Here is a 57,671-nt window from a genome sequence, read left to right on the forward strand (position 1 = left end):
GGAGCTGCTCCACCTCTTTGGACGTTGGTGTAGGTTTGTGACGAAGTGCTTTGCGAGAAGAATCCACGGCCTGAACGAGAGCCTCCAGCTGGAAGTACCCGGCTACTCCATGAATTTGATGCAGCAGGTTTCGAATATCCGCGGGGGCCTCCCTCATCAATGCCGAACTGAGGGCGTCACCCAGATCCCGTAGCTCGTTTTCCAGCTTGGGCCGAAGTCGTTCCGGGATTGCCGCGGTCGATATAGCGCCCTGTTCGTTTACAACGACGGGTTCCGCCATACCCAGCATGTTGGCAATGGTGTTTGCCAGCAACTCGGAATTGATGGGTTTGTGCACAAGCTGAACCCCCGGCCCCGATTCCCTCAAACAGTCCTGGGCACCGAAAACATCTGCGGTGACGATAACCACCGGGACTGAACTCAGGCCGGCATCGTCCAGATTCCGAAGTTGCTTCAAAGCTGACAAGCCGTCGAGGTTTGGCATGTGCAAATCGAGCAGAACCAAATCGACTTTGTGCTCAACCGCACGCGCAACGGCCTCGTGACCATCCCTGGCCAGTACGACATTTGCCCCCCAATCAAGCAACCAGGACTCGATCAGCCGGCGATTGAACTCGTTATCCTCTGCCACAAGCACAGTCCGGGATTGGAGAAATGCCTGGGAAGAGTCACTTGGCGACGAAGATGCAGCCGGACTTGCCGACGTATCCGACAATTCTGCAAGTCGTGTCATAACACTTTCCGTTCGCGCGGGCTTCACCAAAACCTTAACCCTGCCATCAATGTTGATTAACAGATCGGATTCTGAGTGTCGGCTTGTAGCCATCAGAAGAACCGGCCCCGAGAAGCAACGTCGCACTTCCTGGATATTTTCCAGATTGACGCTATCCATATCGCTACGGGGCGATAAGCCAACAATAACGACATCAATGCGTCTGGTGCCGGGCAAGTCATTTGAAAGAACCTGACAGGCATTCTTGGCGCTCTGGGCGGTATACACCGTGATACCCTGCATGACGAGCATGTTCCGCAGACTGTGACGAGCCATAGGGTGCGGCTCGAAAATCAGAACATTCAGTTTCAGTAACGGCTCATCGACGGGTCGTTCGGCCTTAAGCTGGGTATTGATCGGTAGCCTGAACGAAAACTCCGAGCCCTTTCCCGGCTCACTTTCTACCTCTACCGATCCTCCCATCAACCCGGTGATATGCTGGCAAATGGATAACCCGAGCCCCACTCCGCCGAAATTTCGAGTATAGGTAGAGTCATTCTGCTCAAAGGCTTTAAACAGGTTGTCTATCTCATCAGACGGTATCCCGATCCCCGTATCGGACACACTGATTTTGAGCGAGTTATCGGAACGATCCACAGAGGCACGCAAGAGCACATGGCCCTCATGTGTGAACTTGATGGCATTCGCCAAGAGATTGGCAAGCACCTGTTCTATTCGCAGTTCATCCCCCCGAATAAACTCCGGCACATCACTATCAATCAAAGCGACCAGTTCGAGCCCCTTCTCCTGAGCCTCCGTACTGAAAATCGTCGCGATGTTTTCAAGACAGAGACGAATATCGAAGATCGACTCGTTCAGCCTTATTGCGCCCGATTCAGCCTTGGAAAAGCCGAGAATACCGTCGATCAGATGTATCAGGAGCTTGGCAGCCCGGGACATCATTTCAACATATTCTTTCGTCTCAGATGCTGACCCCGGTCTGAGAATACGCTGACTGAATCCATAGATTGCGTTAACCGGCGTTCTTATTTCATGGCTCATGTTGGCCAGAAAATCAGCTTTGACTTTTTCTGCTTCACTGGCCTTGGTACGAGCGGCATCCAGCTCTTTATTTCTCTGCTCCAGCTCACTCACCTTTTTCTGCAGCGACGAGGTTGCATGTGCAATTCGCTCGTGAAGCTGCTGATGGGACAACTCTATGGTCTCAGCCATGATGTTCACGTTGGAGGCCAGGCGAACGATTTCCCCCTTGCCGGTGGGGCGCACCCGTGCAGACATATCGCCATGAGCCAAACGATCAATGGTCTCGGTTACTGCATTAATCGGTCTTGAAAACCGATTTGACAGGTAAAGGGACACCAAAAGACTGAAAACCACCCCGAGAAGCATGACCCACATACTCCGGGTGACCACTTGCCCGGTCGCCAAATCCAGCTCTTTGGTGTCTATGAGCAAGACGACCCATCCCAAGGCTTCAGACGCAGGCAGATTACCCTGCCCGTACAAATCGCCCGAGATATCGAACTCTTTACCGCCAATTGAGCGCACCAGAAATTTCACGTTCCCCTCGAACCGGAAGCTTTCAGATTTCAGCAATTGACTATCTAAAACGTACGCAACACTTCCGGCTTTTTCCCAAGCATCTATAAAGCCCAACACAGCCTTCTGGGGTACCTGTTTTCCTTTGTGGGAGAGCACTCGTCGTTCCGCATCTACAACCGCCACGGAGTCCACCCATCGAGACTCCACGGCCGAATCAAGCAATTTGGCCAGCACCTCCTGATCACCGGAAAAAAGGTAGTATTCGGTCATCTGAGACAGATTTTCTACGATGAGACGAGTCTGACTATGAATGGACTCTTCTTTGTCCTGAATGCCAAAACCACCCACCACAACGCCCAAAATGGACGCGACCAGAATCAAGGGCAGCAGGCCACCCAAAATGATCTGCGCCCGAATACTGGACATGACTGGAAGAGAAATCTTCATTGGTCTTCCGCGTCGGAAGGACGGTTTGGCGGGATATGATCAATTCTGATCCCGAGTGAGTTGGCAACTGAGGGGTTTACCGCATACCGATAATAATCGGGATAAAAGATCTTCGGCGGCTGTCGGTTTGATGCCGCAACCGTAAACGGGGGATGCTCGGGGTTCTCTGTTAGGTGCTCCCCCAGCTGGCAGCCAAGCCCCTCCGAGGTAGAGTAGACCGCAGCCAAGGCGCCTGCTTTTACATAGCCATCTGAATAGCCGAATACCGGTACCTGTTTCTGGTAAGCGGAGTAGAGCAGAAACCTGATCACAGTTGGAGACGTCAAAATTGGATCATAGACAAGAAACAGGCCGTCGCTGGTGTCGAACAGCCCCGCGGAAAGCTTTGGAAGCTCTTCGCCAGATTTCACAACAAACGATTCCACCGTAAAACCGAGACGGCTTGCCTCCTGCGTAATGGCTTCCTTTAAGTGAGCACTTTCCTTTCCGAGAACAGCACTCAGTTTCTCAGCCGCTGGTAACAGAGTTCTGATTAAAGATAGTCGTCTGTTTAGAGGTTGATCAAGGAAAAAGAGAGACGCGACACCTGACCCCTTTTCCCCGCTTTCAAGCAACTGGCGAGCGAAGCTTTCAGGAACCAGCGCGCTTACAAATGGAAGGCCATTCCCATAAAAATGCATGAATTCGGAAGATTTCGTTCCAACCGCCACAACCCTGTGCCCTTCCAATAACTCTGGTCTCGTCTGGACCTGCTTTATTGTCTTTATCCTATAGAACGAAACGGGCGACTCTTTGGTTCCGAAACACGCGGAAAAGCCATCGGCGAAATCTGAATAAACCGCTCCACTCTCCGGAACCAGAAGCAAAACGGGGAATGGCTCGACGCCGGCTTCGGGTTCGGCTTCGGCTTCGGCGATAACGATTCCAGGGACTAGTGCGAGGAGAGCGAACGCGATGCACCGGAACATTGCCAGGCCTGGGCAAGCTTCTAGCTGACTGCCATGTAGGCTTTTCGAGGATCGAGCAGTCATCTCAAGCGCATCCAGGCGTCCCAGATTATTATCCGACAGCTCAACCCATACAGTATCGAAGCTGCGTTTTCTCGATTGTTACTGGCGAGGGCCCACGGGTACAACCACCCAAACGGACCATAGAGAACAAACGGCTGCCATCACGTCTATTGAACAAATGAAATACAACCACGGGAGAGCCTGAGCTTCCCCTGACGTTCGAGCTCTTTGAGCAGTCTGCTGACGACTTCCCTGGCAGTACCGAGTTCTACAGCCAGCTCCTGATGCGTGATTCGTATACTGCCCTCGACAGCCCTCGTTTCCAACCAATGGGCAAGACGCTCATCCATGCGTCTGAACGCAACTTCTTCCACCAGTAACATCAAATCATTCAATCGGCGCCCGTACGATTCCATGACACCAAGCCTGAAATCGGCAGACTGGTCCATCAGCCGGTCAAACAGCCCCCTGGGCACCATAAACACTTCGGCATCTTCTTCAACCACGGCTTCTGCCCGAAAGCCATCGCCTGTCATCAGACAGCCGATAGACAGTGTGCAAATATCATCAGCCCCCATCCGATAAAGCACGATGCTGTGACCTGACAGGCCGGTCATCTGGACTTTTACGGTTCCATTCAGTACCAGAGGAAGTCCCTGACAGGGATCCCCAGCCCGGAACAGAATCTTTCCATGCTCAAAGTGAAGAGACTGCAGGCTGCTGAGGACTTCTTTGCGAAGAGGCCCAGACAATGTTTCAAGAATGCTGTGTTGCACCATCGACTTTTCCATAGATCATCAGATTAGCTCAGCCCGGCGCCCGGCCTTGTGTGACTTTATCACTGAACCGCCAGCGAGCAGGCGCTAAAGTCCGTTCTGTCATCGCATATCAAGCAAGGAGAAAGGATCATGAGCATCAATATGGGATCTGCGGACCGTATCATTCGCGCCATCGTCGGCATTGTACTGCTGGCTCTCGTATTTGTGGGCCCGCAAACACCCTGGGGCTGGATTGGCATTGTGCCCCTGGCAACCGCTTTAGTGGGCAACTGCCCTGCCTATTCGTTGCTGGGCATCAAAACCTGCAGGAAGCAGTAACCATGCGGGCATAAAAAAACCGGGGCAGCCATGCTGTCCCGGTTTTTCTTCTGAGTCTGGCGAACTCTATTTGACGGGCGCGTTCAGCACCTCGAGTACTTCCTCCAACTCGGTAATCATTTGCCGGATCAGTTGCTTGTACTGGGACGTGTCGTCCTTTACCTCGTGGCTACTGAGTTTCTGCTTGGCGCCACCGATGGTGTAGCCCTGGTCGTAGAGCAGGCTCCGAATCTGGCGAATGGTAATAACATCCGCCCGCTGATAATACCGGCGGTTGCCCCGGCGCTTTACCGGCGACAGCTGGGGAAACTCCTGTTCCCAATAGCGAAGTACGTGCGCTTTTACCGCGCACAACTCCGCCACCTCACCGATGGTGAAATAGCGCTTCCCCGGAATCGTGGGAAGTTCGTTGTTATGACTGGGTTCCAGCATACGCTTCTACTTTTTGCTTTAGTTTTTGTCCCGGGCGAAACGTAACGACACGCCGTGCACTGATGGGAATCTCTTCACCGGTTTTCGGGTTCCGTCCCGGCCGCTGCTTCTTGTCCCGAAGGTCGAAGTTACCGAAACCCGACAGCTTCACCTGTTCGTTATGGCTGAGAGCGCCTCTGATCTCATCGAAAAAAGCTTCTACCATTTCCTTGGCTTCGCGCTTGTTCAGGCCCAATTCCTCGTACAACCGCTCTGCCATTTCCGCTTTCGTCAAAGCCGCCATTTCTCAACTCCTCAGTGTTGCCCCCAGCTCTTCTTTCAATGCGTCGATCACACCGTTGAAGAGCGAATGCACTTCATCCTCGTTCAATGTACGTTCGGGATGCTGCCAGAACAGGCTCAGGGCCAGGCTCCGGTTACCTTCACCCAGACTCTCGCCCTCATAGACATCAAACGCACGCAACGCTGTCAGCTGCTCACCGGCATGCTTTCTGGCCACACGCTCTACATCGGCGAACGCTACCTCACTCCCGATAATAATAGCCAAATCCCGACGAACTTCCGGGAATTTTGAAATTTCTTTGAAATTAGGCACATATCCGGTAACGATTGAATTCAAGAATAGCTCAAACATCAGGATCGTGCCATTAAGTTCAAGATTTTTCTGAACTTGTGGATGCAGAGTCCCCAGCCAGCCCACGTGCTCGCCGTCGCGCATGAGTTCTGCAGTCTGTCCCGGGTGCAGCGCAGGATGCTGGCTGCCAACAAAATGGATCTCAATGCCCAGCAGACTGAACAGACTCTCCAAATCCCCTTTTACATCAAAGAAATCCGCGGTTCTGCGACCGTTTGCCCAGTTTTCAGGATACTGGCTGCCAACCACCACACCGGCCAACATCGGTTGTTGATCAATCCGCTCGCCCTCCTGGAGGAAGCGCAGACCGGTTTCGAACAGACGTATGCGCGGCTGCTGGCGATTCTGGTTATGGGCCACGGTTTTCAACAAGCCACTCCAGAGGCTGGTACGCATCACCGACAGATCCGAAGAAATCGGATTGGCCAGCGCGATGCCCTGACGATCGGGGTCCACCAGTTGCTGAACCTTAGGATCGACAAAGCTGTAGGTCACCGCCTCCTGGTACCCATGATCCACAAAGAAGTTGCGGATGGCCGATACCGGGCGAACAGCTTCCTGCTCCGGGCGCAGACCGAGTGAGCCCGTAGGCTCGGTTACAGGCAGATTGTTGTAGCCATAAATTCGACCGACTTCCTCGATCAGGTCTTCTTCAATAGAGATGTCCGGGCGGAAGCTGGGCACACTGACACGCCAGCCGTCTTTCAGGAGCTTTTCCACCCGCAGGCCGAGCCTGGTCAGGATCTCCTCGACGGTGGTGCGATCAATTTCCATACCCAGAACATCGTTAAGCCGGCGGGATCGCAGGTCGACAACCCGATCCTCGGGAATATCCTCATCGCTGGCAACTTCGACGATTTCGCCAGGCTCACCACCAACGATGTCCATCAGCAACCGGGTGGCCCGCTCCATCGCATCCCGCGCCAACTTGTAGTCAACACCTCGCTCGAACCGGTGCGATGCGTCAGTGTGCAAACCATAGTGACGAGCCTTGCCCGCCAGCGTAATCGGATCGAAGTAAGCGGATTCCAGCACCAGGTCCCGCGTTTTCGGACTGACTCCGGAATGCTCACCGCCCATGACACCGGCAATGGCAATCGGCTTCTCATGATCCGCGATCACCAGCGTTCCCTGGGTGAGCTCGACCTCCTGACCATCCAGCAGAACGAGCTTTTCACCAATTCGCGCCATGCGGACAACGATCCCGCCCTGGATTTCGTCACGATCGAAGGCGTGCATGGGCTGGCCTAGTTCCAGCATGACGTAGTTGGTGACATCCACGGCGGCATCAATGGAGCGAATACCTGAACGGCGAAGCTTTTCCTGCATCCACAGGGGCGATTCCGCCTGCAGGTTCACATTGCGCAGAATACGGCCAAGGTACCGCGGGCAGCCTGCCGGCGCCTCCACCCGGATATCAGGCACTTCAGAGTGCACCGATTCCACGGGCTCGATTGCCGGGCTGTTGACCAGCATGCTGTTCAGAACACCCACTTCACGGGCGATACCCTTGATAGACAGGCAATCGGCGCGATTCGGAGTCAGATCCACATCAATGGTGACATCGTTCAGCTTCAGGTAATCGGCCACGTCCTGCCCCACCGGTGCGTCCGCCGGGAGCTCCATCAGGCCATCGTGATTATCGGAGAGCCCAAGCTCTGACTCGGAACAAAGCATGCCCTCAGAAGGCTGACCGCGAAGCTTGGCCTTCTTGATTTTGAAATCACCGGGCAGAACCGCCCCCACCACGGCAAAAGGAACCTTCATACCTTCACGGACATTGGGAGCGCCACAGACCACCTGAACCTCGGAGGCACCATCACTGACCTGGCAAACCCGCAGCTTGTCTGCATCAGGATGTGGCCCTACTGACTGAACTTCTCCAACGACCACGCCGCTGAATTGACCGGCCACCGGCTCGAAACCGTCCACTTCCAGACCTGCCATGGTGATCTGGTCCATTAATTCCTGGGTATCGATTTGCGGGTTAACCCACTCGCGCAGCCACTGTTCACTGAATTTCATGGTTATTGCCTTGTCCTGATGCGGTTATGCCTGTTTGATTGGATGCCGTGATCTTGCCGGTTAACGGAACTGGCGCAGGAAGCGCAGATCATTTTCGAAAAACATACGCAGATCGTTCACGCCGTAGCGAAGCATGGCCAGGCGCTCTACCCCCAGACCGAATGCGAAGCCACGGTATTCCTCGGCATCGATTCCGCAATATTCAAACACCTTGGGATGCACCATTCCGCAACCCATGACTTCAAGCCACTTGATGCTGCCATCGGCTTCCCGACCCCATTCAATGTCCACTTCTGCGGAGGGCTCCGTAAACGGGAAATAGGAGGGCCGAAAGCGGACCTGAAGGTCCCGCTCAAAGAACACTCGCAGGAATTCTTCAACAGTACTTTTGAGATCCGCGAAGCTGACATTTTTCTCGACCAGCAACCCCTCCACCTGGTGGAACATGGGGGTGTGCGTCATATCCGAATCACAGCGGTAAACCCGGCCCGGGCAGATCATCCGGAATGGTGGCTTGCCCGCTTCCATGGTTCGAATCTGTACCGGCGAAGTGTGAGTTCGCAGCAGGGTGCCCGGGTTAAAATAGAACGTATCGTGCATCGCGCGAGCAGGGTGATGGCCAGGGATGTTGAGGGCCTCGAAGTTGTGGTAATCGTCTTCGATCTCGGGCCCCTGCTCGACGGTATAGCCGGCCCGGGCGAAGAAATGCTCGATCCGCTGGAGGGTGCGGGTAACCGGGTGCAATCCACCCAGGTCCTGACCACGGCCAGGCAGAGTCACATCAATGGATTCACTGGCAAGTTTCTGCTCGATGGCGGCACGTTCAAGATCGCTTCGCCGGGCATTGATGGCTTCTTCGACCTGCCCCTTGGCTTCATTGATTTTCTGGCCGGCGGCAGGGCGCTCCTCAGCAGAAAGCTTGCCCAGAGTTTTCGCCTGCTGGGTAATCACACCCTTCTTGCCAAGATACTCAACACGAATTTGATCAAGTGCCTGCAGGCTGTCGGCGCTATCAACTGCTGCCAGCCCGTCCTGAACCAGTTGCTCCAGGTTTTCCATTGACCCTGCTCCAAACCAGAAATGGAAGTGCTTAAAAACGTAACTTCAAAAACAAAAATAGGGGAAGAGCGTGCCCTTCCCCTATCAGGAGGCGCCGTCATGAAATCATGAGACGCCCATATCGATCAGCAATCGATGAAAGAGCTAAGCGATCACAGGGACGCTTTGGCCTTCTCAACAACAGCGGCAAACGCCTGCTGCTCGTTCATGGCCAGATCGGCCAGAACCTTACGATCGATTTCAACGTTAGCCTTTTTCAGACCAGCGATCAGACGGCTGTAAGACAGACCGTTAGCGCGGGCACCAGCATTGATACGGGCAATCCACAGAGCGCGGAAAGCACGCTTGCGGTTACGACGGTCACGGTAGGCGTACTGACCGGCCTTGATAACCGCTTGCTTGGCTACACGGAATACCCGGCTACGAGCGCCGTAGTAACCTTTGGCCTGATTGAGAATCTTTTTGTGACGACGGCGTGCGACCACACCACGTTTTACACGAGCCATACTTTAATCCTTCTACCTGTACTTTCTAAGGAATGATACTCGCGGCTGGATCAGCACGCGGTCATACGCTTGATAGATGCAACATCCGACTTGGCGATGAGCTTGGTGCCGCGCAGCTGACGCTTACGCTTCGGGCTCTTCTTGGTCAGGATGTGACTGGTGAAGGACTGCTTGTGCTTGAAGCCGGTGGCGGTTTTCTTGAACCGCTTGGTGGCTCCGCTTTTGGTTTTCATCTTAGGCATTTTTTAAAACTCCGCATTCTATTTTTAAATAAACAATAATGTGCCCCTGAACGACAAATCCCCCGCATGCGCGGGGGACAAGCACCCGATCAGGTTCACTTCTTCTTGCGGGGCGCCACAACCATGGTCATCTGCCGGCCTTCCATTTTCGGCCGCATCTCTACCTGGGCAAGCTCTTCAATATCTGCTTCTATGCGCTGCATGAGCTGCATACCAATTTCCTGGTGTGCCATCTCACGGCCACGGAAGCGGATAGTGATTTTGCCGCGGTCCCCGTTTTCAAGGAAACGTACCAGGTTGCGTAGTTTGACCTGATAATCCCCTTCTTCAGTTCCTGGACGGAACTTAAGCTCTTTGACCTGCGTCTGCTTCTGCTTTTTCTTGGCAGCCGCCTTGGCCTTCTTCTCGTCGAAGATTTTCTTGCCGTAGTCCATTATCTTACAGACGATCGGATCGGAATCCGTAACCTGGACCAGGTCAAGAGATGCCTCTTCTGCTTGCTTGAGAGCATCCTCTATTGGTACTACACCGACCTGATTGCCTTCTGCGTCAATCAGTCGGACTTCGGTTGCGTCAATATTCTCATTGATAGGCGCCTTTGGTGTGCGCCCACCCCGATTCGCTCGCTGTTTAATAATCAGATCTCCGTCTTTGTTTTGCCCTTGCGTTCAACATCTTCACTTAAGAATTGCTCAAACGCTTCAAGCGATAAAGTTCCCAAATCTTCGCCCTTGCGGGTTCTCACCGCAACGGCGTTGTTGTCGACTTCTTTGTCACCGACAACGACAAGGTAGGGAACCTTGTTAAGAGTATGCTCGCGGATTTTAAAGCCGATCTTCTCGTTTCTCAAGTCAGCATTAACCCTATAGCCCAAAGAATCCCACTTTTTCGCCAGATTCTGACAATAATCACGCTGATTATCGGTAATATTGAGAATCGCAACTTGAGTCGGCGCGAGCCAGGTCGGGAAAGCGCCTTCATATTCCTCGATCAGGATACCAATGAAACGCTCGAAGGAACCCAATACAGCCCGGTGAAGCATAACCGGGGTCTTCCGCTCTGAGTTGTCGGCAACATACTGCGCCCCCAGGCGACCTGGCATCGAAAAGTCCACCTGAATAGTGCCACACTGCCACACCCGTCCGATACAGTCTTTCAAAGAGAACTCGATTTTCGGGCCATAGAAGGCGCCTTCACCCGGAAGCAATTCCCAATCTACCCCTTCACGGTTGAGTGCTTCTTCCAAAGCAGCCTCTGCCTTGTCCCAGACCTCATCGGAGCCAACCCGTTTTTCCGGACGGGTTGAGAGCTTGTACAGGATTTCGGTAAACCCGAAGTCTGTGTAGATCTCGTGCAGCATTTCAATAAATGCCGAGACTTCCTGCTGAATAGAATCTTCTTCGCAGAAAATGTGGGCATCGTCCTGGGTAAAGCCCCGAACACGCATCAGTCCATGCAGCGCCCCGGAGGCCTCGTTCCGGTGGCAGGAGCCGAATTCCGCCAGTCTCAGGGGCAGATCCTTGTAGCTTTTCAGACCCTGGTTGAAGACCTGCACGTGGCAGGGACAGTTCATGGGCTTGATGGCGTAGTCGTGCTTCTCCGACTCGGTGGTGAACATGTCGTCCTTGAACTTGTCCCAGTGCCCTGACTTCTCCCACAGGGTCCGTGACACCACCTGTGGTGTCTTGATCTCCTTGTAGCCATGCTCCTGCTGCTTGCGGCGCATGTATTGCTCAACTTCCTGATACAGCGACCAGCCATCCGGGTGCCAGAAAACCATGCCCGGTGCTTCTTCCTGCATATGGAACAAGCCAAGCTTCTTGCCGACCTTCCGGTGATCCCGCTTCTCGGCCTCTTCCAGACGGTGCAAATAGGCTTTGAGATCTTTCTTGTTACCCCAGGCGGTTCCGTACACGCGCTGAAGCTGCTCATTGCTGGTGTCGCCACGCCAATACGCGCCGGCCACCTTGGTCAGTTTGAAGGCCTTCAGCTTGCCGGTGCTGGGAACGTGGGGACCGCGGCACAGGTCGATAAAATCGCCCTGGCTGTAAAATGAAAGGTCCTCATCGCCGGGAATGTCCTGAATGATACGGACCTTGTATTCTTCGCCCATATCCTCAAAGAGCTTGATCGCCTCATCGCGGGACATGATGGAGCGAGAAACCGGCAAGTCCTGTTTGGAGAGCTCTTCCATCCGCTTCTCGATCCGCGCCAGATCCTCATTGGTGAACGGGCGGTCGTACTTGAAGTCGTAGTAGAAGCCATTGTCGATAACCGGGCCAATGGTGACCTGGGCTCCTGGAAACAGTTCCTGGACAGCCATGGCCATCAAGTGCGCCGTAGAATGGCGAATGATATCAACGCCGTCTTCATCACGCTCGGTGACGATTGCCAGCTCGGCATCGTTTTCGATGCGATAACTGGTGTCCACGAGCTGGCCATCCACCTTTCCGGCAAGGGCGGCTTTGGCAAGGCCAGCGCCGATATCGGCGGCGACATCATGAACGGTTACGGGTTCGGCAAAACTGCGATGGCTACCATCGGGCAGGGTTACGACGGGCATGAAAGGCTCCTGTTGGTTACTCAGCGGTGATCTATACCAGAGACCACATGGTGACGGCACGGCGCGATACAAACCGCGGGCCGCTTCGAGGCGAAGTCTAACAGAAAAAAACCCGGCAGGTTAATGCCGGGTTTGCACGGACAGGTGTGGCGTCAGGCTGGCTGGCCGGCGGCTTCCTCCCTGGCCCGCCGACGCAACTGACCAAACGCCAGAAGGCCGAGTAACACCAGAGCAGGAATGAACATCAGCTCTTTTGGCGGCCGTTCCAGGTCAACCTGCACGGCATCGATGGTCCAGCCAAACTGGATGCCAGCATCCTCCGCCGGGCTACCGAAACCAACGAAGTCTACCGCCATCTTTTCGCCATCCGGGCTGAGTTCAAGGCCGGCGTCCATCAGACGTTGCTCGGGCGTGTCGCCAGCGGGAATCTCAAGCCGCACATAGGTGGTCACCTCGTCGCCGTCAATCGTCATCCCGGAAGCCTTCAGGACAATCGGTTTGTCTGCTGGCACATCCTCAACATACTCCATGATCTCGGCGCCGGGCCGATCTGCCGTGGGCGGGTAAACCATATCCCACCAGAAGCCGGGCCGGAACATGGTGAACGTAATCAGCAGCAATAACAGCGATTCCCACTTATAGCTCTTGGTAAACCAGAACCCCTGCGTGGCCGCGGAAAAGACCAGCATCGCAGTGACTGCACTGAAGATCGTAACCAGCAGGTCAAACCATCCGGTCAACCCAATGAGCAACAACTGGGTATTGAAAATAAACATGAACGGGAGGATCGCCGTACGGATGTCGTAGGTGAAGCCCTGGATACCCGTTCGTATGGGATCGGCGCCGGATATGGCAGCGGCGGCATAAGCCGCCAACCCCACGGGCGGCGTATCGTCCGCCAGAATGCCAAAGTAGAACACAAACAGATGCACCGCAATCAGCGGCACGATCAGCCCATTCTGGGCGCCCAGAGTGACGATTACCGGCGCCATCAGCGTGGACACAACGATGTAGTTGGCAGTGGTCGGCAAACCCATGCCGAGGATCAGGCTGATAATGGCCGTGAAGATCAGCATCAGCAGCAGGTTGCCGCCAGACAGGAACTCGACAAATTCGGTCATCACCAGGCCAATACCGGTCAGGGTAACCGTACCCACCACGATACCGGCGGTGGCAGTTGCCACGCCAATACCCACCATGTTTCGGGCACCGGTGGCGAGCGAATGCGCAAGATCAAACACGCCATCCTTGAACGCAGTGAGGAAGTTGCCGTGCTTGTAGAAAAAGGCCTTCAACGGTCGCTGTGTAACAACAATGAAAATCATGAACAGCGTGGCCCAGAACGCCGACAGCTGTGGCGAGAAACGCTCAACAGTAAGGCACCAGACCAGCACTACAACGGGCAGAAGAAAGTACAGCCCGGTCTTTACAGTTGGGCCAACCGGCGGCAATTCGCCCATGTCCTTATCCGGATCGTCTTCCTCGAGTTCCGGAAATCGGGTGGCATAGCCAACCAGGCCGATATAGATCAGCACCAGCAAAGGTGCCAACACCCACATCGCCGCTTCACCGAAAAGCGTTTTCGTCCAGCCGATCCCGTAATACACCACCAGGGTCAGCACACTCAGGCCGATGAGGATAACGACCCAATTCAGCATCCGCTGGGCAAGAGTCGGCTTGTTGAGACGCTCAATGCCCTGCATGTTCAGCTTGCAGGCCTCAAGGTGCACGATATAAATCAGTGCCACATAGGAAATCATCGCAGGGAGGATGGCGTGCTTGATGACCTCCAGGTAGGAGATACCCACATATTCGACCATCAGGAAAGCGGCCGCGCCCATGATGGGAGGTGTCAGCTGGCCGTTGGTTGATGCGGCCACTTCCACTGCGCCGGCCTTGGTAGCCGGAAAACCAACCCGCTTCATCAGCGGAATGGTGAACGTGCCGGTAGTGACGACGTTGGCAATAGACGAACCGGAAATAACGCCGCTTAAACCACTGGAAACCACCGCAGCTTTGGCGGGACCACCACGCATATGCCCCAACATGGCATAGGCGACTTTAATAAAGTAATTACCGGCGCCTGCTCTCTCAAGCAGCGCGCCAAACAACACGAACAGAAAGACGAAGCTCGTGGAAACCCCAAGTGCAACGCCAAACACGCCCTCAGTGCCCAACCACTGGTGCGACGCCAGCTTACTGAGGCTCACGCCTTTATGGGCAATCACATCCGGCATATAGGGGCCGGCAATCGAGTATGTGATGAAGACCGCAGCAACGATAGTCAGCGGGAGCCCGAGCGACCTACGCGTGGCTTCCAGCAAAAGCACGAGACCGATAAGCGCAACCCACAGATCCTGGGTGATCGGCGCGCCGGGCCGCGTTGAAAGCTCTTCGTAAAAAACGTAGAGGTATGAGGCGCAGAAAGCGGCAACAAGCGCCAGAATCCAGTCATAGATGGGGACGATATTTACATGCCGCCCCTTGATCATCGGGAAGGCAGAAAACGCCAGGAAAACGGCAAACGCAAGATGGATCGAGCGCGCTTCCGTGGAATTAAAGATTGCGAAATTGAAGATATAGGGCAGCGGTGACGCAATCCAGAGCTGAAACAACGACCACACCAGGGGAACGATAAAAAGAATAACCGCAGCATATCCGCTGGTCGCCCTGCCCCCGGTTTCAGTCTGCAGGATCTGGTCTACATTACTGCTACCACCAGCACCAGCTCCGTTAGCCGGATCGCTCGTCGCCATAAATTAGTCCCGTACGTAAAAATCAATCTCTGAAAGGGCGTCACAGCGGGCTTGAGCCCGCTGTGACGGAGTGCAGGCAGATCAGTCGATCAGACCAGCTTCTTTGTAGTACTTGGCAGCACCCGGGTGCAGAGGCGCACTCAGGGCATCAGAGACCATTTCTTCCTTGTTCAGGTTGGCAAATGCAGGATGCAGGCGCTTGAAGCTGTCGAAGTTCTCGAAAACAGCCTTCACAACCGCGTAAACAACGTCATCGGGCACATCAGTGGATGACACAAAGGTTGCCGCAACGCCGAAGGTGGTAACGTCATCGTCACTGCCACGATACATACCACCAGGGATGACTGCCTTACGATAGTACGGGTTTTCGTCGATCAGCTTCTGTGTGGCAGCGTTATCAACGTTAACCAGTACACTGTCACAGGAGGTGGTCGCTTCCTTGATTGCACCAGAGGGGTGGCCAACCGTGTAGAAGAAGGCATCAATGTTACCGTCACACAGGGCCTGGGACTGCTCCGCGGCCTTGATTTCGGCAGCCAGTGAGAACTTGTCCAGCGTCCAGCCCATCTCATCCATCAGGACTTCAGCAGTGGCGCGCTGCCCTGAACCGGGGTTGCCGACAGATACCCGCTTGCCTTCCAGGTCTTCAAAGGTTTTGATGCCTGAGCCCTTGCTGGCAACAACAGTGAACGGTTCCGGATGCAGAGAAAAGACCGCGCGGAGATCTTTGTTAGCACCATCATCCTTGAACTGGCTGGTGCCATTGTAGGCATGGTACTGCCAGTCGGACTGGGCAACTGCCAGATCGAGCTCGCCCTGGCGGATGGCATTCAGGTTGTAGACGGAACCACCGGTACTCTCCACAGAGCAGCGAATACCGTGCTCTTTACGGTCCATGTTCACCAGACGACAGATAGCACCGCCAGCCGGGTAATAAACGCCGGTTACACCGCCGGTGCCGATGGTCACGAAGCGCTGCTCCTGGGCGGAAACGGAGGTTGAAGCAGCGCCCAGGCTGACTGCGGCAGCGACAGCGAATGCGGAGGCTTTAAGTTTCAGTGTCATGTGAGTTCTTCCTTTTTTCTGTTCATTGTAATTCGGCGCCCGCTTCGGGAGCGGGCAAGACGTACGATCACCATAAAACATAGACCACTTCACACCATAAATAAAGTATGGATTAGCTCGCTAACCGGTTGACCAGACAACAAAAAAGCCCGCAAAGCGGGCTTTTTTGCAGGTCGGTGCGAATGTTATTTCGCAGCTCGAGCCTTGGCAAGCATCTGATCCGGCCGCAGCAGGAACCGGGCCAGGGCCGGCAACAGCCAGATGGCTCCAACCATGTTCCAGAGGAACATGAAGAACAGCAGGAAGCCCATGTCGGCCTGGAACTTGATTGGCGAGAATATCCAGGTGACAACACCCAGACCCAGAGTCACACCGGTAAACATAACCGCCTTACCAGTGGAGCGCAGGGTCTCGTAGTAAGCCTCCTGAAGCGTTTTGCCTTCAAGCAGGTATTTCTCCAGCTTGCTGTAGATATAAATGCCGTAGTCGACACCTATACCGACACCCAGGGCAATAACCGGCAGGGTCGCCACTTTGATACCAATGCCGGATACCGCCATGATTGCCTCACAGAGGATCGAAGTCAGTCCCAGAGGTATCACGATACACAGCACCGCACGGATCGAACGGAAGGTCGCGAAGCACAGCAAACTCACCACACTGTAAACGAGGATCAGCATCTTATCCTTGGCGCCGGAGATAACCTCGTTAGTAGCGGCCTCGACACCGGCGTTACCCGCCGCTAGCAGGAACCTGTGCTCATCAGTGCTGTTGTTCCCGGCAAACTGTTCGACGCGCTCAACGACGGTTTCCAGAGTTTCTGCCTTGTGGTCCTCAAGGAAGACCAGTACTGGCGTCAGGCTGCAATCAGTGTTGATCAACCCGGCAGGCGCCTCACGAATGGACGCATTGATAATGGTCTGGTTGCGGGAGATCTCATACCACTTCCAGTTGCCCTCGTTCAGAGCCTTGGTCACCATCTTGGAAACATCTGCAAGTGATACCGAAGACTGAACGCCCGGCGTGTTCTGAAGCTCCCACTGCAGAGTATCCATGGCCCGCAGCACATTATACTGCGTGCACTGCTCTTCCGGTGTTTTGACCATCACCACCAATACATCCGCACTGGTCGAGTAATTATTGATGATGTAGGCATTGTCCTTGTTGTAGCGGGAGTCCGCACGAAGCTCAGGCGCACCCTGATCCAGGTCGCCAATCTTCAGGTCCTGCTTGTAATAAAGACCAAGACCGAGACCAATTACAGCAATCAACAACGAAATTGGCGCAACGCCCGGATGGGAGAAGTAGGACAAAACACGCCATTTCCGATCCTGTTTTTCGCCGTGATTCTGCACGTGACGAATACCCCCTTTGGAGATACCGACATAGGACATAATCAATACATGCAAAACCAGGTTGGTGAAGATCACGAACGCCACACCAATACCTGCGGCAACAGCCAGGTCCCGGATAACGTCGATCTCGATAAAGAACAGGGTCAGGAAACCAAAGGCATCCGAAATCAGAGCCAGCATGCCCGGAATGTAAAGAGCACGGAAAGCCAGGCGCGCAGCGGTCACCGCATCAAAGCCCTTGGCAGCTTCAACCGCCATGGCATTCACAATCTGAACGCCGTGACTGATACCAATCGCAAACACCAGGAATGGCACCAGCACCGAATAAGGATCCAGCCCGTAGCCCAGCAGCCGAAGCGTACCCAACTGCAGGAACACTGCAATGATTGAGGTAAAGACAGGAACCAGGGTGCCGGCAATAGCCCGCGAGTACCAGAACAGAAGCAGCGTGGTCAGCAGAATGGTAATCCCTGCAAACCAGGCAATAGAACCAATCCCCTCAATCAGATCGCCGACCTTCTTGGCGAAACCGACTATATGAATCTTGATGTTCGGGTTCTGTTCTTCGTACTTTTCACGAATCTTTTCTTCAAGCTGACGGGAAAATTCGCCGTAGTCCAGAGCCTCACCGGTCTCCGGATTCTTCTCGTACAGCGGCGCGTAAACGATCGTTGATTGGAAGTTATCAGAGATCAGGCGCCCGACTTCGTTGGAACGAAGAACGTTCTGGCGAAGCTTCTCCAGACTGTCCCGGGAGCCGTCATAGCCGTCCGGTATGACAGTGCCACCCTGAAAACCCTGTTCGGTAACCTCAACCCAGCGGACATTCGACGTCCAGAGGGATTTGAGACCCGAACGATCCACGCCGTTGAGATAAAAAACCTCGTCGGTGATCTGCTTCAGGGTTTCCATGTACTCTTGGGTGAAAATATCGCCCTCTTCTACCTCGACGGCGATACGAACGAAGTTACCGAGGTTTTCAAGATCATCCCGGTGCTCAAGCATATTTACAATGTAGGGATGCTCAAGCGGAATCATTCGCTCGAAGCTGGCATCCGGCTGGATCTTGACGGCGTTATACCCCAGAAACAGCGTCAACACGGCGAAGACGACAAGAATGATTGGCCGATTATTGAAGATCAGCCTTTCGAGAAAGGGTTCGGCCTTGGGCGTGGTCAGATAGTGCTCGCCCTTGTCATGCTTAGGGTTGGACATTCAAAAGCCCCTCTATTATTCGTTCGGTTGTTGCCACATCAGGGCGTTATTGAAGGTTTCTTCCACGGGCGTCTGTGATTTTTACGCCACCTTCGCCGACAATCAGCAGGTCTGTTCCTGAGATAGGCACCGCGCTCATGACACCTTCACGATCACTTCTGAAATGCTCGCGGAAGGTTTCGGCGCCATTGGTGCTCATCAGTACCGCACCACTATTACCTACCAGGGTGATACGACCATCTTCCGAAACGACGCCGTCGTTGAGCGTAGCCCCAGCTGAATTGGGGACCATCCGCCAGCTTCTGCCGAGGTCTGAAGAGAACAGCATGTTGCCACGAAGGCCGAAGGCGAGCATCTCGTTCACCCGGCCTGTACCGATGACACCGAACAGGGAGCCTTCATAAGGCGCCTCACGGCGCTCAAAGGTCTCACCACCGTCTACAGAGACATGTATCTGACCGGCTTCACCAACGACCACCAGTGCACCACCCGTGATCCGGGTAATGCCATTGAGATGGAAGTTCTGCCGGTTATCAATTCTTGGCGCCCAGTCTTTCCAGGTCTCACCACCGTCCATGGTGCGCAGGAACATACCGTAAGCGCCTACCACAAAACCGCGGTTCTCGTTTTCAAACCAGACATCCAGCAGCGGGTTAACTGGACCAATGTCCATATCCGCCTGAATGTTCTCGAGGGCAAAGTAAAGGTCGTCCAGTGCCCACTCGAGATCCTCTTTCTCTTCTTCGGGCGCTTCTTCGATGCGCTCCTCCATGGCGGCAATCTGCTCTTCCCGGCTCTCAATGGCCAGTTCCATGGCGCGGATACCGTCAATCTGAAGGTCCCAGGTGGCCCCGGCGTCGCTGGTATGGAGGACAACGCCGCTGTGGCCCACGGCCCAGCCATGGCTGTCGGAGCCAAAATCGATCCCTGTCAGGGTCACAGAAACAGGTACCTCACCCTGAACCCAGGTTTTCCCCTCATCATCCGAGTAGATGATATGGCCGCGTTCTCCCACGGCCACAATGCGATCCCCAACCCGGGTCGCATCGGTGAGAAGATTTTCCGGGGCCAGATCCGTCGGCCGGGCCGGGGTTTCGATGATATCTGCAAGCGCAAACGCTGCAGGGGCAGACCAGACCATGGAAAGTCCAAGGCAGGCAGCGCCCAGAGTCTTGCACATCAACCTTTTAGCCATTCAGATTGCCTATTATGTTGTATTGAACTGTGTCTCTGACCGGCAAAGCCGGGAATAACTGTAAACATACCGGCAACCTTACGATTGCCGGTATGTCGGGTCGCCACTTCCTGTGGGCGGGGACGCATCCCTCGGCCAACAGTGCGTTAGCGAACACTCCTGCGGCGCAGGGAAGCCGGCGAGAAGTAACGCTTGTTCGGGACCTCATTGGTGAACACGCGGGTATTGGCCTCTTCTGTGTCCAAACCGAGTACATGATAACGACGGGCCTGAAGGTCATGATAGACGTCAAGAACCGTCCACACACCTGGAAGTTCATAATAATTTTTCGGCAGCCCCATCGTGACACGCCAGAGTTCGCCGCGACCGTCGTATTGATCCAGCAGAACCGTGTTCCAGCTGTCCTCGTCGATATAGAAGCGGCGCTTGCCATAGATATGGCGCTCACCGTCTTTCAGTGTGGCTTCTACCACGTGCACACGGTGAAGCTCCCAGCGGGTGAGGTCCGGATTCAGATGGGAGATACCGAGGATTTCCTCGTAAGGAAGACCTTTTTCCCCAATTCGGTAATTGTTGTAGGGGATGTAGATTTCCCGCTTGCCTTCGTAATTCCAGTTATAGCGATCCAGGGCCCCGTTGAAGATATCGGTATCATCTGCGGTCCGGAGGTTGTCAGCCGCTGCAATCGGGGAGTCGTACCCCAGGTTTGGCGCCCGACGTACCCGACGCTGACCGGCGTTGTAGCCCCAACCATTCCGGGGATTGATGATCTGATTCAGGGTCTCATGAATCAGAATGGCGCCACCGGCAAGGCGGGGTGGTGACTGGGTAAACGACAGGTAGTAGAAGATCACGTTATCCAGATCTTCTTCACCGCCTTCCGGGTTGTAGTAGTTGAAGAAGGCTTCCTGTTGAGAGGTAACCAGCGAGTAGTCACCGTTGGTCTGGACTGCCACCTCACTGGAGCGACGGGTTATATTCACGCCCCGCCAGCGGGTCAGGTGGTTCCAGACCGCCTGCCAGGCCTTCTGCTCGTCATTGCCGTGCAGGATCGGGAATGGGTAACCGCCAAAGGCTCCGTCCAGGCCTTCGCCCTGGCCAACAATCTCCGCGCTTACCGCGTTTTCACGGGTATTCTCAGCCACCCAATCAGGGACCGCATGGGTACGACGGGACTGGTAAACGGGCACACGGAATGTGGTCGGGTAGGTTTCGAGCATCGCCTTCACACCGTCAGTGAGGTACTCCTCATACTGATCCATGTTGGCAGGCGTAATGGTAAAAAGGACTTCATCATCCGGGAACGGATTAATGTGGTGCTGTCCGCTTCCCTCATAGCCGGGAGGCGGCTCTGTCAAGCCTCCGGTCCAGGCCGGAATGGTTCCGGCGCTGTTGCCGGCCTTGGGCGAGCCAAAGGGTGTCAACTCCTGGCCCAGACGGGCCGCTTCACTGGCGGAGACCGCCGCCCACGCAGGCGCTGATGCCACGGAGAAAGCCAGCAGGCCGCCGAGAATCGCATTTTTGTTATACATCATTGTGAAACCTTAAGTGCGTCTGGAAGCCTCTGCGGAGGCTTTTTTATTGTCGTCTGATGGAATTACAGACCTTACTCCAGATTACCCGATCCCAGACTAAAGTCTATCGACCGAAAGTGCGATTTTGTATCTGGCTTCACTCCGCGAGGCTCTTGTGCACCACCTCATAAACATCCCGGGACAATCCGGATTTGTCGCGAATACGCTCCAGGGCAGATTTCATCTGAGCGCTGTACGCGGGCGCAAACTTTCTCCATCGGGTAAGCGGCGTCACCAGGCGCGCAGCAATCTGCGGGTTGCTGTCGTCCAGGCGGCAGACCTGATCCGCCAGGAATTCATAACCAGAACCGTCAGGCTTGTGGAAAGCAGCCAGATTCTGACCCGCAAACGCACCCACCACAGAGCGAATCTTGTTGGGGTTTTTCCAGTCGAACGCCGGATGCTCCAGAAGCTTACGGATGTCCGCCAACTGCCCGGCCTGATCACTGGACGCCTGCACAGAGAACCACTGTTCAACAACCTGCGGATCTTCCTGGAACCGATCATAGAAGTGATCAAGCGCCTGCCGGCGATCAGCCTCAAAGCCCGAATTGACGAGCGCACGCAAAGCACCCATGCGATCGGTCATATTGTCAGCAGCGTTCAACTGGCTCACAGCCAGGCCCCGACCCTCCTCGTCATCAATCATCAGCAACCAGGCCAAAGCGGTATTGCGCAGGCTACGACGGGCAATGGCCTCCGGCGTCACCTCGTAGGGACCACTGTCCTGTTGGCGCTGGTAGCAATCAATCAGCTCGCCTTTCAGGGCACCGGCCAGGTGCCGCAGCACTGAGTCACGAGCCCGGTGAATGGCTGGCACATCGGCGTTTTCGGTAAGCTCAATCAGGTACGCTTCCGAAGGAAGCTGTAGCATTTTCGCCACCAGGGCCTGATCCAGATCGGTGTCGGAAATCAGCTTGCGATAAGCCTCAACCAGTCTTGGTTCGATGTCCGCATCGTCCGGCGCTCCGACCAGTGACTGGATGACATCGACGGCCAGTCTCTGGCCCGCATCCCAGCGGTTGAAACCGTCCGGATCATGGCTCATCAGGAAGAGCAGCTGTTCTCGGCTCCAGTTGTAGCGAACCCGAACCGGCGCGGAGAAGTGCCGCAAAAGTGATGGCACAGGTCTGGATTCGACGCCATGGAATTCGAACGTGTGGACGGCTTCGGTCAGCTCAAGCACCCGCTCCGTCGGCGCACCCGAATCTCCGGATTCAAGCTGCAACGGCAGGGGCTGGCCATCCTGTCCAAGCAGACCCAGCGCAAACGGGATGTGCTGGGGTTTTTTGTTGGTCTGGCCCGGGGTATCCGGAATGCTTTGCTCAATAGTCAGGCGGTACACACCTGTCTCCGCGTCAAAGTCGTCCGAAATGGCCAACACCGGCGTGCCGGCCTGCTCGTACCACAGACGGAACTGGCTCAGATCACGGCCGGAGGCATCCTCCATGGCTTTTACAAAATCATCGGTTGTGACGGCCTGGCCATCGTGGCGCTTGAAATACAGGTCACTGCCCTTGCGGAACATGTCCGGCCCCAGCAGGGTATGGATCATGCGTACGACCTCTGCACCTTTCTCATAAATGGTCAGGGTGTAGAAGTTGGAGATTTCCATGTAGGAAGCCGGCCGCACCGGATGCGACATCGGGCCTCCATCTTCAGCAAACTGGGCGGTACGCAGCAGCGTGACATCCTCAATCCGCTTCACAGTCGGCGAACCCATGTCTGCCGAGAACTGGGAATCCCGGAAAACGGTAAAGCCCTCTTTCAGGCTGAGCTGGAACCAGTCGCGGCAGGTGACCCGGTTACCTGACCAGTTGTGGAAATATTCGTGGGCGACGATGGCCTCAATGCGCTGGAACGCCAAGTCCGTAGCGGTTTCCTGGCTGGCCAGAACACAGGACGAGTTGAAGATGTTGAGCCCCTTGTTCTCCATGGCGCCCATGTTGAAGTCGTCTACCGCCACAATCATGAAAATATCGAGGTCGTACTCACGACCATAGACTTCCTCATCCCAGCGCATGGAACGCTTCAGCGAGTCCATGGCGTGATCGCATTTCTCGGCGTTACGGGGCTCCACATACATGCGCAGATCGATGTCGCGGCCAGAGCACGTGGAAAACGTGTCCCTTTTCTCAACCAGATCTCCGGCCACCAGGGCGAAGAGGTAACAGGGCTTGGGGAACGGATCTTCCCAGGTAACAAAATGACGGCCGTTTTCCAGCTCGCCTTTTTCGACGTCATTACCATTGGAGAGGAGAACCGGATAGGCGTCCTTGTTGGCTTCTATGCGAGTGCGGAAACGCGCCATCACGTCCGGGCGGTCCGGGAAGAATGTGATGCAGCGGAACCCTTCAGCCTCGCACTGGGTGCAGAACATGCCCGAGGACTTGTAAAGCCCTTCCAGACGGGTATTGTTCTGCGGCTCGATCCAGGTGACGACTGTCAAAGTGAACTGTTCCGGCACCGAGCGAACCACCAACTGATCGCCCCGATCTTCATAATCACCAGCGGCCAGCTCAGCGCCGTTCAGAGCGACGGATTCGAGCGTCAGACTGTCACCATCGAGCTCCAGAGGCGCCGCCGTCTCATCCGATTCCGGGTTCCGGCGGAGTTCGAGGGTGCTGTGCACCCGTGCGCCATCCTCAAAAAGCTCGAATCGCAGGTCTACAGTGTCGACCAGATACGCAGGTACCTTGTAATCGCTCAGATATATGGTTTGTGGCTGGCTGGTACGCATGGGTTTTCTCCAGAATTCGCGGCCGGCGGGCACTGGCATACAGTACCCACAGGCATGACAAGATTTGCCGGGAAAGGCGCTATCAGCCTTCCATGACCCGGAAGCGGACTTCATAACCGGTGAACTTCCGAATATTGATCACACCGGTATCCAGAATAAGGTACTGCCCCTTGATGCCCTCAAGTACGCCCTCGACTTCCGGCGATTTGTCGAGGTTATGGGTTTTGATCTTGGCTGGCCAGACCTGGACAGGATAGCTCAGGCCAAGCCCCTGCTCGTCAACTTCCCGAATGGAGTCCTGACCGTGGGCCTGCCTGAGCGACTCAAGGTCGTCGGATATCAGCCCAAGCATCCGCTGCCGCTCATCCACCAGATCGAGTTCCGGGACATCGCCCTTGAGCATGGCCCGCCAGTTGGTCCGATCGGCGACGTGAGCCTTACAGGCAACTTCCACAAGGCCTGCGAGGTATCGCGTTGCAACGCGCACCATCGGTATAGCGTCAACAGCCCCCTGGTCAATCCACCGTGTTGGCACCTGGGACGCCCGGGTAATACCAACCTTGAGACCCGACGAGTTCGCAAGGTACACCACATGCTCCACCATGCAATGGGTTTCACCCCACTCGGGCTCACGGCAGGTACCAAGATGATAGTGGCACTTCTCCGGACTCATGATGCAGCTGTCACAAGCGGCAAGCTTGCGGAAACAGGGGTAACAAAAACCCTGATTAAAGCTTTTGTTGGTTTTCCTGTCGCAATGAATACAGCGAATCACGCCATCAAAATCCAGGCGCAAAGGCCTGCCGATCAGATCATTAAGAGGGATACGGGTATCGCCAACGGCAATGGAATAGGCCACCGGGTTTCCGGCCTCCGCCGGCATTTTCCGGAGCCGGCCGGTGACATCAATCAGTTCGCTCAAGACTTGACCTCGACAAACTGGCTGGGGTCCATATCGTCTTTATCCTGCTTGCGCTGCACCGAAGGATCGCAGGCGGTACCGGCTTTGCTGCCCCGATCCAGGTAGCCAGTACGCTCTTCTTCAGGAATGTTGTGAAGGTTCTCGTAGTAGATCACCGCTTCCAGGCTGATTTCACGCTGTTCGGGCGTCAGTTTTCGGCCATCAGGCCATTTGCCGAGTTCAATTGACTGCCGGAGGCTCCGGTAGACATTGGGATCCAGTCGCTCGATCAGTTCTTCGTAAGTCATCCCGCTCTCCTGAAAAAACGTTCATTAAAAATATGGCGGAACCGTTTGACAGCATCAAACGATAATGATTATCATTAATTCACCAAATGACGACGGTCGTATCATTTGGTCTCTCTCATCAGGAGCTAAAAGCTCTTTTAATGCCCCGCCTCTGGCGGGGCTTTTTTATGCGCCCCTTCTGCCTTTTACGGGCAAAACCACCGCAAGGGCCAGGCCGGCAACGAATCCGCCCAGGTGCGCCTCGTTGGCCATACGCCCGAGCCCGATCATTTCCGGCAGCGGGGTAAACCCGATGACCATCCACGCAACGGCAAAGGTTACCAACGCAGGTGGAAACTGAAACCTCGGTGCCGATCGCTGGCTGAGCCAACAATAGCCCAGAATCCCATAAACCACTCCCGATAGCCCACCGAACAACGGGCCCGAGACAAAATACTGCAGGCCGTTGGAAATCAGGCTAGTGATCACAAACAGCATGATTAGCCGGGCGCGACCATCAAACCACTCGATCTGGCTACCCAGAAACCAGAGCATGACCGAATTGAAAATGATGTGGGTCCAGCTGAAGTGCAGAAAATCCGGCGTCAGCAGCCGCCAGACCTGGCCGCTTGCCAGCGTCGCTGTCAGCGCTTCAATGCGGCCGGCCATGGTGCTCCAGTCGTAATCCCGGGGGTCGATCACCATCAGGCTGGCCGCCAGCTCATTCTGCCCCATGGCCGTGAGCCAGACCATGGCTACCGCAAACACGATAATCCCCAGCACTAGCGGCGCATGACGCGGAGAAGGTTGCCAGCGGCCACCAACAAACACCGGCGAGCGGTTCTGACGATCCACCGCTTCCCTGATCTCCGGTTCCGCCATAAAACGGTCAAGGGCCGAGAGCACGGGTTCCGCATGGGCGGGATCTTCCAGCCAGAGCACCTGGAACCCGCCCTCTTCCGTGATGCGGTGGGCCACACCCTGACCGTTCAGCCAACGGCTGAAGCCCGCCAGGTTTACCGTGGTATCCAATTGCTTGACTCGGTACACCGTTTACTCCGCCTCCGGAAATGATTCAGCCACAACGCTCGGTCTAGCGTGCGAGACTGTCCTCGCTATTGGGATAATCCGCTTGCTCCGGTCTTTCCACATCAACCCAGACAAATTTGTCCCGGGAAAGTGCCCGCTCACCATCCATTCGGTAAGCGACCAACCGCCCGTACTTCACGGCACTGTAGTCGATGCACGCGACATTGGATTTGAGCGGCGCCGGCTCTCCTTCCATCCAGTAATGCCCGACAAAAACCGGGGGCGCATCGAGAGGATAACTGATCAGCTGCTTTCGCTCGCTTTCCGTCAATACGCGGCTTGCCACTTCCGGTGGCAACGGGTCCGGCTGGAAGACAACATCGGCATAGGTATGAGGATCGTCGGCCCAGAACTTGGTTCGGAAAAACTCGCGCACATAGCCATCCCGACCGGTGATGGTCATTCCCCGGGGGAGCCGCAGATCCGTCCCCCTCAAAAGGGTATCCATAACCTGCCCGGCAAAAGACTCGATGGCGGCAGAGGCGTGCAGGAAATCCTCATCAATGCACGCACCACCCTGCGACTGCTTGAATTTCTCGATCAGGTCGCCATCCCAACACGCGTGCACAACGCGGAAATCCTCGTCGTCGATGAACAGCGGTATGGTGTAGAACCACTCGAGAAACTCATTCCACTCGTAGGGGTGCGCTTCGAACTGCTCGAGAGTCTCGCGGATCAGGCGGTCGTGACGCGCGTTGTGCTCGCGCAGGAAGGTTTTGCCGCTGCCCGGGCGCGCCCGCGTACAGTAACCCAGGGCATTGTACTCATGGTTGCCCATGACAATTCGGGCCGAACCATGTTCCACCATATCGCGCACAAGGTGCAGGGCTTCACGGATGCGTGGGCCACGATCAATGATATCGCCGATGAAGATCGCCTGACGACGGGGGTGCTGGTAGACCCCGTTGATCTTCCGATAGCCCATCTGGTCCAGCAATCGGGCCAGGGTATTGGCACAGCCGTGAATGTCGCCAATGATGTCGTAACCGCGGTTTGCGGTCGGTTTTGTCGCAGCCATGATCAACTCGCTGATATTTCACTAGCCCAGCCAAGCTTGTCACGGCAGGTGGCGTAGAAATTATGGTCTGTGGGGTGAATCAACCGGATCTTGAACGGCTTTTTGGTAATGCGAATGATATCGCCTGGCGCGCAGGCAATGTTCATCTGGCCGTCAAAGCTGATTTGCGGATAGGTTTCATTGGTCTCCCCGATCACCAGTTTGATTTCACTCTTGCCATCGACAACGATCGGCCGGCTACTGAGAGTGTGGGGAAACATGGGCACCAGAACAATGGCGTCCAGCTTCGGGTGCATAATCGGACCACCGGCAGACAGCGAATAGGCGGTAGACCCTGTCGGCGTAGAGACAATCAGGCCATCCGAACGCTGGCTGTACACGAAATGGCCGTCGATGAAGAGGTCAAAGCCAATCATCCGGGTGGATTTACCGGGATGCAGTACGACATCGTTCAGGGCCGTACCAAACCCCAGGGGCTGGCCGTTGCGCTCAACATTGCCATCCAGCAGGAACCGCGTCTCCTCCATGTACTCGCCTTCCAGAACCTTGCCCAGGCGCTCCTCAAGATCGGACGGCGAAATGTCAGTCAGGAAGCCCAACCGCCCACGGTTCACCCCAAGCAGGGGAATCTTGGACTTGGCCAACTCCCGGGCGGCGCCCAGAAGGCTGCCATCCCCGCCAACCACGATGACCAGATCACAGATTTCGCCCAGAAGCTTTTTGCTGGCCACCTGCAGGCCATGCCCTGGCAGCATGCTGGCTGTGTCTTCTTCAAGAATGACGTGGTAATTGTTGGTGATCAGGTACTGTTTGAGCTGGCGCAGTGATTCAACCACTTTCACACTGCCCATTCGGCCAATTACACCAATGTTCCTGAACTGATCCATGAAGTTTCCTGTGATGTCGGGATGCGGCGGGGACCAACGAAACCGTTACCCCGGTGACAATCTGGCGTACAGTTTAACGAAAGTCACCCCGATACTGAAAAAGTTCGAACCTCAGGCCTGGTGTTTCTCACACCGATCGTCAACGCCCGGGCGGAATTCCGAGGGTTGGCTTACCCGCAGGATAGGCTCACCGCAGGGTTTGCCATCATTGCCCTTGTGGGTGCACACAGGATTTTCATAGTGATCCAGCCATTCACGATAGGCGGGTTCATTCATGCCGCAGCGTTCCGCGGCATAGGCGGTGGGGTTGCTGAAGTAGGTCTCAATGTCCTTGAAGGGCAGCGTTACGTGACCGACGCCTGGCTGGTAGGCCACCAGGAACACCGCCTGGCGCTGCAGGTGGTCCATGATGGAGTCTTCCGGAGGTTCGCGGTTTCTCAGCTCGTGGTTCTCTTCCTCGAGAGCGACAATCTTCTCGTCTCTCAGCTCGAGTTCACGCTGACGCCGCTCCAGCTGCTCCCTGAGGAGCAGGAGCTCGGCACCCGCGTTTGAATCCTCCCGCTGTTTCTCCTCACCTACCGCGGCCATCTGCTCCTGCATGGCGAGGTACTGCTCGTTTCTTTCGGAAAGTCGCTTCTTGAGCTGCTCATTACTGAGGCGCTGGCGTTCGTATTTCTGCTCGAGATCCGCAATATCACTGCGTAACCCCTGGACCTCCAGCCGGTGCTCTCGCTGGATATCCGAAAGCGCATCGCGGTGGACACTCTGGAGGGTCTTGATCCGCAGGCGTTGCTCACGAATCAACTGCGCCAGGCGGGAACGGTCGGCGGCGGCTGCGGCCTCTTCGCGCTCCGAAGAATCTTCTGCCTGCTCACTCAGAACCGGAATATTCTCTTCCTGTACCGGCTCAACTTTGCGGAATTTAAGGCTATTGGCCTCTACTGCCTTGCGAATGGCCTGGAAATGATTATTCCCCGGGGTCATGTCCGGGTCCCAAAGATCCTCCTTGAACTTGGGATCGGGGCATTGGCTTCGGCAAACCAGCCGGATCGGACCACCGCCCATGTCCGGCCCCTTGGCGCCTTGCCTGGCGAGCTCTTCAATCGGCAGGTTCCAGTGACTGTCTGCCCTGCCCTCCTCATCAAACCAGATTCGGAAGAACACGAGTGCCTGAACCCGAAGATCGGGACTCAACTCAACCAGAACAGCCCTGACATCGGTTTCGGCAAGATCGGACAGCCCAACGTAGCCATCCAGGAAAGCGCCGAATTCCGTGGCCCGCATTTCGCGAGCCACCTGGCTTCCTTCCACAAAAAATACCGCCGAATAACCATCGGTTGCCTGGTCGGCAGACACCATTGCACGTTCTCCAAAGTTCAACGACTCGACACCACACGACAGAACACTGAGAGATGTTCCATCCGATCGTGGTGCCGGCCTCTTCAACCCCAGCCTCCCGGAGCCGGGGCGAAGACGCAAGCTGACAGACTCAAAGCTATTAGTCTAGCCAGACAATCGTTTCTGCACAGGGAAAAAGTGCAACGATTTGTGATCGTGTTTGCGCTTAAAGCTCTGCTGCCAGGCGACTGCCCTGGTTGACCGCTCGCTTGGCATCGAGTTCAGCCGCCACATCCGAGCCACCAATCAGGTGAACTGGCAGGCCCGCTGCCTCGAGTTCGCTTTGCAGTTCGCGCAGCGGCTCCTGGCCCGCGCAGACGATAATGGTATCCACGGGCAGCATACGATCTTCGCCCTGCTCTGCGCCTTTCGGCGTGACCGTTATATGCAGCCCCTCATCATCGATTTTACGATAGGTCACACCGGGCACCATCTGAACCTGACGGTTTTTTAGGGAAGTCCGGTGAATCCAGCCGGTGGTCTTGCCCAGGTTCTTACCCACTTTCGAGGCCTTGCGCTGAAGCAGATAGACTTCCCGGGCCGGCTCCGGTACCTGGGGCTCAACGCCCTGGATGCCACCACGATGCTCGACACTGAGATCCACACCCCACTCACGCATGAAGTGATCGGTATCCAAAGCAGCTGACGTGCCCTTGTGGATGATAAACTCGGAGACATCGAAACCGATACCGCCGGCGCCGATCACGGCCACTTTCTGGCCAACCGGCTTGCGCTCCAGCAGCGCGTCCAGATAACCGATCACTTTGGGATGATCGATACCCTCGATTTCCGGCGTACGCGGCTTTACGCCAGTGGCCAGAATCACTTCGTCAAAGCCACCGGCTTTCAGGTCGTCAGCGCTAACCCGGGTGTTCAGGCGTAAATCGACCTGATGCTTGTCGAGCATCACCCGGAAGTAACGCAACGTCTCGTAAAACTCTTCCTTGCCCGGAATCAGCTTGGCAACGTTGAACTGGCCACCAATCTCACTGCCGGCGTCAAACAGTGTCACCTTATGGCCACGCTCTGCCGCCACGGAAGCAAAAGCCAGTCCTGCCGGGCCGGCACCAACCACCGCGATGGATTTGGGCTTCGCGGTCTTCACGTAGGTCAGCTCGGTTTCATGACAGGCGCGGGGATTGACCAGGCAGGACGTCAGCTTGCCACTGAAGGTGTGATCAAGGCAGGCCTGATTACAGCCGATGCAAGTGTTGATCTCCTCCGCGCGATCTTCCGCCGCCTTCAGAACCAGATCGGCGTCTGCGAGGAACGGCCGGGCCATGGACACCATATCGGCATCGCCCTCGGCCAGAATCTTCTCGGCCACATCCGGCATGTTAATCCGGTTGGTGGTGACCAGAGGAATGCTCACTTCACCTTTCAAGCGCGCGGTCACCTTGGTAAATGCGCCCCGGGGAACTGAGGTGGCAATGGTAGGTACGCGGGCCTCATGCCAGCCAATACCCGTATTGATGATGGTTGCACCCGCCTTCTCGATTTCCTTGGCCAGATGCACCACCTCTTCCCAGGTACTGCCGTCTTCAATCAGATCCAGCATGGACAGGCGGTAAATCAGGATAAAGTTCTCGCCCACTCGTTCACGAACCCGGCGAACGATTTCGATGGGCAGACGAATGCGGTTTTCGTAACTGCCACCCCAACGGTCAGTCCGATGGTTGGTATGAGACACAATGAACTGGTTAATGAAGTAACCCTCTGACCCCATCACTTCAACGCCGTCATAACCGGCGCTTTGTGCCAGTGCGGCGCACTCCGCATAGTCCTGAATCTGCTTCTCGATGCCGTCTTCATCCAGCTCCCGGGGCTTGAACGGATTGATTGGCGCCTGAATGGCCGAGGGTGCCACCAGCTCCGGAGAATAGGCGTAGCGGCCAGCGTGGAGGATCTGCATGCAGATCTTGCCATCAGCTCCATGCACCGCATCGGTAATGACCCTGTGCTTCTCGACTTCCTCTTCGGTGGTCATCTTGGCGGCGTGCTGGAAAACGCCCCCCTCCACATTCGGAGCAATACCGCCAGTCACGATCAGGCCGGCACCGCCTCTGGCACGCTCTGCATAGAATGCCGCAAGGCGTTCGAAGCCATTTTTGGCCTCTTCCAGGCCGGTGTGCATGGAGCCCATCAGGGTGCGGTTACGCAGTTTGGTAAAACCAAGGTCCAGTGGCTCAAGCAGGTTCGGGTACTTGGCAACGCCTGACGTCGTGCTCGCGGTCATGTTTGCTCTCCTCATCGTGATCTCGGGCGGAACGCCTGTAAATGACAGGGCTCCGTTCATTGTTGAGCCTTAAACTACCCGCGCATCTTGCCATCGACAATATCCAGGGATAACATTTTATTATCTTTGCATAACATGTCAGACAAAGGCTTCAATGAACGCCCACCTCTCCAGCCCGTCAAAAAACCGAAACTCACTCGGGGACATCAGTGTTCTCTATGTGTCGGCTCTTTTGCGGGCCGCCGAAGCCGAAGGCGCCAGCAGCGCAGAACTGGCATCCCGTTTCCAGCTTGACCATCAGACCCTGACATCACCGGAAGCGCGCATCAGCATCCCGCGGTTTATGCGTCTGGGGCATGCCGCGATCAACGAGACCGGCAACCCGGCTCTCGGGCTGAGGATGGGTGCGCTATCACGCCCTGTCGACGCGGGTATTGCAGGGCTGGCCGGAGAAACCGCCGGCACCGCTGGCGCAGCACTCGCCACGCTGATTCGATACGCTCTGCTAACCAGCCGCAATAGCCGTGGCGTTCCAACGGTCCAACCGGAAACCCGGCAAGCAAAGTTCTACTCGATTCGTCCCTATAACGGCTTCAACTACTTCGTGGTGGATTCTGTTCTTGCCGCGTGGACCCAGTTTCTCAGGACCGTTACGGGCCGTTATGACGTTCTGGAGAAGGTCACTATCGAATACCGATCAATCGGCCAGGATGATTTGTTCGAGAGCTGGTTCCGCTGCCCCGTGCAGTTTGGAGCTTCGAGCAACAGCCTTACCGTTCGTCAGGACATTTGGGAAAGCGCCAGCCAGCAGGCTCAGCCCGCCATGCATGAAAAGCTTTCGGATCTCTGCGAACGGGAACTGCAGCAGATACGACGGGGGTGGACCACAGGCGACCGCGTAAAAAACCTTCTCACACCCCTGTTTCGGGGCGAGACACCCAGCCTGGAAACCATTGCAGTTAAACTGGGGATTGCGCCATGGACGCTCCAGAGACAACTGGCCGCCGAGGGAACCGGATTCAGGGAACTGGTGGATGAAACGCGAAAACAGTTAGCGCGGGATTATATTCGGGAGACAGAGACATCACTGGCAGAGATTGCCTGGCTTCTGGGTTTTGCCAATCCTGCGGCCTTCCACAAAGCCTACCGGCGCTGGTTCAATCTAAGCCCCGGGGAGCACCGAAAGCAGATCAGGCATGGATGACATCGGTGATGGTTTCATCCCTTGCCTATAACTCCATGGCGTCGTCCCAGCCATCATCGTCTTCATATTCTTCGAACTGGTTTTCAATCAACTCTTCTTCGTAATCCCGCATCACAGCCTTCCTGATTCCTGAATTTTCAGAAATAGCCTAGAAGTTCTCAATGACAGAACGATGACAATGAAGCTTGGCGTTGAATGTAATGCAACTGGAGAAGTCGGATAACGTGAAAGGTAAAACGAGGGGAAAAAATGGCGGAGCGGACGGGACTCGAACCCGCGACCCCCGGCGTGACAGGCCGGTATTCTAACCAACTGAACTACCGCTCCGTGCGGGTCATCACAGCTCGCCTCGAAAAGGCTTGGCAATCAAGGGTGTGATTGCTCTGTGACAACGAGGGCGCATTATAAAGAGGCGCCCTGTTATGTCAACGCTTTTCCTAAAATATTTTCAGAAAAAGCGTTCTGTTACATGGCATCGACCATGGCGTCCTTGCCCTGGGCGGTTTTGCGGTATTCGATAGGTGTCATTCCGGACCAGCGTTTGAATGCGCGATAAAAAGTGCTGGGCTCAGAAAAGCCGGTCAGGTAGACAATCTCATCAATGGATTCATCGGTGGTTGCCAGCAACTGACGGGCCAGGCGATAGCGAAAATCCGCGAGTACCTGATTGAAACTGGTCTCGGCCTCTGTCAGCCGGGTACGCAGGGTCCTCGGCTTGATGCCGAGCCGCTCGGCGACGGCATCGAGGGTGACCTCTCCACTATCGAGGAGCTCTGCGACAATCCGCTCCACCTGACCAACGATGTCTTTCTTCTCCAACCGGGCAACCTGTTCGCTGGCAAACCGCTCGTGCAGATCCAGCAGCTCCGGCTCGGCATGCGGCGAAGCATGGGAAAGCAGCTTGGCCGGGAAATACAGCCGGTTTTCCGGCGCACCGAAGGTGACATCGCACCCCAGCACCTCGCGAACATGATCCTGGCCCTCGGCACGCTCATGCTCGAACTCGATGCGTGACGGGTAAAAGTTGCCATCGGTGATGGAGCGGAAAAAGGTAATCAGTCCCAGCACGAAACATTCATTGAAATGCCGTAAACGACGTACATCATCAGACGCTGCATCCAGAACCATGCAGGCATCGTCGCCCTCAATGAAGAAATCGGTGTTAGCGGCATCACTCAGCAGACGCTGATAGTTCTGGGCCCGACGCAGGCCCTCGCCGAAGGTTGGGCTGCTCAGAAAAAGGTATTCCAGCACCTGCCCCTTATACGCTGGCAGCAACTGTCCCAGATGCAGGCCAACATCCGGATCGCCGGAAACATCCTCAACAGCCTGCCAGAAGTACATCTGCGCACTGTGGGGAGTTCGAAGCTGTTCGGTATAAACGTAATTTTCATCCACACCCAGACGGCTGAAAATCGCATTGGTATCGATTCCCTTCTTTTTCATCGCCTCATAAATCAGGCGCAACATCACTCCCGCGTCACGAAGTTCCTGCATAAGATCCCGTTTTCTTATTTGTTGACTTCTACTTTGGCCGGCCGGACAGTCGCCGGGGCTCGCCAGGTCAATGCCTGATCTGGCAGGGTTTGCCACACTCCAGAGGTTTGTCAGATCCAGAGGGCCCAGAAAAGGCACCCTGTTAGACAATCGTCTTATATTAGAGCATATCAGGCCACGAACGCCGAGTTGTACCAAAATGTAAAAAAAAGCATATCCTCTGCTACTACGCTTTTACTCAGGCAGCGCCGGCATTTCCGGTCGAGGCTATAAAGGAGAACATCCATGCCAGAGACCCTCGTTTACCACACGACACCACCCGCCCTATTGCCCATGTATGGCAGAACACTGCTGCCGAAACAAAAGCAAACCGGCGGTGACGTCAGCATCCCGGAGTTAGCCGCCAGCCTGCTTGGCGTCAGTACTGCCGGCAAGAACCTCAAGCGCTACCAGCAGGTCTGTGGCTTCGCGGCAGGTAGTCATCTGCCCGTTACCTGGCCCCATGTGCTGGCTTTTCCACTGCACCTGAAACTGCTCACCGAGAAGGCCTTCCCCCTGCCGCTGCTGGGCCTGGTGCACCTGCGAAACACCATTACCCAGCACCGGCCGATCGGCACCGGGGAGAACCTGGATTTATCTGTACGACTGGGGAATACCGCAAAAAGTGACCGGGGCGTGGAGTTTGATCTCATCACCGAGGCTCGCTCGGCTGGCAAACTGGTCTGGGAAGAAGCGAGCACAACGTTGTTCCGACAACCGGATGGCGAGAGCAAGTCGTCCGGCAAAAAAACACCGCCAGAGCTGGAACGTTATCCGAACACCGAAAATTTCAAGGCGCCCGAATCGATTGGCCGGCAATACGCCCGGGTATCCGGCGACAGCAACCCGATCCACATGCATGCCCTGAGCGCCAAAGCGTTCGGCTTTCCAAGGGCAATCGCCCACGGTATGTGGACCAAAGCCCACGCACTGGCGCTACTGGAACAACAGGAAGGCTGGCAAGCCAGTGCCCTCAGCATCAGCTGCCAGTTCAAGAAACCGCTGTTTCTGCCTGGTACAGCCCAGCTGAACTGGAAAACCGGAGAAACGGGGTGGGACTACCAGGTGCTGAATGCCAAAGGCGATGCGCCCCATCTAACCGGGCGCGTCGACTGGCTTTAGGCAGGCTTGCCATCCGGTGCGCAGGGGGAACCCTGGGCGCCGGCAACGGGCAACGTGAAATAGAAACAGGCACCACCGCCTTCCGGCCGCTCGAAACCGATGTCGCCACCCTGCGCCTGTATGAGGGAACGGCAGGTTGAAAGACCAATCCCCATCCCTTCATCCTTGGTCGTGAAGAACGGCAGGAACAGTTTCTCTTCGGCATCTTCCGAGAGGCCGATGCCGTGATCCCGCACCTGGATTCGAACACAGGTGCCACCCTGCACACTGGCACTCACTTCTACCGGCGCGCTGGAATCAATACTGCTGGTCGCTTCCAGAGCGTTGCGAATCAGATTCAGGGCGACCTGCTGTACCTGAACCGGATCGGCCAGAACCTCAGGCATATCCCCAGGCACGGACAGCTCAATAGCGCCCTTGTTATTACGCATATCCACCTCGGCAAACTGCCGGGTGTCTTCCAGCAACGCGGGCACCGACAGTACTTCCTTGCCCGTCGCCGGTTTTTTCATGAATCGACGAATGCGTCGGATGATTTCACTGGCGCGATGGGACTGTGCCTCGATCTTGTCGAGGGTCTCCTGGAGCACCCCCATGTCAGGGCTTTCCTTTACCATCATCCGCTTGGCGACCCGGGCATAATTGGTGATGGCGGTCAGCGGCTGGTTCACCTCGTGGGCAACGCCGGCGGCCATTTCACCCATGGTGGTCAGGCGCGAGGTATGGGCAAGCTGATCGCGCTGTTCCTGAACCAGTTGCCGGGCATCCTCCAGCGCCTTTTCATTGTCCAGTTCGGCGGTGATATCCCGGAATACAACAACCGCACCGTGGAGCTCGTCAGAGTCCAGTTTCGGGGTTGAGCGGTACTCCGCCGGAAAGCCGGTTCCATCGGCCCTTAGCATTCTGATATCCCGCTGGTTCTCGGCCACACCCTGCTGACAGGTCGCCTTCACCGGCAGTCCGTCCGGATTGTCACCGGCAGTCGCGAAGTGGGTTTCGAAGAAATCACGACCAATCAGCTCTTCCACCGGGCAGCCAACAATTGACGCCGCCGCCGGATTGGCAAATTCAATAATGCCGTTCTCATCGAGGCCGTAGATGCCTTCGCTGATGGAGTTCAGAATCCGGGCCTGGTCACTTTGCAGCTCCCGGTTGCGGGCCTGCAACTCTCTTTCAAGACGAATAACGCTGGCGTGGGTTTTCACGCGAGCGATCACTTCCTGGGACTGGAACGGCTTGGAGATGTAGTCGGCACCGCCGAGTGAAAAGCCCTTCACCTTTGCCTGCAGGTCGTCCAGCGCAGACAGAAAGACGACGGCACAGTCGGCCGTCTGCGGGGCGGCCTTGAGGCGCTCGCAGACTTCATAGCCGTCCATCTCCGGCATCATGATATCAAGGAGAATCACTTCGGGCTGATGGCGGTGGGCAAGGTCGAGGGCCTTTTCGCCCTCGTTGGCAATGAGTAGCCGGTAACCTTTGTCTTTCAGGGTCTCATAGAGGACTTTGAGGTTCTGCGGATTGTCATCCACGAGCAGAACCGTCACCTCCGAGTTCTCGCTGACAGCTTCAGTCATAAATGTCGGGCCGGTTAGAAAAGTAACCGTATGATGCCGCCGGGATCACCCTGCGTCGATAAGGTCCTTTACGGACAGGACCATACGAACGAGATGTGCCAGGGAATGGGTCCCCATCTTGTGCATAACGCGGGAACGGTGGATCTCGACCGTGCGCTGGCTGATTTCCAGCTCAATGGCAATCACCTTGTTGGCCTGACCGGCAATCATACGGTCCATGATCTCGTGTTCCCGGGGGGTCAGGCTCTTGATGCGGCGAATGATCTCCTGCTTCTCGTCCAGAGACTTGCGCTGCTCAAGATCCTGTTTGAGGGCTGCCTCAATTTTCTCCAGCAGTGCCTCCTCACGGTAGGGCTTCTGAATGAAGTCCACAGCGCCCTCTTTCATGGCGTCGACGGCCATGGGGACGTCACCGTGACCCGTCACAAAGATAATCGGCAATATGGAGTGTTTTTCATTGAGCTTTTTCTGGAGCTCCATACCGTCCATGCCCGGCATGCGAATATCCAGCACAATGCAGCCTGCCATCTTGTCGGAGTAGTCCTTCAGGAAAGCGGTTGCACTCTCATAGGTCTTTACCGGCTTGCCGTCGGATTTCAGCAGCAGCTCCAGGGAATCGCGGACTGCTTCATCGTCCTCAACAACGTACACGGTTTGCTGGATATCAGTCATGGGTGTGTTCTCTCCTGTCCGTTTTCTTATGATCGCCGGTCAGTGAATTGACGGGTCTTTATGGTCGTCACGGGCATGTTCCTGACGCTCGTGTTCCCGCATTTTTTCTAGCCGTTGCTGGATAATGCCAAAAACGCTCTGCTTCGGGTACCTGCCTTTGTCATCGGCCTTGCCCGCAGGCTTTCCAAGCAGCAGCGTGATGGCCTCTTCAACACGGGCGACCGCGTACACCGCAAACTGCCCCCCGCGCACTGCCTGCACCACTTCGCTGTCAAGCATCAGGTTCTGCACATTGGTGGATGGCACGATGACACCCTGGCTGCCTGAAAGCCCACCCTTGAGCTGGCAGGTGGTAAAAAAGCCTTCCACTTTTTCGTTGACACCGCCAATGGGCTGAACCTCACCAAACTGGTTGACCGACCCCGTAATCGCAAGATCCTGCCGAACCGGTATACCGGAAAGGGACGAAATCAGCGCGCACAGCTCTGCCAGAGACGCACTGTCTCCGTCCACTTCACCGTAGTTCTGCTCGAAGGTCAGACTGGCCGACAGGTGCATCGGATCGTTGACCGCAAAATGGGAGGCTAGCCAGGAGCTCAGGATCATCACGCCCTTGGAGTGCAGATTGCCACCAAGCTTTACATCTCGCTCAATATCCATGACCGCGCCATCTCCATAATAGCAGGTAGCGGTGACACGGTTGGAAAGACCGAACTCAAATCCACCCGTGGACAGCACCGAGAGTGCATTAACCTGGCCAACACACGTGCCACTTGTAGTTACGAGCGTTGTGCCGTCACGGATGGAATCATAGAACTGATCCCGGATCCGGCTGCTGCGGTATTTCGCGCTTTCTAGCGCGCGCTCAACGTGCAGGTCCTGGATCAGCTTGGCACCGGCCTGACGGGCCCAGAAATCGGATTCCCGCAGCAGGTTGGCAATATCGGCCGCGTGCAGGGACAGTCGATCCTGATGCTCGGCCATACGGGCACTGTGTTCAATCACCCGGGCAACCGCCTTGTTCGAACAGTGCAGTAGCTTCTTCTCGCTCACCAGGCTGGCGATGAACTTGGCATATAGCAGCTGACTGTCATCGGAACGGTACATTTCGTTCTCGAAATCCGCCGTGACTCGAAACAGCTCGGCGAATTCAGAATCGTATTCCTGCAGCAACATCCAGGTTTCACGGTCGCCGAACAGAACAATCTTGACGTCCAGGGGCACCGATTCCGGTTCAATTGAGATGGTTCCGGACAGCGTCAGTTCCCGTTCCAGGGAATTTATCTGTATGGACTTCGAACGCAGCGCACGCTTGAGGCCATCCCATACGAACGGTTGCTCCAGAACCTTGATGGCGTCCATCAACAGATAGCCACCGTTGGCCCTGTGCAGGCTGCCAGGGCGAATCAGGGAGAAATCCGTGAACACGGTGCCCTTGAAGGTGACGTTCTCAACGTAACCGAACAGGTTGTGGTAGGTGGGGTTATCCTCCACCACCATTGGTACTTCGTTGGTTTTCTGGTGCACCAGAACATTGACGAGGTAACGGCGGGGCATCTTCTTGTCGAGGGACGCATACGCAATCGCTGCCTGTTCCTCGTTGTCATCGAGGAAAATCTCGAGATTTTCAACCAGGTCCGCCCGAACCGCCTCAAAGAAGGCGACCACGTCCGGCAGATCCTTGTATTTCTCGATCAGCTCATCGATCTGATGGCCTGAGATACTCTCGAGGGTCTCCTGGTTCAGGGCTTGCTGTTTATCAGCGTATTCCTGTTCCCAGTCCGCCAGTTTGCGGAGCGCCTGCCTGAGCTTTTTCTCAAGCTTGTTGATGGCATCTTCGAACTTGTCGCGCTGCTCATCAGTCAGAGCCTGGAAAGATTCCGCAGTGTGGGGTTCGTCGCCATTCATGGCCACCAACCGATAACCGCCCGGGGTTGTCACAGTGAGGCTGACTTTTTTGCGCTTGGCCTGTGCCGCCACCTTCTCGAGCTCGTCTTCCTGTTTTTTGCCGTATTCGTTTTTCAACTGTTCCGAGCGCTCAAGAAAGCTGTCGCTGTCAAAGGTCTGTGGAATAACCTTGACCAGGCGACTCATCAGCTTTTCCATATCCTGTTTGAGCTGGGTACCCTTCCCGGCCGGGAGCTGCAACAGCTTCGGAATGCGCGGCTCCTCGAAGTTGGCCACGTAGCACCAGTCATGGCTCTGCTGATCCGTATCCACATGATGCTCGAGGTAACGCAGCATCATGGTGCGCTTACCCAGGCCATTACGGCCAACGGCATAGACGTTGTAACCGCCATGGGGCATTGCCAGAGCAAAACGCACAGCCTCCTGGGCACGGTTCTGGCCAACGATTTCAGCCAGGGGCTCCAGTTGCTTGGTGGTTTTGAACGGCAGATCTTTCAGAACACAGGCTTTGTAAAGCTGGTGCAGAGGCAGTGACTTCAAGGTTTGGTCCTGTAACGGTTAACACATTGGCCGGTCATTGTAGATTCTGCGGTCGGCTCTGTCGCGTTCAGCACGAAGATTTCTGGAGTCGCGCACAGTGCGCGGGATTTTGTTAGGCAGTTCACAATTCCGCCGCCGCTCATTTTTCAGCCAGCCTTTCCGGAACTACACTTTATGTCCCAACCATAAAAACAATGCACGCAACGGACGCCAGCGTATGACCAATGATTCCGCAGAGCGCAGAATCAAGGATCGTTACCCCGCCTCCTGCCTGAAGGTCCAGCTCCGGGAGCGTAGCTTCCTTGGTCGTGGCAAACACCCCACGCCGGTTACCTGCCTGGACCTCAACCGGTACGGAATGGCAGTGCTATGCCCCCGACCAGTAGAGCCGGGCGCCCGTCTGTTCATGGATTTTGACGGCAAGTACATCAGCGAATCGCGGGTTTGTGCCCGGGTGGTGGAATGCCAGCCCTTCCAGACCGGCTATCGCGTCAGTGTCCAGTTCAGCTATTGCCTGGACAAGAAGGGCTATTCACGAACTGTCGACAATGCCCTGTCGCGGATTGAAGGCTTCTACAACCGGTTTGCCAGCTGAGCCAGGCCTTCGGAATCAAACCAGCCCGGCGTCAAGGCTGGCCGCAACATACATCCCCAGCTCCCGACACTGATCTTCAAACTCTTCCCGGTATTCACCCCGGCAGATCAAAGGCTCCTGGACCAGCTTCCAGCGTAGCCCGGTAGTAATGCTTTCTATTGCCCGCTTGGTGCCCGTGCCGTCATGGCCGGCGCGAATGTAATAGGCAAAAGGTAGCCCCTGGGTTTTCTCGAGGCAGGGATAGTAGCTGCGATCGAAGAAGTCTTTTAAAGCACCACTCATATACCCGAGATTCTCAGTGGTGCCCAGAATAATGGCGTCGCAGGCAAGAACGTCTTCGGGACCGGCATCCAACGGTGCCAGAACGGTTACTTCAACGTTTTCGATATCTTCATGGCGGGCACCCTCATCCACAGCTTCTCGTAGGCGGAGGGTGTTCGGGGAAGGCGCATGGGCAACAATCAAAAGTTTCTTCATGCCATCCATACGTCCTCCCTACATCAAGCTTAGAGCAGCTCGCCGTTGGCTTCTGCGGGCTCTTCTTTTGCGTCTTTCTTGGGTTCAGGCTTGGGCATCAACTTGTCCCGAACCTTGGCTTCGATCTCGTTGGCAATGTCCATGTTTTCTTCCAGGAACTTGCAGGCGTTGGCCTTGCCCTGACCGATCTTGTCGCCATTGTAGGCGTACCAGGCTCCGGACTTGTCGACAAAGCCTTCCTTGACGCCCATATCCAGCACTTCCGCCATGTGGTAAATGCCCTTACCGTACATAATCTGGAACTCGGCCTGCTTGAACGGCGGCGATACTTTGTTCTTGACCACTTTCACGCGGGTCTCGTTACCGACCACTTCGTCACCATCTTTCACGGCACCAATGCGGCGGATATCAAGGCGAACGGAGGAGTAGAATTTCAGCGCGTTACCACCGGTGGTGGTTTCGGGCGAGCCAAACATAACCCCGATTTTCATACGGATCTGGTTGATGAAAATCATCAGGCAGTTAGCGTGTTTGACATTACCGGTCAGCTTGCGAAGCGCCTGGGACATCAGTCGCGCCTGCAGACCTACGTGGCTGTCGCCCATTTCACCCTCGATTTCCGCTTTCGGGGTCAGGGCCGCCACGGAGTCCACGATGATCACGTCTACCGCATTGGAACGAACCAGCATGTCGGCAATTTCCAGGGCCTGCTCACCGGTATCCGGCTGGGACACCAGAAGGTCGTCCACATTGACGCCCAGCTTTTCGGCGTAAACCGGATCGAGCGCGTGCTCGGCATCCACGAATGCGCAGGTTTTGCCGGCTTTTTGTGCTTCGGCAATTACCTGCAGGGTGAGCGTCGTCTTACCGGAACTTTCCGGACCGTAGATTTCGCAAATTCGACCATATGGAAGACCGCCAATACCCAGGGCAACGTCCAGGCCAAGGGAACCGGTGGAGACCGCAGGAATGGCTTCGCGGGGCTGATCGCCCATTTTCATCACGGCGCCCTTGCCGAACTGGCGCTCAATCTGCCCAAGTGCTGCGCTCAATGCTTTCTTGCGGTTGTCTTCCATCAGTGCAAACCCTCTGTCGCCTGGGCCGCCACCCTCAGGAAAAGGCTGGCAGCGAAATAGTGAATCGGGAATCTGTACAGCTCGAACAGCCCATTCCCTGTATATTTGAACAGTATTAAAACATAACCCGCAGAGGAGACCAACCCCTCCGGATGTGAAAGCCGTCAGACTTCGTCCACAAAATTGTTAACCCCTTGAAGGGCAAAGAGAACGGCCTGCCTGCGGACCTGATCACGATCGCCCTCAAAGTGCTTTACCACGGCCACGGTGGAGGCCGGGCTGCTACCCCAGGCAAACCAGACGGTGCCCACAGGCTTGTCATCGCTGCCACCGCCGGGCCCGGCAACACCACTGATAGCCACGGCAACGTCAGCATCTGTCGCCACCAGGGCACCGGCAACCATTTCCCGCACCACCGGTTCGCTGACCGCACCGTGTTCATCCAGCGATTTCCGGGTTACGCCCAGAAGCCCCTGCTTGGCCTCATTGCTGTACGTGACCAGGCCACCCAGCACGTAGGCCGAAGAACCGGCACGATCGGTCAGTACCTTCGCAACCCAGCCGCCGGTGCAACTCTCCGCCGTCGCAACGGTACGGCCGGTTGTCAGCAGTCGTTCACCAAGGCGGTTGCCTGCCTCTTCCAATTCCTGATCGCTGGCCAGCATAATGACCTCCTTCGTTTCATCACGGCGGTTATTTTCTTACAATTCACGCCTTCATCCAAAGCAAGGCTACCGGACCCGTTCATGTCAGCAGCTCAGACCGATCTTTCCAAGCACACCCCAATGATGCAGCAGTACCTGAAGATCAAGGGCCAGCACCCCAATGAACTGGTTTTTTACCGCATGGGGGACTTTTACGAACTGTTCTACGAAGATGCCAAGAAAGCGGCCGAGCTGATGGATATTACCCTCACCGCCCGGGGCCAATCTGGCGGCAATCCGATCCCCATGGCCGGCATCCCCTATCACTCTTCTGAGGGCTACATTGCCCGGCTGGTTCGGGCAGGTCAATCCATCGCCATCTGCGAACAGATCGGAGATCCTGCCACCAGCAAGGGTCCGGTTGAGCGACAGGTGGTGAGGATCGTCACACCGGGGACCCTGAGCGACGACGCCTACCTGGAGGATCGACGGGACAATCTACTGGTGGCTATCTATAACCATCGGGAGCAGTTCGGTTTTGCCTCGCTCGATATTTCCAGCGGCCGTTTTGCCGTGTCGGAGCTGGAAAACCTGGAGGCCCTGCAGGGCGAACTGCAGCGCCTGCGTCCGGCGGAAATCCTGATCAGCGAGGATTTTCCCTACGAGGACGTTCTGGAGGGTTTCACCGGAATACGCCGTCAGGGGCCCTGGCTCTTCGAATCCGATACCGCCCGAAGGGTTATTACCCATCAGCTTCAGGTGAGGGACCTGACGGGTTTCGGCTGCGAGGAACTCAATCTCGCCGTCTGTGCCGCAGGCTGCCTGCTGCAGTATGCCAAGGAAACCCAGCGTACCGCCCTGCCCCATATTCGCAAGCTGACCCGTGAACGGCGCGATGAAGCAGTCATCCTCGACGCGGCCAGCCGTCGCAATCTGGAAATTGACACCAATCTCATGGGCGGCCACCAGTACACCCTCGCCTGGGTCATGGACCGCACTGCCACATCCATGGGTGGACGGGAACTCCGGCGCTGGCTGAATCGGCCGCTTCGGGATGTGGAGATCGTCCGCCAGCGTCAGCAGGCGGTATCGGCACTGCTGGACGGGTTCCACTATGAGCCGGTGCACGATCTGCTGAAAGCTGTTGGCGACATTGAGCGCGTGCTCGCACGGGTCGCCCTTCGTTCGGCCCGTCCAAGAGACCTGGCGCGGCTTCGGGATGCCTTCCAGGCCCTGCCGGACCTGCAGGAAACCCTGAAACCGGTCAATTCCCACCACGTCGTCAGGCTGGCGACCATCATTGGGGAATACCCGGAACTGGCGGATCTACTGGAGCGCGCCATCATCGATAATCCCCCGGTCGTAATCCGTGAAGGCGGGGTCATCCGGGAAGGCTTCGACGAGGAGCTGGACGAGCTGCGCAACATCAGCGAAAACGCCGGCCAGTATCTGCTGGATGTCGAAACCCGGGAGCGGGATCGCACCGGTATCAGCACCCTCAAAGTAGGTTACAACCGGGTCCACGGCTACTACATCGAAATCAGCCGGGCCCAGTCCGATCAGGCGCCGGTGGATTATATTCGCCGACAGACCCTGAAAAACGCCGAGCGATTCATCACACCGGAACTCAAAGAGTTCGAGGACAAGGCCCTGAGTGCCAAGAGCCGGGCCCTGGCCCGTGAGAAAGGCCTGTACGATGACGTACTGGAAGCCGTCGCCGGGCAACTTGCGCCACTTCAGGATGCCGCCCAGGCACTGGCAGAACTGGATGTGCTGAGTAATTTTGCCGAGCGCGCCACCTCCCTGCGCTTTTCCGCGCCGGAGTTCAGCGAATCCCCGGGTTTTGACATTGAAGAAGGGCGCCATCCGGTGGTTGAACAGTTACTGGACGAGCCCTTCGTACCGAACGATCTGCTAATGGACACCCAGCGCCGCATGCTGGTGATGACCGGCCCGAACATGGGCGGTAAATCCACCTATATGCGTCAGGCCGCGCTGATTGCCCTGCTCGCCTACACCGGCAGTTTCGTGCCCGCCAACCGGGCAGTGATCGGCCCCGTGGACCGGATTTTTACCCGCATGGGTTCCTCGGACGATATCGCCGGCGGCCGCTCCACCTTCATGGTGGAAATGACCGAAACCGCCAACATCCTGCACAACGCCACCGAGCACAGTCTGGTGTTGATGGACGAGGTTGGTCGTGGCACCAGCACCTTTGATGGCCTGTCCCTGGCCTGGGCTACTGCCGAACACCTTGCCCGGGAGATACGCTGCTACACGCTGTTTGCCACCCACTATTTCGAGCTGACCCAGCTGGCCGATGAGCTGCAACATGCCGTAAACGTCCATCTGACGGCCACCGAACACGATGACAGCATCGTGTTCCTGCACAACGTGCATGATGGCCCGGCAAGCCAGAGCTACGGTCTGCAGGTAGCAAAGCTGGCAGGCGTGCCACAGGATGTGATCCGTAACGCCAAAACCCAGCTCTCCCACCTGGAGGGCAGCGCTTCGCCAGCGGCGCCGGCAGCCTCGGCCGCCGAACAGGGCAACAACGCATCCCTGGCCAAGCCGGCAGCAAAGGTAAATGAATCCGTTTACCAGGGCGACATGTTCGCCAGCCTGGAGCCCAGCGCCGTGGAAGAGGCACTTAAAGACATGGACCTCGACGGACTAACCCCCCGGGATGCCATGAATCAGCTTTACGAACTGAAGGCGTTGATGAAGAAATAGCGAAGAATTGATCTGTGTAATAAGGTTATAGCAGTCGAACGCTTGCGGCTGTGCGGGTCGCTCCCTACAATATCGCGCACCAAAATATAACGGCAGCGCCCGACGGCGCTCCTGATGAGACTGACCGACCACTGGACCAGGGATCTGACTATGGCGTTTATCGTTACTGATAACTGCATCAAGTGTAAGTACACAGACTGCGTGGAAGTCTGTCCGGTAGACTGCTTCTACGAGGGACCGAACTTTCTGGTAATCGACCCGGACGAATGTATCGACTGCGCCCTGTGCGAGCCAGAGTGCCCGGCCGAAGCCATTTTCTCGGAAGACGAACTGCCGGCCGATCAGGTCCAGTTTGTTGAGCTGAATGCCGATCTGGCCGCCAAATGGCCGAACATCACCGAAAAGAAAGATCCACTGCCAGACGCTGAAGAGTGGGATGGCAAGCCGAACAAGCTTCAGTATCTGGAAAAGTAATCATCCGGAACTGGAACAAAAAAGGGAAGCCGAGGCTTCCCTTTTTCTTTGCCTGAAGTTCCGTGATTGCGTCAGGTGCTGGCCAGCTTGGCGCCCATGGCCACGAAAAACCCTCCCGTCAGGCCGTTCAGCGTTCGCTTTACACGCGCGTTTACACCAAGACTCCGAAACGTAACCACCACCCAGGCCAGACCACACTGCCAGAGCATTGCCAGCAGAAAATGCACACCGGCCAGCATCAGCGATTGCTGAGAGGCGTTGCCTGCCGGATCCACAAACTGTGGCAGCAAAGCCATGTAGAACAGGGCGGTTTTGGGATTAAGAACGTTGGATAGCAGGCCCTCACGAAAGGACACCGCCAAGCCAACCTTCCGGCGGGCGACCGCTACGTCCTTTGCCGCAGGCGCGTCACCCCGGCGAAGGGCCTGGCGCAACGAACCGATGCCGAGCCAGACCAGGTAGCAAGCGCCGGCCCACTTCAATGCAGAAAATGCCCAGGCGGTTTCCACCAACAGGAGGGAGATGCCCAGCGCCGAGAGCGTGGCATGAATGAACAGGCCGCTACAGATGCCGACACTGGTCACGCACCCATCCCGCAAACCGCCCCGGCCGGTATTACGCATCACCAGCAGGGTATCCACACCGGGCGTGATGGTGAGCAATGTAATGGCAACCAGATAGGCCCAGAACAGATCCGATATCAACGTCATGCCCTCTCAAAATCCTGAACGAAACCTTCCCCGGGGCCCTGCCGACAATCTCAGACTCAGGCCTCCTGCTGGAGAATCTTACGCGCAGCGGCGGACTTGTAAAATGGCGCAAGCCGCCGACGAACCAGGGCCTCAACATAGCCCTCTTCACGTAACACGTCTATAACCGGAATTGCGTAGGCATCTATCTCCGCCATAACAACCTCACGGCTTACCCCCATATCGCCCAGCAGGTCTGTAAGCGGGCGCTCGCCATATTTGTCGAACAGGTGGGAAACCACGGCCCGGGCACAGTTCTCAAAGTATCCGGTCTTGCGAAACTGCAGCCAGAACTCATAGCCAAGCACCACAAACTCCTGCAGCTGCACGTCTCCGAGCCCCTCGTGAAGCTCGGCAATGGTGCGATCCTCCAAAGACACCCAGGCGGCCATCACACTGTCGCGCAGCTCCTCATCAGACAGGGCACTGTGCAGGAATTGCTCACTGCGGCTGATCAAACCGGGCAGGCTGTCAGACAACCAGGCTTTCAGTCGACGCTCAAAGGTTTCATCCAGCCCCGGCACCGCCCGGTTGGCCATCCGCTTGCCAAATTTCATCATCGAACCAACGCCCGGCACAGACTTGGTGATCAGGTTATCCTCGTACAGGTAGTTCACCAGGCCGTGGTACACCACATTGGACACCAGCTCCTGATAGACCGGGTGCGCCATGATCTCGCTGATCACCCGTTCACGTTGCTGCCGGAGCTCCAGAGCTTCCTCCAGAAAGCCCGTGGCCTGTTCGCGGGTGATGATCTCGCCCAGGGTGGTCTTTGACTGCACATCGGCATTGAGCACCTCGGTGGCCATCTCCGCAGCCAGTTCCGGAATGCCTGCATCCAGTTCCATGTCCATAACGATACGCTGGATAACGCCCATCACCTGCTCTTCCGAGGTTATCCGGCCAAGGGTTATCTCGCCGGCATAATGCCAGAGCTCATCGAGCTCCTGCTCCAGGAACTTGCGCAGCTTTGCGCCCTTTAGCGAAGCCAGCTCATGTTTCACATGCTGCTCAAGCAGTTGGTTGGCGAGATCCGTTTTGCCTTTGGTCATGGCGTCAGTTGTCCTGTTGAAGAAATGAAACACACAGGCCAGAGGCTAACACGAACGAAACGCTGGCAGGTTTGCCAAAACTACAGGTGGAGAGGCGCGGCCGGGCCAGTATGATTCAGTCACGCACTCTGAGAAGGAGTTACTGAAAATCGTTGAAGGTGTGGGGTTCCGCAGCAAGTGCGAGGCAAAGACTGCCGGGGCCAACGTAGATGCTGCTGGTAATCCCCATCTGGGAGAGCAGCAGTTCCACACCATTGCGTTCGCAAGCATCGCGCAGTCGGTTGAGCCCGGGCAAATCCTCGATCTCCGTCCAGGTAAGACCACAGGACAGGCTTACATAGGGTGTCAGAAGCCCGGCTTCGACACGGGCAGCGGCATAGTTCATCACCTTTTCCACGGCCACGTCGAAACTCCGGGTTTTGGCCGCGGGCTGGCCCTCGGCCCCTTGCCCGAAGATAACCGGCGTAATGTTCAGTGCTTTGCCCAGGAAGGCAACCAGCGCCGATACACTCTTGTCGCCACGCCGCCGTGCCCGTTCACGGATGTAGTGCAGATCCCTCGGAATGACGCAGGTGTAGATCTTGTCGCTGAAGGTTTCCACCTCATGGCGCAGGGCATTCTTGGACACATTCTGGCCGATCAGCTTGAGCGTGTGGGCTGCCAGCAGGCCCTGGCCGGCAAAAATCTGTTTACTGTCGATCACACGCATAAAGAACCGGCCATCACGACCGGCGGCTTCCCGCGCACCTTCGTAATTCGCCAGGACACTGTTCATAGCCTCGGTGGCATTCTGGAAAATCAGGCTTCGGGATTTCGTGACCGTCTCGCAGATAGCAATATCGAACTGGGTGACGATCTTCTCCATGAACAGATCGTGTATCTGCTCTGCGGTGAAGGCGCGGGTTTCCGCCTGATGTCCTTTCTGCAACAGGCCGCTCTGATAGAACTCCTGGGTCCGAACCGGATCATGCTTGTCTATGTAGGTCTGGCCATCGATTACAGCGGTTACCGGCAGCACGAACAGGTCGTGCTTGCGGCTGAACTCATAGGGTAAGTCGCACGCAGAATCGACGATCAAACCAACTCGCATGGTGGGCCTCCAGCTCCGGGTAGCTTCTCGAACGGAAGCCCCCTTTATTGTCGTTATTCTTTGTGCCGCACAGTTTTACACACCGCGATCAGAATTTCAGCAACCCGGCCCTATCGTGCTGCCGATGTCATATCCAGCTCACGGAGATTCTGCTCGAGCAGTTCGCGGTTATCCTGCTGCCAGGGGTGAAAGCCTTTACGGAAATACGCCAGGAATTCCGGCAGACACTTGCGGAGCACTCCGGGCTTGCCCCAGAGAAAATTAAACCCGCCAACCCAGGTGCGCAGGCTCCAGAGTTTGCCATCGGCCTTCAGCAGGCTACAGGTATTCAAAAAGGTGTACTTGAAGAAATTCCAGGTAACAAAGAGGAAGACGATCCGGCGAAGCTGTTCATTGCCGACACATTCCCGGTAAACATCAAAGGCGACGGATTTGTGTTCGGTTTCCTCAATCGCATGCCATCTCCAGAGCTTTGCCATGGTCGGCGTGGCGCCTTCCATCCACTCCGGGTGGCTCAGGATGGCATTGGCCAGGACGGCGGTGTAGTGCTCGGCGCCACAGGTACCTGCCAGTTGGCGGCTTGGTGGCAGTTTACCCACCCACTCCATATGCTTGCGGAACCGTTGGTCCAGGGCATCAATATCGTAGCCCCGGGCCTTCAGGGCCTCGTTGTAATCCTTGTGCTCCCTGCTGTGCAGGGCTTCCTGGCCAATAAATCCGCGGATCTCCGCTTTAAGCTTTGGATCCTCGATCTTGTCCCGATAGAGCCTTACGGCATTGATAAACTGCTGCTCGCCATCGGGAAATTGCAGGGAAAGGGCGTTGAAGAACGCGGTCCGGAAAGCATCGTTGCCATGCCAGAGCGTTTTCAGATCCTCGCTGACATCGAACCGCAGATGTCTCGGCTCAACGGACACCCCCTCGGGCGTGGAGCTGATGGTCATGACTGCCTCCTGTTTTTGTAGTGTTGTTATCAGTATTGAACAGCGGACAAAATTTCATCAGTTCTGGCAGTTTAAACCCGGAAACCGCGCGGAAGGAATACTTCAGGAGGAAAAATTAGACAAATTGTCACGAAATGACATTCTGTCAACGCCCATGCTCAGGGAAACATTCAGGCATAAAAAAGGGAGGCACGAGGCCTCCCAAGGACACACAGGGGGTCAGCGCCTTCCGGTGCAGAGCCGGAAGGCGCTGGTTTAGTGCTCTTCTGCGGCTTGTACGCCCGGCGCTTCCGGGTCGGCGGTAAAGCCAAGCAATTTGGTACGTTCAATCAGGAAATAGAGGACGGCGCCGGTGGCCAGGCCCCAACCTGCACCGTATACCGCGAGAACCACACCCATAGTGCCGGCGATGCCACGCTCGGTGTTATTCTCCAGCTGCTCCAGGCCTACCATCAGGCAGATATAGCCGGTCAGCAGCAGTGTCAGTGACAGGGCAATCGGCAGCACCGGTTGGAAGAAGCTCACCAGCGGCAGAACGAAAAGCGCAATAAAACCCGTAATCCAGAAAGTACCGCCGCCACTGTAGATGGAGTCCATGGCGTTACGACCGTACTTGTAGCGCTCGGCCATGGTGGCAGTGACAGCCGTCCAGATCGGGCCCGCCAGCCCCGGATAGGGTGCGAAGAACGCGTGGCCACCATTGCGGATAGCGGTTACCAGATGCACCCGGTCGATGCTGTTATCGATATCTTCGTCTTTGCGCAGATGATCAACGCGGTTCATCAATGACTGGCCGACCACGATATCGCCGAAGGCAATCACGTAGGCGATCACCGCCGTGGGAATGGCGTACAGGAAGACGTTGGCATCCGGGAATCCGACGGCGAACGGCAGGTAGTTCCACAGCTCATCAAACGCGGGTTTGGTGATGCCCCACTCCACATTGGGCACCTCGTATTCGCCAGTTGCAAAGCCAACCAGGATCGCAACCACCATACCCGGCACCATGCCGTAGTTGGCAATCTTGCGGGCGATTGAATTGCTTTCCACAAAACCTTTGAACGATACCGAGAACATCAGGTAGAGGCACACCAGGCCACCGATGATCAGGGAGATCGGCGTGTTGGCGAGACGGCCGCCTGCCTCAATCTCACCCATCAGGGCGGCGATACCGGCACCGATGATAATCCCGCCTTTCATGGAACGGGGAATCAGCTCCACCAGTTTGCTGCCCAGGCGGGTAATACCCAGAACCAGGAAGATAATGAACACCAGGAACTGCAGCGCGAACAGCGCCTGAATCGCCTCGGGGCCCGGCTCATAGTCGCTCAGGAACAGCAGAACCACAGGAATCCCCGGCGTAATCCAGCCCGGAACCAGGGGAACACCCAGCAGTGCCGGCAGCATGAAACCGATACCACAGATCACCACGTAAGCCAGAGCCACGTCGTAGGGCACACCCAGGTATTTCTCAAGAAGGGGAATCATGGCCAGGCTGACCACGAACATGATCAGAGCCTGCACCATCTCCGCGAACTCCCAGCGGTAATGAACGAACGGCAGACGAACCTTGAAGGGACCGGCCGGCCAGAACGGCTGCTCTTCCCCGTTCTTTCGGTGAAACATTTGCATAAAAAGGTCTCCGGGCTCACGCGGCGCGTGTGCCTGACAGCGTTGTTTTTTCTGGTTTAATTCGGCTGCGCCGGGGCCGGCGCAGCCGATCGGGGAATCAGTCCAGTTCTTTGGCCTGGTCCCTCAGCACGAACTTCTGGATCTTACCCGTGGAGGTTTTGGGCAGCTCCGAGAAGACGATGGTCTTGGGTACCTTGAACCGGGCCAGGTGCTCGCGGCAGAAGTTGATGATGTCTTCCTCGCTGACTTGACCGGCTTCCGGCTTCAGGGTCACAAAGGCGCAGGGGGTTTCGCCCCACTTTTCGTCCGGCCGGGCAACCACAGCTGCCTCAAGCACAGCCGGGTGGCGGTACAGGGTATCCTCAACCTCAATGGTGGAAATGTTCTCACCACCGGAGATGATAATGTCCTTCAGCCGGTCCTTGATCTCCATGTAGCCGTCTTCGTGCCATACCGCCAGGTCGCCGGTGTGGAACCAGCCACCCCGGAAGGCCTCTTCGGTGGCTTTGGGGTTCTTCAGGTAGCCCTTCATCACCGTATTGCCGCGCAGGAAAATCTCACCGATGGTCTTGCCGTCTTTGGGCACTGGCTCCATGGTGTTCGGGTCGCCGACCATCGTGCCTGCCAGAGTGTGATAACGAACGCCCTGACGGGCCTTTTTCCGGGCACGATCATGCAGTGGCAGCGCATCCCACTCGGATTTCCAGGCACAAACGGTTACCGGGCCATAGACTTCGGTCAGACCGTAAACGTGAGTCACCTGGATGCCCATTTCCTCGATGGCACCAATGACCTGGGCGGGGGGTGCCGCGCCGGCTGTCATGGACTTCACGTCGTGATCAATGCCGGCCTTGGCTGATTCCGGCACGTTCAGCAATGCGTTAAGCACAATCGGGGCGCCACACATGTGGGTAACCTGATGATCCCGGATCAGCTGCAGAATCTTCTCGGGATCAACCCGGCGCAGGCAGACGTGAGTACCGGCCATGGCGGTGATGGTCCAGGGGAAACACCAACCGTTGCAATGGAACATCGGCAAGGTCCACAGGTACACCGGATGCATGTCCATGGACCAGACTGTCTGGTTGCCGATGGCATTGATGTAGGCGCCACGATGATGATAGACCACACCTTTTGGATTGCCGGTAGTGCCGGAGGTGTAGTTCAGAGAGATCGCATCCCACTCGTTCTCCGGGAAGCTCCACTGGAATGCCGGATCCCCTTCCTGCAGGAACGCCTCGTAGTCCAGATCGCTGACCTGAACACCCTCGCCATACTCTGGATCGTCCACATCGATCACCAGCGGCTTGGTGTCCAGCCGGCTGACGGCGTCCCTGATCACCTCACCGAACTCCCGGTCGGCAATCACAACCTTGGCCTCACCGTGATCCAGCATGAAGGCGATAGCCTCAGCGTCCAGGCGAACGTTCAGGGTGTTCAGCACCGCGCCAATCATGGGCACCCCGAAATGGGCTTCCACCATTGCGGGAATATTCGGAAGCATGACAGCAACGGTATCACCGCGTCCGATGCCGCGCCCTTTGAGGGCTGATGCCAGACGGCGGCAACGTTCGTAGGTCTGCGCCCAGTTGTAACGGATGGCCCCGTGAATGACGGCGGGATACTCCGGGTAAACCGTGGCGGTCCGTTCGATGAAATCAACGGGGGATTGGACGGCGTAGTTGGCGTCGACGGGCGCCAGGCCTTGATCAAATATCGAGGTCATTGCGTGGTCCTCTTGAGTACTGTTGTTCTTATGGCGTATTCAGGAATATCGCTAAACTAGCTATACTTCGGGCTGGTCAGAATAGTATTGGATAGCAAAAACACTAGAAACTATACCAACGTATTATAGTTAATTTACTATAACGATAAGCCATGAACGATTTTTCCACTCCAAGTGTATTTAGTTTGCATGACGCCGACCCGCAACCCGGTTTGATCCTGGATGCGACAGGCAGCGTTCTGGAGGGCAACCTGGCCAGCCATCATCTTTGCCAGAACGCCAACCTGACCTCGCTGTTCCATCTGCTGCCGATCAACGTTCAGGCGCTTGTGAAGTCGTCCCTGGAGCAGGAACGGTCGATCGAGAATGTGGAAGCCAGAATTCCGGCAGACACCACCGAGCGTTTCCTGGTGTGGACGTTCGTCCCCGATATCGGGAGCTCGACGGTTCTGGCGCGGGCCAGAGACGCTACAGACGAAATCATCAACCGGGAAGAAGCGACCCGCTCCAACCGTCTTTACCGGCTGATTACCGAGAACACCACCGACCTCATTTCCCGCCATGCCCCGGACGGACGGTTTATCGATGCCACGCCCGCATCCTGGCGGCTGCTGGGCTACTGGCCGGAAGAACTGAGGGGTAAGCCCCTGGAAGAAATTTTCCGGGGCGATCAGGTGGTTCAGAAGCTGGCTGAAACCCGCAACCAGCTACGGGACGACGGCTACGCCACCATGACCCTTGAGATTATTCACCGGGACGGTTCCCGCCGCTGGTTCGAGATTGCCAGCAGGGCCATTCGGGAAACCTACACTGGCGCTGTGATTGAAGTCATCAGCGTATCCCGGGATATCACCGCCCGGGTAGAGTCCGAGGAGAACAACCGCAGGCTGGCCGACGAACTCGCCCACACCGCCAGGCTCGCCACTCTGGGGGAGCTTGCCTCAAGCATTGCCCACGAGATGAACCAGCCATTGGCCACCATCGTGAACTTTGCCAGCGCCAGCCAGCGCTATCTCAAAAGCGCCCGAACCAATCCCGAATGCCTCGATCGAGTGGACGATGGCCTCCAGAAGATTGTTCACCATGCCAACCGGGCCTCGGAGGTCATCAAACGTTTGCGAGCCTTCCTGCGCAAGGGGCAGAAGCGGACCGCACCAATCGCACTGAATGAAGTCGTCAGCAATGTCGCCCGTCTTTGCCAATGGGAGGCCGAGAAAAACAAAGTGCAGATCCGCGAGAATCTGGCCTGTTGTGCGCCCGTCATCACCGCCGACCCGGTGCTTCTGGAACAGGTGCTGATCAATCTGATCCGCAACGGTATCGAAGCCACTGTTGAGGCTCGCGGTGAGGACAACCCGGGCCCACACTCGCAGATCGCCATAACGACCTGCATCAACGATCAGAACGAAACCCTGATTGAGGTCATCGACGAAGGCCCGGGGCTCGACGCGCAGGGCATTCGCCAGATGTTCCAGCCGTTCTATACCAGCAAGCCCCAGGGGCTTGGCCTCGGGCTCTCGATGAGCCGTTCGATTATCGAAGGCTTTGGAGGCTTCCTGGACGCCAGGCCGGCAGCAACGGGCGGACTCTCCCTGATCTGCCGTTTCCCGGCCGGCCCGGGCCACAAGAACAGAACCCCGAACACGGAGATGCAGCCAGATGAGTGATCAAGCGACACCGGAAGCCACCACCGTTTATGTGGTTGACGACGACGCCGGCATGCTGGAATCCACCCAGTGGTTGCTGGAATCGGTCGGCTTGAACGTGGAAGCCTACAGCGACGGCCGGAAATTCCTGGATGCGGTTGGCAACAAGAAAGCGGGCTGCGTGGTTCTGGATGTGCGGATGCCCGGGCTGGGCGGCCTGAACGTTCAGGAGGAGCTTCAGAAGCGGGGGCTGGACCTGCCGATCATCTTTGTCTCCGGGCACGCCGACGTTCCCATTGTGGTGAGGGCGTTCAAGTCCGGGGCCTTCGATTTCATCGAGAAGCCGTTCAATGAACAACTGCTCCTGGACAGCGTCCAACAGGCGCTGCAGGAACATCAGCAGTCCGCTCCAGAGTTGCAGGGTGATGAGGCAACCGAAGCCCTGCTGGCCACCCTCACCCGCCGTGAACGGGACGTGTTCCTGCCACTGGCCCAGGGCTACACGAGCCGGGAAATCGCAGAACAGCTGGATGTCAGTGTCAAGACGATTGATCTCTACCGGGCACGAGTCATGAAACGCCTGGGCGCCGATCGCCTGCCGGATGTTACCGGCACAGCCATTGCCACCGGGCTGCTCGACCCGCTGGACCTGCGCAGGGAAAAGAACTGAACGGCAAGAACGACTCGGTACGGCACCCCCAGGCGCGTTATCATCAGTCGAAACCGCCCATCAGGAGAACAGCCATGACCTACCCCATTTACCAGGTTGATGCTTTTACCAGCAAGATTTTCGGTGGCAACCCGGCCGCGGTCATGCCGCTGGAAAGCTGGCTTCCGGACGAAACCATGCTCTCGCTTGCCATTGAGAACAACCTCTCCGAAACCGCCTTCTTCGTGCAGCTGCCTGAGGGGGACGAAGCCGATTTCCACATTCGCTGGTTCACTCCGGGCATCGAAGTACCCTTGTGTGGCCACGCCACTTTGGCCAGCGCCTGGGTCATCTTCAACAAACTTGGCTGGGACAAAGATCAGATTCGCATTCGCTCCAAAAGCGGCCCACTCTCCGTCCGGCAGGCCGATGATGGCTGGCTGGTATTGGATTTCCCGAATCTGGCTTTCGAGGAACAGAGCACGCCGGCACTGATTCGGGAAGCCCTGGATAACGCGCCTGATGCTTCGTTTTTTGTTCCAAACGACACCAATTACATGGTGGTTCTGAGGGATGAGGACGCCGTGCGATCTGCTCAACCGGATCTGCGCAAACTCAAGCAAATCGGCAATCAGGGGCTGATCATCACCGCACCTGGCGAAGACTGCGATTTCGTCAGCCGCTATTTCGCTCCGGGCGCCGGTATTGATGAAGACCCGGTTACCGGCTCCATTCACAGCGTGCTCGTGCCCTACTGGTCAGAAAAACTGGGCAAGACACGGCTCGACGCCCGGCAGGTTTCAGCCCGGGGCGGCGTGCTGCACTGCGAGTTGAAGGGGGATCGGGTCGACATCGCCGGCCAGGCTGCATTCTTCATGGAAGGCTCCGTCTACCTGCCCTGAGACTGGTATACTGCCCGCCGTTTTCTTTCCAACGGCGGGCAGTATGACGGCAGTTTCAGCATCACAGTACGACGTAATCATCCTCGGCGCCGGCGCGGCGGGCCTGATGTGTGCGGCAACCGCCGGCTATCGCGGCCGCAGGGTGCTGGTGCTGGACCACGCCAACAAGCCAGGCAAGAAAATCCTCATGTCCGGCGGCGGCCGCTGCAACTTCACCAACCTGAACAGCACGCCCGCCAACTTCCTGTCGGACAACCCGCACTACTGCATTTCCGCACTCAAGCGCTACACGCCCCAGGATTTTCTGGAACTGGTAGACCGGCACGGCATTGAGCATGAGGAAAAAGCCCCTGGCCAGTTGTTCTGCAAGGACAGCGCCAAGGATATCCTCAACATGCTGCTGACCGAATGCGAGTGGGCAGGAGCAGAAGTGAGAATGAAAACAACGGTCGACCGCATTACCGAAATCGACAGCGGCTACCGCCTGAGCGTCGGCTCCGGCGATCTCACCTGTGAATCCCTGGTGATCGCCACCGGTGGCCTGTCGATTCCCACCATGGGCGCCACCGCATTCGGTTACCGGGTAGCCGAGCAGTTCGGGCTGGACATACTTCCCACCCGCGCGGGCCTGGTACCCTTTACCCTGCAGCCGGAATTGAAAGACCAGCTCGCGCCTTTGTCCGGTGTCAGTTGTCCCGTTGACGTGCAGTGCCATGACCA

47 protein-coding genes and 1 tRNA gene (2 of these 48 only partly in view) are annotated in these 57,671 nt (G+C 56.4%); 10 read left to right on the forward strand and 38 right to left on the reverse strand.

What is annotated here, in order from left to right; all coding sequences use genetic code 11:
- The 3 genes from KYE_RS03555 to KYE_RS03565 all read right to left on the reverse strand — a co-directional run.
- A protein-coding gene (locus tag KYE_RS03555; protein ID WP_008170473.1) for an ATP-binding protein crosses the window boundary here: on the reverse strand, nucleotides 1-2,722 show its 5' portion. It extends 53 nt beyond the left edge of the window; 2,722 of the gene's 2,775 nt are visible here — the first part of the coding sequence; its start codon is at nucleotides 2,720-2,722; its stop codon lies beyond the left edge, outside the window.
- Nucleotides 2,719-3,753 carry an ABC transporter substrate-binding protein gene (locus KYE_RS03560; RefSeq protein ID WP_081467500.1) on the reverse strand — a complete coding sequence of 345 codons (1,035 nt, stop codon included), beginning with the start codon at nucleotides 3,751-3,753 and terminating at the stop codon, nucleotides 2,719-2,721. Before KYE_RS03560 ends, KYE_RS03555 begins: the two co-directional genes overlap by 4 nt.
- Nucleotides 3,754-3,899: 146 nt before the next feature.
- Nucleotides 3,900-4,511, reverse strand: a complete 612-nt coding sequence (locus KYE_RS03565; RefSeq protein ID WP_008170475.1) for a Crp/Fnr family transcriptional regulator — start codon at nucleotides 4,509-4,511, stop codon at nucleotides 3,900-3,902.
- Between the two features lie 129 nt (nucleotides 4,512-4,640).
- Here KYE_RS03565 and KYE_RS03570 point away from each other — a divergent pair, with 129 nt between their 5' ends.
- The gene (locus KYE_RS03570; RefSeq protein WP_008170476.1) at nucleotides 4,641-4,829 is read left to right on the forward strand and encodes a DUF2892 domain-containing protein; all 189 of its coding nucleotides are present in this window, start codon (nucleotides 4,641-4,643) and stop codon (nucleotides 4,827-4,829) included.
- Between the two features lie 66 nt (nucleotides 4,830-4,895).
- On the opposite strand, the gene KYE_RS03575 is transcribed toward KYE_RS03570, so the two are convergent.
- From KYE_RS03575 to KYE_RS03675, 21 genes are all read right to left on the reverse strand, one after another.
- The gene (locus KYE_RS03575) at nucleotides 4,896-5,261 is read right to left on the reverse strand and encodes a MerR family transcriptional regulator (RefSeq protein WP_008170477.1); all 366 of its coding nucleotides are present in this window, start codon (nucleotides 5,259-5,261) and stop codon (nucleotides 4,896-4,898) included.
- Nucleotides 5,242-5,544, reverse strand: a complete 303-nt coding sequence (gene ihfA / locus KYE_RS03580; protein WP_007151838.1) for an integration host factor subunit alpha — start codon at nucleotides 5,542-5,544, stop codon at nucleotides 5,242-5,244. The genes KYE_RS03575 and ihfA overlap by 20 nt, the downstream gene beginning before the upstream one ends.
- Before the next feature lie 3 nt (nucleotides 5,545-5,547).
- Entirely contained in the window at nucleotides 5,548-7,920 is a 2,373-nt protein-coding gene (pheT, locus tag KYE_RS03585) for a phenylalanine--tRNA ligase subunit beta (RefSeq protein ID WP_008170483.1), read from the reverse strand.
- Between the two features lie 60 nt (nucleotides 7,921-7,980).
- The gene (gene pheS / locus KYE_RS03590) at nucleotides 7,981-8,979 is read right to left on the reverse strand and encodes a phenylalanine--tRNA ligase subunit alpha (protein WP_008170484.1); all 999 of its coding nucleotides are present in this window, start codon (nucleotides 8,977-8,979) and stop codon (nucleotides 7,981-7,983) included.
- Between the two features lie 152 nt (nucleotides 8,980-9,131).
- Nucleotides 9,132-9,485: a 50S ribosomal protein L20 gene (gene rplT, locus KYE_RS03595; RefSeq protein ID WP_008170485.1), complete on the reverse strand. Its 354-nt coding sequence runs from the start codon at nucleotides 9,483-9,485 to the stop codon at nucleotides 9,132-9,134.
- Nucleotides 9,486-9,535: 50 nt separating this feature from the next.
- Entirely contained in the window at nucleotides 9,536-9,727 is a 192-nt protein-coding gene (rpmI, locus tag KYE_RS03600) for a 50S ribosomal protein L35 (RefSeq protein WP_007151842.1), read from the reverse strand.
- Between the two features lie 95 nt (nucleotides 9,728-9,822).
- The gene (gene infC, locus KYE_RS20990; RefSeq protein ID WP_075267677.1) at nucleotides 9,823-10,368 is read right to left on the reverse strand and encodes a translation initiation factor IF-3; all 546 of its coding nucleotides are present in this window, start codon (nucleotides 10,366-10,368) and stop codon (nucleotides 9,823-9,825) included.
- Entirely contained in the window at nucleotides 10,365-12,290 is a 1,926-nt protein-coding gene (thrS, locus tag KYE_RS03610; RefSeq protein ID WP_008170491.1) for a threonine--tRNA ligase, read from the reverse strand. The genes infC and thrS overlap by 4 nt, the downstream gene beginning before the upstream one ends.
- 152 nt (nucleotides 12,291-12,442) lie before the next feature.
- Nucleotides 12,443-15,046, reverse strand: a complete 2,604-nt coding sequence (locus KYE_RS03615; RefSeq protein ID WP_008170492.1) for a TRAP transporter permease — start codon at nucleotides 15,044-15,046, stop codon at nucleotides 12,443-12,445.
- Between the two features lie 81 nt (nucleotides 15,047-15,127).
- A complete protein-coding gene (locus tag KYE_RS03620; protein ID WP_008170494.1) occupies nucleotides 15,128-16,111 on the reverse strand; it encodes a TAXI family TRAP transporter solute-binding subunit in 984 nt (327 codons plus the stop codon).
- A 185-nt stretch (nucleotides 16,112-16,296) separates the two neighbouring features.
- On the reverse strand, nucleotides 16,297-18,681 hold the full coding sequence (locus tag KYE_RS03625; protein ID WP_008170496.1) for an efflux RND transporter permease subunit: 2,385 nt from the start codon (nucleotides 18,679-18,681) through the stop codon (nucleotides 16,297-16,299).
- Between the two features lie 46 nt (nucleotides 18,682-18,727).
- A complete protein-coding gene (locus KYE_RS03630; RefSeq protein ID WP_227497736.1) occupies nucleotides 18,728-19,876 on the reverse strand; it encodes a WD40/YVTN/BNR-like repeat-containing protein in 1,149 nt (382 codons plus the stop codon).
- 146 nt (nucleotides 19,877-20,022) lie between these two features.
- Nucleotides 20,023-21,408 (reverse strand): DUF1329 domain-containing protein, encoded by a 1,386-nt coding sequence (locus tag KYE_RS03635; protein ID WP_008170500.1) that lies wholly within the window; start codon nucleotides 21,406-21,408, stop codon nucleotides 20,023-20,025.
- 139 nt (nucleotides 21,409-21,547) lie between these two features.
- Nucleotides 21,548-24,190, reverse strand: coding sequence for an aminopeptidase N (gene pepN / locus KYE_RS03640; protein ID WP_008170501.1), 2,643 nt, complete (start codon nucleotides 24,188-24,190; stop codon nucleotides 21,548-21,550).
- Nucleotides 24,191-24,272: 82 nt separating this feature from the next.
- A complete protein-coding gene (locus tag KYE_RS03645) occupies nucleotides 24,273-25,112 on the reverse strand; it encodes a DUF2797 domain-containing protein (protein ID WP_008170503.1) in 840 nt (279 codons plus the stop codon).
- The gene (locus tag KYE_RS03650) at nucleotides 25,109-25,399 is read right to left on the reverse strand and encodes a YeaC family protein (protein ID WP_008170505.1); all 291 of its coding nucleotides are present in this window, start codon (nucleotides 25,397-25,399) and stop codon (nucleotides 25,109-25,111) included. The genes KYE_RS03645 and KYE_RS03650 overlap by 4 nt, the downstream gene beginning before the upstream one ends.
- Before the next feature lie 165 nt (nucleotides 25,400-25,564).
- Nucleotides 25,565-26,428, reverse strand: coding sequence for a rhomboid family intramembrane serine protease (locus tag KYE_RS03655; RefSeq protein ID WP_008170508.1), 864 nt, complete (start codon nucleotides 26,426-26,428; stop codon nucleotides 25,565-25,567).
- 43 nt (nucleotides 26,429-26,471) lie between these two features.
- The gene (locus KYE_RS03660) at nucleotides 26,472-27,485 is read right to left on the reverse strand and encodes a metallophosphoesterase (protein ID WP_008170510.1); all 1,014 of its coding nucleotides are present in this window, start codon (nucleotides 27,483-27,485) and stop codon (nucleotides 26,472-26,474) included.
- Nucleotides 27,486-27,487: 2 nt separating this feature from the next.
- A complete protein-coding gene (locus KYE_RS03665) occupies nucleotides 27,488-28,372 on the reverse strand; it encodes an NAD(+) kinase (RefSeq protein ID WP_008170512.1) in 885 nt (294 codons plus the stop codon).
- Between the two features lie 111 nt (nucleotides 28,373-28,483).
- Complete coding sequence (locus tag KYE_RS03670; RefSeq protein ID WP_008170514.1) at nucleotides 28,484-29,731, reverse strand: hypothetical protein; 1,248 nt, start codon at nucleotides 29,729-29,731, stop codon at nucleotides 28,484-28,486.
- Between the two features lie 205 nt (nucleotides 29,732-29,936).
- Nucleotides 29,937-32,006 (reverse strand): FAD-dependent oxidoreductase, encoded by a 2,070-nt coding sequence (locus KYE_RS03675; RefSeq protein WP_008170516.1) that lies wholly within the window; start codon nucleotides 32,004-32,006, stop codon nucleotides 29,937-29,939.
- Nucleotides 32,007-32,160: 154 nt separating this feature from the next.
- On the opposite strand from KYE_RS03675, the gene KYE_RS03680 reads away from it, so the two are divergent.
- Nucleotides 32,161-33,210 carry an AraC family transcriptional regulator gene (locus KYE_RS03680; RefSeq protein WP_008170518.1) on the forward strand — a complete coding sequence of 350 codons (1,050 nt, stop codon included), beginning with the start codon at nucleotides 32,161-32,163 and terminating at the stop codon, nucleotides 33,208-33,210.
- A 250-nt stretch (nucleotides 33,211-33,460) separates the two neighbouring features.
- Here the strand turns inward: KYE_RS03680 and KYE_RS03685 are convergent.
- Together KYE_RS03685 and KYE_RS03690 are read right to left on the reverse strand one after the other, a co-directional pair.
- A tRNA-Asp gene (locus KYE_RS03685) sits at nucleotides 33,461-33,537 on the reverse strand.
- Nucleotides 33,538-33,675: 138 nt separating this feature from the next.
- The gene (locus tag KYE_RS03690) at nucleotides 33,676-34,707 is read right to left on the reverse strand and encodes an AraC family transcriptional regulator (protein WP_008170520.1); all 1,032 of its coding nucleotides are present in this window, start codon (nucleotides 34,705-34,707) and stop codon (nucleotides 33,676-33,678) included.
- Between the two features lie 285 nt (nucleotides 34,708-34,992).
- Here KYE_RS03690 and KYE_RS03695 point away from each other — a divergent pair, with 285 nt between their 5' ends.
- Nucleotides 34,993-35,868, forward strand: a complete 876-nt coding sequence (locus tag KYE_RS03695) for a MaoC family dehydratase (protein WP_008170521.1) — start codon at nucleotides 34,993-34,995, stop codon at nucleotides 35,866-35,868.
- Here KYE_RS03695 and KYE_RS03700 read toward each other — a convergent pair.
- Genes KYE_RS03700 through KYE_RS03710 form a run of 3 tightly spaced genes read right to left on the reverse strand, consistent with a single transcriptional unit; the run spans nucleotide 35,865 to nucleotide 40,562 of the window.
- Entirely contained in the window at nucleotides 35,865-37,442 is a 1,578-nt protein-coding gene (locus KYE_RS03700; protein ID WP_008170524.1) for a response regulator, read from the reverse strand. The genes KYE_RS03695 and KYE_RS03700 overlap by 4 nt on opposite strands.
- 45 nt (nucleotides 37,443-37,487) lie before the next feature.
- Nucleotides 37,488-38,114, reverse strand: coding sequence for a response regulator FixJ (fixJ, locus tag KYE_RS03705; RefSeq protein ID WP_008170525.1), 627 nt, complete (start codon nucleotides 38,112-38,114; stop codon nucleotides 37,488-37,490).
- Nucleotides 38,115-38,153: 39 nt separating this feature from the next.
- Nucleotides 38,154-40,562: an ATP-binding protein gene (locus KYE_RS03710; RefSeq protein ID WP_008170528.1), complete on the reverse strand. Its 2,409-nt coding sequence runs from the start codon at nucleotides 40,560-40,562 to the stop codon at nucleotides 38,154-38,156.
- A 217-nt stretch (nucleotides 40,563-40,779) separates the two neighbouring features.
- Between KYE_RS03710 and KYE_RS03715 the strand changes: the two genes are divergently transcribed.
- Entirely contained in the window at nucleotides 40,780-41,157 is a 378-nt protein-coding gene (locus KYE_RS03715) for a PilZ domain-containing protein (protein WP_008170530.1), read from the forward strand.
- A gap of 15 nt (nucleotides 41,158-41,172) precedes the next feature.
- On the opposite strand, the gene KYE_RS03720 is transcribed toward KYE_RS03715, so the two are convergent.
- The 3 genes from KYE_RS03720 to pncC all read right to left on the reverse strand — a co-directional run bounded on the left by KYE_RS03720 (nucleotide 41,173) and on the right by pncC (nucleotide 43,375).
- Nucleotides 41,173-41,643 (reverse strand): flavodoxin family protein, encoded by a 471-nt coding sequence (locus tag KYE_RS03720; RefSeq protein ID WP_008170531.1) that lies wholly within the window; start codon nucleotides 41,641-41,643, stop codon nucleotides 41,173-41,175.
- A gap of 20 nt (nucleotides 41,644-41,663) precedes the next feature.
- Nucleotides 41,664-42,710 carry a recombinase RecA gene (recA, locus tag KYE_RS03725; protein ID WP_008170534.1) on the reverse strand — a complete coding sequence of 349 codons (1,047 nt, stop codon included), beginning with the start codon at nucleotides 42,708-42,710 and terminating at the stop codon, nucleotides 41,664-41,666.
- Nucleotides 42,711-42,874: 164 nt separating this feature from the next.
- Nucleotides 42,875-43,375: a nicotinamide-nucleotide amidase gene (gene pncC / locus KYE_RS03730; protein ID WP_008170536.1), complete on the reverse strand. Its 501-nt coding sequence runs from the start codon at nucleotides 43,373-43,375 to the stop codon at nucleotides 42,875-42,877.
- An 81-nt stretch (nucleotides 43,376-43,456) separates the two neighbouring features.
- Between pncC and mutS the strand changes: the two genes are divergently transcribed.
- A complete protein-coding gene (mutS, locus tag KYE_RS03735; RefSeq protein ID WP_008170537.1) occupies nucleotides 43,457-46,087 on the forward strand; it encodes a DNA mismatch repair protein MutS in 2,631 nt (876 codons plus the stop codon).
- Nucleotides 46,088-46,237: 150 nt separating this feature from the next.
- Entirely contained in the window at nucleotides 46,238-46,561 is a 324-nt protein-coding gene (gene fdxA, locus KYE_RS03740; RefSeq protein WP_008170541.1) for a ferredoxin FdxA, read from the forward strand.
- Nucleotides 46,562-46,632: 71 nt separating this feature from the next.
- On the opposite strand, the gene KYE_RS03745 is transcribed toward fdxA, so the two are convergent.
- The 6 genes from KYE_RS03745 to KYE_RS03775 form a co-directional block, all read right to left on the reverse strand.
- The gene (locus tag KYE_RS03745) at nucleotides 46,633-47,271 is read right to left on the reverse strand and encodes a LysE family translocator (protein WP_008170542.1); all 639 of its coding nucleotides are present in this window, start codon (nucleotides 47,269-47,271) and stop codon (nucleotides 46,633-46,635) included.
- Nucleotides 47,272-47,327: 56 nt separating this feature from the next.
- On the reverse strand, nucleotides 47,328-48,362 hold the full coding sequence (locus KYE_RS03750; protein WP_008170543.1) for a hypothetical protein: 1,035 nt from the start codon (nucleotides 48,360-48,362) through the stop codon (nucleotides 47,328-47,330).
- Between the two features lie 139 nt (nucleotides 48,363-48,501).
- A complete protein-coding gene (locus KYE_RS03755) occupies nucleotides 48,502-49,452 on the reverse strand; it encodes a DegV family protein (protein ID WP_008170544.1) in 951 nt (316 codons plus the stop codon).
- 110 nt (nucleotides 49,453-49,562) lie between these two features.
- Entirely contained in the window at nucleotides 49,563-50,396 is an 834-nt protein-coding gene (locus KYE_RS03760) for a metal-dependent hydrolase (protein ID WP_008170545.1), read from the reverse strand.
- Between the two features lie 255 nt (nucleotides 50,397-50,651).
- Nucleotides 50,652-52,028, reverse strand: coding sequence for a solute carrier family 23 protein (locus KYE_RS03770; RefSeq protein ID WP_008170547.1), 1,377 nt, complete (start codon nucleotides 52,026-52,028; stop codon nucleotides 50,652-50,654).
- A 97-nt stretch (nucleotides 52,029-52,125) separates the two neighbouring features.
- The gene (locus KYE_RS03775) at nucleotides 52,126-53,754 is read right to left on the reverse strand and encodes an acyl-CoA synthetase (protein WP_008170551.1); all 1,629 of its coding nucleotides are present in this window, start codon (nucleotides 53,752-53,754) and stop codon (nucleotides 52,126-52,128) included.
- 152 nt (nucleotides 53,755-53,906) lie between these two features.
- Here KYE_RS03775 and KYE_RS03780 point away from each other — a divergent pair, with 152 nt between their 5' ends.
- From KYE_RS03780 to KYE_RS03795, 4 genes are all read left to right on the forward strand, one after another.
- Nucleotides 53,907-55,421, forward strand: a complete 1,515-nt coding sequence (locus KYE_RS03780; protein ID WP_008170553.1) for a PAS domain S-box protein — start codon at nucleotides 53,907-53,909, stop codon at nucleotides 55,419-55,421.
- Nucleotides 55,414-56,070 carry a response regulator transcription factor gene (locus KYE_RS03785; protein WP_008170554.1) on the forward strand — a complete coding sequence of 219 codons (657 nt, stop codon included), beginning with the start codon at nucleotides 55,414-55,416 and terminating at the stop codon, nucleotides 56,068-56,070. Before KYE_RS03780 ends, KYE_RS03785 begins: the two co-directional genes overlap by 8 nt.
- 74 nt (nucleotides 56,071-56,144) lie before the next feature.
- The gene (locus tag KYE_RS03790) at nucleotides 56,145-56,951 is read left to right on the forward strand and encodes a PhzF family phenazine biosynthesis protein (RefSeq protein ID WP_008170555.1); all 807 of its coding nucleotides are present in this window, start codon (nucleotides 56,145-56,147) and stop codon (nucleotides 56,949-56,951) included.
- A gap of 43 nt (nucleotides 56,952-56,994) precedes the next feature.
- Nucleotides 56,995-57,671 carry the 5' portion of an NAD(P)/FAD-dependent oxidoreductase gene (locus KYE_RS03795; RefSeq protein ID WP_008170557.1) on the forward strand. 517 nt of this gene lie beyond the right edge of the window, so only the first 677 of its 1,194 coding nucleotides appear in the window; it begins with the start codon at nucleotides 56,995-56,997; its stop codon lies off the right edge, out of view.

It is taken from the genome of Marinobacter manganoxydans MnI7-9, from assembly GCF_000235625.1.
Taxonomy (GTDB): domain Bacteria; phylum Pseudomonadota; class Gammaproteobacteria; order Pseudomonadales; family Oleiphilaceae; genus Marinobacter; species Marinobacter manganoxydans.

Bases quoted from the DNA above. Each gene is read 5' to 3' on its own strand.
- KYE_RS03695 (WP_008170521.1), top strand. From the start codon at position 34,993: ATGCCAGAGACCCTCGTTTACCACACGACACCACCCGCCCTATTGCCC.
- KYE_RS03665 (WP_008170512.1), bottom strand. From the start codon at position 28,372: ATGGATCAGTTCAGGAACATTGGTGTAATTGGCCGAATGGGCAGTGTG.
- KYE_RS03670 (WP_008170514.1), bottom strand. From the start codon at position 29,731: ATGGTGTCTGCCGACCAGGCAACCGATGGTTATTCGGCGGTATTTTTT.
- KYE_RS03650 (WP_008170505.1), bottom strand. From the start codon at position 25,399: ATGACTTACGAAGAACTGATCGAGCGACTGGATCCCAATGTCTACCGG.
- KYE_RS03790 (WP_008170555.1), top strand. From the start codon at position 56,145: ATGACCTACCCCATTTACCAGGTTGATGCTTTTACCAGCAAGATTTTC.
- KYE_RS03675 (WP_008170516.1), bottom strand. From the start codon at position 32,006: ATGACCGCGAGCACGACGTCAGGCGTTGCCAAGTACCCGAACCTGCTT.
- KYE_RS03780 (WP_008170553.1), top strand. From the start codon at position 53,907: ATGAACGATTTTTCCACTCCAAGTGTATTTAGTTTGCATGACGCCGAC.
- KYE_RS03630 (WP_227497736.1), bottom strand. From the start codon at position 19,876: ATGGCTAAAAGGTTGATGTGCAAGACTCTGGGCGCTGCCTGCCTTGGA.
- KYE_RS03615 (WP_008170492.1), bottom strand. From the start codon at position 15,046: ATGGCGACGAGCGATCCGGCTAACGGAGCTGGTGCTGGTGGTAGCAGT.
- KYE_RS03635 (WP_008170500.1), bottom strand. From the start codon at position 21,408: ATGTATAACAAAAATGCGATTCTCGGCGGCCTGCTGGCTTTCTCCGTG.
- KYE_RS03760 (WP_008170545.1), bottom strand. From the start codon at position 50,396: ATGACCATCAGCTCCACGCCCGAGGGGGTGTCCGTTGAGCCGAGACAT.
- KYE_RS03745 (WP_008170542.1), bottom strand. From the start codon at position 47,271: ATGACGTTGATATCGGATCTGTTCTGGGCCTATCTGGTTGCCATTACA.
- fdxA (WP_008170541.1), top strand. From the start codon at position 46,238: ATGGCGTTTATCGTTACTGATAACTGCATCAAGTGTAAGTACACAGAC.
- KYE_RS03565 (WP_008170475.1), bottom strand. From the start codon at position 4,511: ATGGTGCAACACAGCATTCTTGAAACATTGTCTGGGCCTCTTCGCAAA.
- KYE_RS03770 (WP_008170547.1), bottom strand. From the start codon at position 52,028: ATGCAAATGTTTCACCGAAAGAACGGGGAAGAGCAGCCGTTCTGGCCG.
- pheT (WP_008170483.1), bottom strand. From the start codon at position 7,920: ATGAAATTCAGTGAACAGTGGCTGCGCGAGTGGGTTAACCCGCAAATC.
- KYE_RS03755 (WP_008170544.1), bottom strand. From the start codon at position 49,452: ATGCGAGTTGGTTTGATCGTCGATTCTGCGTGCGACTTACCCTATGAG.
- recA (WP_008170534.1), bottom strand. From the start codon at position 42,710: ATGGAAGACAACCGCAAGAAAGCATTGAGCGCAGCACTTGGGCAGATT.
- rpmI (WP_007151842.1), bottom strand. From the start codon at position 9,727: ATGCCTAAGATGAAAACCAAAAGCGGAGCCACCAAGCGGTTCAAGAAA.
- KYE_RS03715 (WP_008170530.1), top strand. From the start codon at position 40,780: ATGACCAATGATTCCGCAGAGCGCAGAATCAAGGATCGTTACCCCGCC.
- KYE_RS03785 (WP_008170554.1), top strand. From the start codon at position 55,414: ATGAGTGATCAAGCGACACCGGAAGCCACCACCGTTTATGTGGTTGAC.
- ihfA (WP_007151838.1), bottom strand. From the start codon at position 5,544: ATGGCGGCTTTGACGAAAGCGGAAATGGCAGAGCGGTTGTACGAGGAA.
- KYE_RS03560 (WP_081467500.1), bottom strand. From the start codon at position 3,753: ATGACTGCTCGATCCTCGAAAAGCCTACATGGCAGTCAGCTAGAAGCT.
- KYE_RS03700 (WP_008170524.1), bottom strand. From the start codon at position 37,442: ATGACTGAAGCTGTCAGCGAGAACTCGGAGGTGACGGTTCTGCTCGTG.
- KYE_RS03625 (WP_008170496.1), bottom strand. From the start codon at position 18,681: ATGTCCAACCCTAAGCATGACAAGGGCGAGCACTATCTGACCACGCCC.
- KYE_RS03680 (WP_008170518.1), top strand. From the start codon at position 32,161: ATGAACGCCCACCTCTCCAGCCCGTCAAAAAACCGAAACTCACTCGGG.
- KYE_RS03660 (WP_008170510.1), bottom strand. From the start codon at position 27,485: ATGGCTGCGACAAAACCGACCGCAAACCGCGGTTACGACATCATTGGC.
- fixJ (WP_008170525.1), bottom strand. From the start codon at position 38,114: ATGACTGATATCCAGCAAACCGTGTACGTTGTTGAGGACGATGAAGCA.
- KYE_RS03690 (WP_008170520.1), bottom strand. From the start codon at position 34,707: ATGCAGGAACTTCGTGACGCGGGAGTGATGTTGCGCCTGATTTATGAG.
- pepN (WP_008170501.1), bottom strand. From the start codon at position 24,190: ATGCGTACCAGCCAGCCACAAACCATATATCTGAGCGATTACAAGGTA.
- KYE_RS03575 (WP_008170477.1), bottom strand. From the start codon at position 5,261: ATGCTGGAACCCAGTCATAACAACGAACTTCCCACGATTCCGGGGAAG.
- KYE_RS03775 (WP_008170551.1), bottom strand. From the start codon at position 53,754: ATGACCTCGATATTTGATCAAGGCCTGGCGCCCGTCGACGCCAACTAC.
- KYE_RS03750 (WP_008170543.1), bottom strand. From the start codon at position 48,362: ATGACCAAAGGCAAAACGGATCTCGCCAACCAACTGCTTGAGCAGCAT.
- pheS (WP_008170484.1), bottom strand. From the start codon at position 8,979: ATGGAAAACCTGGAGCAACTGGTTCAGGACGGGCTGGCAGCAGTTGAT.
- KYE_RS03620 (WP_008170494.1), bottom strand. From the start codon at position 16,111: ATGACACTGAAACTTAAAGCCTCCGCATTCGCTGTCGCTGCCGCAGTC.
- rplT (WP_008170485.1), bottom strand. From the start codon at position 9,485: ATGGCTCGTGTAAAACGTGGTGTGGTCGCACGCCGTCGTCACAAAAAG.
- KYE_RS03720 (WP_008170531.1), bottom strand. From the start codon at position 41,643: ATGGATGGCATGAAGAAACTTTTGATTGTTGCCCATGCGCCTTCCCCG.
- KYE_RS03570 (WP_008170476.1), top strand. From the start codon at position 4,641: ATGAGCATCAATATGGGATCTGCGGACCGTATCATTCGCGCCATCGTC.
- pncC (WP_008170536.1), bottom strand. From the start codon at position 43,375: ATGCTGGCCAGCGATCAGGAATTGGAAGAGGCAGGCAACCGCCTTGGT.
- thrS (WP_008170491.1), bottom strand. From the start codon at position 12,290: ATGCCCGTCGTAACCCTGCCCGATGGTAGCCATCGCAGTTTTGCCGAA.
- mutS (WP_008170537.1), top strand. From the start codon at position 43,457: ATGTCAGCAGCTCAGACCGATCTTTCCAAGCACACCCCAATGATGCAG.